At 73.7% G+C, this 57671-nt stretch carries 37 protein-coding genes (1 of these 37 only partly in view); 19 read left to right on the top strand and 18 right to left on the bottom strand.

Annotated elements, in window-relative coordinates; translation table 11 throughout:
* From ACFV0O_RS12130 to ACFV0O_RS12060, 15 genes are all read left to right on the top strand, one after another.
* Positions 1-5290: the 3' portion of a DUF4157 domain-containing protein gene (locus ACFV0O_RS12130; RefSeq protein WP_380339874.1), read on the top strand. The gene continues 983 nt to the left of window position 1, outside the view; 5290 of the gene's 6273 nt are visible here — the last part of the coding sequence; the start codon falls outside the window, past its left edge; it ends in the stop codon at positions 5288-5290.
* A gap of 34 nt (positions 5291-5324) precedes the next feature.
* The gene (locus tag ACFV0O_RS12125) at positions 5325-5927 is read left to right on the top strand and encodes a hypothetical protein (protein WP_380339871.1); all 603 of its coding nucleotides are present in this window, start codon (positions 5325-5327) and stop codon (positions 5925-5927) included.
* Positions 5924-6568: a hypothetical protein gene (locus ACFV0O_RS12120; protein ID WP_380339868.1), complete on the top strand. Its 645-nt coding sequence runs from the start codon at positions 5924-5926 to the stop codon at positions 6566-6568. Before ACFV0O_RS12125 ends, ACFV0O_RS12120 begins: the two co-directional genes overlap by 4 nt.
* On the top strand, positions 6568-6921 hold the full coding sequence (locus ACFV0O_RS12115) for a hypothetical protein (protein ID WP_380339865.1): 354 nt from the start codon (positions 6568-6570) through the stop codon (positions 6919-6921). The genes ACFV0O_RS12120 and ACFV0O_RS12115 overlap by 1 nt, the downstream gene beginning before the upstream one ends.
* Positions 6922-6976: 55 nt before the next feature.
* The gene (locus ACFV0O_RS12110; protein WP_380339862.1) at positions 6977-8071 is read left to right on the top strand and encodes a hypothetical protein; all 1095 of its coding nucleotides are present in this window, start codon (positions 6977-6979) and stop codon (positions 8069-8071) included.
* A gap of 22 nt (positions 8072-8093) precedes the next feature.
* Positions 8094-8603, top strand: a complete 510-nt coding sequence (locus ACFV0O_RS12105; RefSeq protein WP_380339859.1) for a phage baseplate assembly protein V — start codon at positions 8094-8096, stop codon at positions 8601-8603.
* Between the two features lie 14 nt (positions 8604-8617).
* Positions 8618-8950 carry a hypothetical protein gene (locus ACFV0O_RS12100; RefSeq protein WP_380339856.1) on the top strand — a complete coding sequence of 111 codons (333 nt, stop codon included), beginning with the start codon at positions 8618-8620 and terminating at the stop codon, positions 8948-8950.
* Positions 8951-8958: 8 nt separating this feature from the next.
* A complete protein-coding gene (locus ACFV0O_RS12095) occupies positions 8959-9369 on the top strand; it encodes a GPW/gp25 family protein (protein WP_380339853.1) in 411 nt (136 codons plus the stop codon).
* The gene (locus ACFV0O_RS12090; protein ID WP_380339850.1) at positions 9366-12590 is read left to right on the top strand and encodes a putative baseplate assembly protein; all 3225 of its coding nucleotides are present in this window, start codon (positions 9366-9368) and stop codon (positions 12588-12590) included. The genes ACFV0O_RS12095 and ACFV0O_RS12090 overlap by 4 nt, the downstream gene beginning before the upstream one ends.
* Positions 12587-16510, top strand: coding sequence for a putative baseplate assembly protein (locus ACFV0O_RS12085; protein ID WP_380339847.1), 3924 nt, complete (start codon positions 12587-12589; stop codon positions 16508-16510). Before ACFV0O_RS12090 ends, ACFV0O_RS12085 begins: the two co-directional genes overlap by 4 nt.
* A 99-nt stretch (positions 16511-16609) precedes the next feature.
* The gene (locus ACFV0O_RS12080) at positions 16610-18829 is read left to right on the top strand and encodes a hypothetical protein (protein WP_380339844.1); all 2220 of its coding nucleotides are present in this window, start codon (positions 16610-16612) and stop codon (positions 18827-18829) included.
* 30 nt (positions 18830-18859) lie between these two features.
* Positions 18860-20275 carry a DUF6519 domain-containing protein gene (locus ACFV0O_RS12075; RefSeq protein WP_380339841.1) on the top strand — a complete coding sequence of 472 codons (1416 nt, stop codon included), beginning with the start codon at positions 18860-18862 and terminating at the stop codon, positions 20273-20275.
* Positions 20276-20789: 514 nt separating this feature from the next.
* Entirely contained in the window at positions 20790-22493 is a 1704-nt protein-coding gene (locus tag ACFV0O_RS12070; RefSeq protein ID WP_380339838.1) for a GMC oxidoreductase, read from the top strand.
* A gap of 68 nt (positions 22494-22561) precedes the next feature.
* Positions 22562-23110, top strand: coding sequence for a gluconate 2-dehydrogenase subunit 3 family protein (locus ACFV0O_RS12065; RefSeq protein ID WP_380339835.1), 549 nt, complete (start codon positions 22562-22564; stop codon positions 23108-23110).
* 10 nt (positions 23111-23120) lie between these two features.
* A complete protein-coding gene (locus ACFV0O_RS12060; RefSeq protein ID WP_380339832.1) occupies positions 23121-24074 on the top strand; it encodes a ferritin-like protein in 954 nt (317 codons plus the stop codon).
* A 242-nt stretch (positions 24075-24316) separates the two neighbouring features.
* Here ACFV0O_RS12060 and ACFV0O_RS12055 read toward each other — a convergent pair whose 3' ends face one another.
* Together ACFV0O_RS12055 and ACFV0O_RS12050 are read right to left on the bottom strand one after the other, a co-directional pair.
* Positions 24317-24781 (bottom strand): hypothetical protein, encoded by a 465-nt coding sequence (locus ACFV0O_RS12055; RefSeq protein ID WP_380339829.1) that lies wholly within the window; start codon positions 24779-24781, stop codon positions 24317-24319.
* Positions 24782-24990: 209 nt separating this feature from the next.
* Positions 24991-26217: an ROK family protein gene (locus ACFV0O_RS12050; RefSeq protein WP_380339915.1), complete on the bottom strand. Its 1227-nt coding sequence runs from the start codon at positions 26215-26217 to the stop codon at positions 24991-24993.
* Positions 26218-26651: 434 nt separating this feature from the next.
* On the opposite strand from ACFV0O_RS12050, the gene ACFV0O_RS12045 reads away from it, so the two are divergent.
* Positions 26652-28415 carry a SpoIIE family protein phosphatase gene (locus ACFV0O_RS12045; protein ID WP_380339826.1) on the top strand — a complete coding sequence of 588 codons (1764 nt, stop codon included), beginning with the start codon at positions 26652-26654 and terminating at the stop codon, positions 28413-28415.
* 73 nt (positions 28416-28488) lie between these two features.
* On the opposite strand, the gene ACFV0O_RS12040 is transcribed toward ACFV0O_RS12045, so the two are convergent.
* The 6 genes from ACFV0O_RS12040 to ACFV0O_RS12015 all read right to left on the bottom strand — a co-directional run bounded on the left by ACFV0O_RS12040 (position 28489) and on the right by ACFV0O_RS12015 (position 41939).
* Positions 28489-35685, bottom strand: a complete 7197-nt coding sequence (locus tag ACFV0O_RS12040; protein ID WP_380339823.1) for an amino acid adenylation domain-containing protein — start codon at positions 35683-35685, stop codon at positions 28489-28491.
* 102 nt (positions 35686-35787) lie between these two features.
* On the bottom strand, positions 35788-36090 hold the full coding sequence (locus ACFV0O_RS12035) for an acyl carrier protein (RefSeq protein ID WP_380339820.1): 303 nt from the start codon (positions 36088-36090) through the stop codon (positions 35788-35790).
* A 147-nt stretch (positions 36091-36237) separates the two neighbouring features.
* On the bottom strand, positions 36238-38007 hold the full coding sequence (locus ACFV0O_RS12030) for an ABC transporter ATP-binding protein (protein ID WP_380339816.1): 1770 nt from the start codon (positions 38005-38007) through the stop codon (positions 36238-36240).
* Entirely contained in the window at positions 38004-39722 is a 1719-nt protein-coding gene (locus tag ACFV0O_RS12025; RefSeq protein WP_380339813.1) for an ABC transporter transmembrane domain-containing protein, read from the bottom strand. Before ACFV0O_RS12025 ends, ACFV0O_RS12030 begins: the two co-directional genes overlap by 4 nt.
* A 207-nt stretch (positions 39723-39929) precedes the next feature.
* Complete coding sequence (locus ACFV0O_RS12020; protein ID WP_380339810.1) at positions 39930-40742, bottom strand: class I SAM-dependent methyltransferase; 813 nt, start codon at positions 40740-40742, stop codon at positions 39930-39932.
* A 45-nt stretch (positions 40743-40787) separates the two neighbouring features.
* Entirely contained in the window at positions 40788-41939 is a 1152-nt protein-coding gene (locus ACFV0O_RS12015; protein ID WP_380339807.1) for a GNAT family N-acetyltransferase, read from the bottom strand.
* Between the two features lie 193 nt (positions 41940-42132).
* Here ACFV0O_RS12015 and ACFV0O_RS12010 point away from each other — a divergent pair, with 193 nt between their 5' ends.
* Genes ACFV0O_RS12010 through ACFV0O_RS12000 form a run of 3 tightly spaced genes read left to right on the top strand, consistent with a single transcriptional unit; the run spans position 42133 to position 46256 of the window.
* On the top strand, positions 42133-43446 hold the full coding sequence (locus ACFV0O_RS12010; RefSeq protein WP_380339804.1) for a peptide ligase PGM1-related protein: 1314 nt from the start codon (positions 42133-42135) through the stop codon (positions 43444-43446).
* A gap of 12 nt (positions 43447-43458) precedes the next feature.
* On the top strand, positions 43459-45111 hold the full coding sequence (locus ACFV0O_RS12005) for an AMP-binding protein (protein ID WP_380339800.1): 1653 nt from the start codon (positions 43459-43461) through the stop codon (positions 45109-45111).
* Positions 45102-46256 (top strand): glycine amidinotransferase, encoded by a 1155-nt coding sequence (locus ACFV0O_RS12000; protein ID WP_360262611.1) that lies wholly within the window; start codon positions 45102-45104, stop codon positions 46254-46256. Before ACFV0O_RS12005 ends, ACFV0O_RS12000 begins: the two co-directional genes overlap by 10 nt.
* Positions 46257-46392: 136 nt before the next feature.
* On the opposite strand, the gene ACFV0O_RS11995 is transcribed toward ACFV0O_RS12000, so the two are convergent.
* From ACFV0O_RS11995 to ACFV0O_RS11950, 10 genes are all read right to left on the bottom strand, one after another.
* Positions 46393-47322, bottom strand: coding sequence for a formyl transferase (locus ACFV0O_RS11995; RefSeq protein WP_380339796.1), 930 nt, complete (start codon positions 47320-47322; stop codon positions 46393-46395).
* Positions 47319-49100, bottom strand: a complete 1782-nt coding sequence (locus ACFV0O_RS11990; RefSeq protein WP_380339793.1) for an NAD(P)/FAD-dependent oxidoreductase — start codon at positions 49098-49100, stop codon at positions 47319-47321. Before ACFV0O_RS11990 ends, ACFV0O_RS11995 begins: the two co-directional genes overlap by 4 nt.
* 47 nt (positions 49101-49147) lie before the next feature.
* On the bottom strand, positions 49148-50047 hold the full coding sequence (locus tag ACFV0O_RS11985; protein WP_380339791.1) for a 3-oxoacyl-[acyl-carrier-protein] synthase III C-terminal domain-containing protein: 900 nt from the start codon (positions 50045-50047) through the stop codon (positions 49148-49150).
* A 16-nt stretch (positions 50048-50063) separates the two neighbouring features.
* Positions 50064-50900: a hypothetical protein gene (locus tag ACFV0O_RS11980; RefSeq protein WP_380339788.1), complete on the bottom strand. Its 837-nt coding sequence runs from the start codon at positions 50898-50900 to the stop codon at positions 50064-50066.
* On the bottom strand, positions 50897-51094 hold the full coding sequence (locus ACFV0O_RS11975; protein ID WP_380339785.1) for a hypothetical protein: 198 nt from the start codon (positions 51092-51094) through the stop codon (positions 50897-50899). The genes ACFV0O_RS11980 and ACFV0O_RS11975 overlap by 4 nt, the downstream gene beginning before the upstream one ends.
* A gap of 10 nt (positions 51095-51104) precedes the next feature.
* Positions 51105-52679 carry a carbamoyltransferase C-terminal domain-containing protein gene (locus tag ACFV0O_RS11970; RefSeq protein WP_380339782.1) on the bottom strand — a complete coding sequence of 525 codons (1575 nt, stop codon included), beginning with the start codon at positions 52677-52679 and terminating at the stop codon, positions 51105-51107.
* Positions 52648-54273: an amino acid adenylation domain-containing protein gene (locus ACFV0O_RS11965; RefSeq protein ID WP_380339779.1), complete on the bottom strand. Its 1626-nt coding sequence runs from the start codon at positions 54271-54273 to the stop codon at positions 52648-52650. The genes ACFV0O_RS11970 and ACFV0O_RS11965 overlap by 32 nt, the downstream gene beginning before the upstream one ends.
* Positions 54274-54275: 2 nt before the next feature.
* Positions 54276-56024, bottom strand: a complete 1749-nt coding sequence (locus ACFV0O_RS11960) for a condensation domain-containing protein (RefSeq protein ID WP_380339777.1) — start codon at positions 56022-56024, stop codon at positions 54276-54278.
* Between the two features lie 44 nt (positions 56025-56068).
* Positions 56069-56287, bottom strand: coding sequence for an MbtH family protein (locus ACFV0O_RS11955; RefSeq protein ID WP_380339774.1), 219 nt, complete (start codon positions 56285-56287; stop codon positions 56069-56071).
* 295 nt (positions 56288-56582) lie between these two features.
* Positions 56583-57569 carry a hypothetical protein gene (locus ACFV0O_RS11950; protein WP_380339772.1) on the bottom strand — a complete coding sequence of 329 codons (987 nt, stop codon included), beginning with the start codon at positions 57567-57569 and terminating at the stop codon, positions 56583-56585.
* Positions 57570-57671: the final 102 nt, after the last annotated feature.

Raw genomic sequence — 57671 nt, 5'->3', positions numbered from 1 at the left:
GCAGCAGGCCCAGCCCGCGGAGGGCGAGGCCGCGCAGACTCCACCGGGCGCGCAGTCGGCCCCGCAGCCGGAGGCCGGTCAGGCCCAGCCCGCCGCCGACGCACAGCCTCCCACCGTCGAGGAGGCGCCCCCGACGACCCCCGACGCGGGGCCGGAGCAGGCCGCCACGACGGAGGACGGCGCACAGCCGGCAGCCGTCTCCGTACCCGGCTCGCCCGAAGCCGGACCGGCGGACGCCGCCGCCCAGCCCTCGGCCGGCACGAAGCCGCAGGAGCCCGCCGCCGCGCCGCTGCCGCAGCCCGCACCCGTCAAGCCCGAGCGCCTGGAAGCGATCGCGCGGGCCGAGGACAGCCCGCTCGCCCGGCACGGAATGCTGGAGGGCGACCAGCAGCAGCGCGAAACACCGGACGAGGAACGGCCGTTGGGTCTGGAGCCCGGCGCGGACGCGGAGGTCCACGACGGCCCCGCCACGGACCGGGAGCGGCAGTCGCAGTCGGCCGAGCCCGGGCCGGAGCTCAATCCCGGGGACTTCCTGCCCTCGGCCGATCTCGACGTGTCCGGCGTGCCGACCGCCGATCAGATCCCGGTGACTGCGGACGGCGCGCCCTCCGCGAATGCCGAGGCGCCGGAGTTCCCCGCCCCGCCCGCGACCAAGGCCGACCAGGTGCAGGCCGAGCGGGAGAGCCGGCCCGAGGACGAGGCGGAGCCGACGGCTCCCGAGCAGGCCCAGCCCGACCCGGCCCAGCCTGCGGCCGCCCCCGAGCCGAGCCCCGGCGCCGAGGCCGAGGACCGGAGCGCCCGCGACCTCCAGCCGGAGCAGCCGGTCGAGCAGGAGATCGGCCCCGACCCGGCCACGAACCCGACCGCAACCCCGGCACCGGCCGCCACCGAGCCCGCCCCGACGGAGCCGCAGCAGCCGGAAGCCCCCGCCGAGGAGGCACGCGAGGCCGAGCCCGCGGCCACACCCGAGCCGCAGGGCCCGGGCCCGGAGCTCCCCGCCGCGGCCCCCAGCACGACAGGTCCGGTCGGCGGCGACGGCCCCGGCGGGCCCGCCGCCACTCCCGACACCGGCCGCGACGCCGACGCCGCCACCGCCACCGGCCCCGGCCCCGGCCCGGCTGCCGAGCAGGCCGACGCGCCCGCCGGACTCACCGCCCAGCCCGCCCCGGACGCCTCGCTGGAGTCCGGCGGCGGTGCCTGCGCGGGCCCGCAGCAGCCCACCACCGAGGCGGAGCCGGACGGCGGTGCCGGTGGCAACGGCGGAGGCGCCGGTGGCGGCTGCGCGGCCGGTGGCGCAGCCGGGGGCGCCCCGCCCGAGCAGGAGAAGCAGCAGGCCCCGCCCGACGTCTCCGCCCAGGACCCGCAGAGCGCGCTCGCCACCGCCGCGAGCCTGCCGCCCGATCAGCTGGCCACCACCCTGGACGGCGTGGACGGCTCGGTGGACCGTACGGTCGGCGAGCAGCACGCCCGGTTGCAGGCCGCCCCGCCGACCGTCCAGCGCCCGTCCGGCGCACCGCAGACCCAGTCCGGCACGCCCGAGGCCGCGCCGCCCGCCGTGGCGGTCACGGAGCGGCTGGAGCGGGTCGGTCCGCAGGGCGCGGACGGCGAGCAGCAGAAGGCCCAGCAGAAGAAGGTCGAGGGCCGGAACCCCGGCGACCGGGTCGCCGCGCCGCACGTCGCCGACGACGCGGGCACCCAGGTCTCGCCGCAGGAAGTGCAGCAAGTGCAGGGCGCGGTCGACGGCGTCCCCACGACGGATCCGGCGTTGAACACCACGGTCGGCCGGGCGCCCGAGGTCGAACTGACCGGCGAGAGCGACCCGGCGCGCACCGACCGGCAGGCCGCGAAGCTCAAGGACAGTTCCACGAAGATCCTCGGCGTCGGCCGGGAGGACGCCGCCAAGCCGATGGGCGAGGACCGGATCTACCCGGACGTGCCGAAGGAGACCCTCACCGCCTCCGTACCGGGCGGCGGGGGCAAGGGCGGGGGCGCCAGGGCCGGCGGCGCGGTCGACACCGAGCCGGGCATCGGCATCGTGACCCAGCAGGAGCGCGGCCCGCAGATCCAGGCCGCGGTCGGCCAGGGCCAGAGCCGACTGGGCTCCGAACAGGCCAAGCAGAAGCAGGGCGAGGCCGATGCGCGCCGGCAGAACCAGGCCGAGGTCGACCAGGCGGTGGCGGACAACGCCCAGGCCCAGGCCGGCGAACGGGGCGAGGCCGCCGAGCAGGTCAAGGGCGAGCGCGAGCAGTGGCGCACCGAGCAGGACCAGAAGGCCACCACCGCGGACCAGGACGCCGACGCCGAGCACCAGGACAAGACCGGACAGATCGGCAAGAAGCGCACCGAGGCCGACAAGGACGTCCGGGACCGTCAGCAGCAGGACAACCAGAAGATCCAGGACAAGCGGAAGGAGGCCGAGGAGAAGGCGCAGAAGGAGAAGGACCGCAAGAAGGAGGAGTCCGAGGGCTGGTGGGGCTGGGTCAAGTCCAAGGTCAAGGCCGCCTTCGACGCGCTGGTCGAGGCGGTCACCAAGGTCTTCGACTACTTCCGCGGCCTGATCAACGACATCATCGACGGCTTCCGAAAGTTCGCGAACTGGGCGATCGACCAGGCGCGAAAGTTCGCCGTCGAGCTGATCGACAAGCTCGCCGACGCGCTGATCAAGATCTGCGACGTACTGCTGGCGGCCTTCCCCGAACTGCGGGACAAGTTCCGCAAGAAGATCGAGGAGTGGCGCGACAAAGCCGTCGCCAAGGTCAACGAGTGGGCGGACAAGCTCAAGAACGCCGTCAACAAGCTGCTCGACCTGCTGGCCGCCGGGCTGAACGCGCTGCTGAACGCGCTGGAGGCCGGGCTCAAGGCCGCGATCGAGGCGGTCCGCAAGTCCGTCATGGACGCGATCGACTTCGTCGAGAAGGCGATCGCGGTCTTCGGAGAGTTCGCGGTCCTGATCGGCGACATCGCCTCCGACCCGGGCGGGTGGCTGAAGAAGCTCGGCACCGCCGCGATCGACGGCATCCAGCACTACCTGTGGGGTGCGATCAAGAGCGCGGTGCGGACCTGGTTCAACGAGAAGGTCGAGTCGGTGGTCGGCCTGACCTCCACCATCGTCAACGTCCTGGTCAAGGGCTGCATCTCGATGGCCCAGATCGGACGGATGGCCTGGCAGGCGATCGTCGCCTCACTGCCCGGAATGATCGTCTCGATCGTCGTCGAGAAGCTGGTGTCGCTGATCGTGCCGGCCGCGGGCGCGATCATGGCGATCATCCAGGGCCTGGTGGCGGCATGGAACACCATCAGCAAGATCGTCGCCGCGATCGGGAAGTTCGTCACCTTCCTCAAGGCGGTCAAATCCGGCTCGGCCGCCTGCCTGTTCGCCGACGCGGTCGCGGCGGGCGTGGTCGCGCTGCTCGACTTCATCTCCAACTTCCTGCTCAGCAAGCTCAAGGGGGCAGGCAAAGCCGTCGGCACCAAGCTCAAGGGGATCGCCCAGAAGATCCTCAAGGGCCTGGCCAGGGCCGGCAAGGGCGCCCGCAAGGCCGCCGGGAACGCCGTCAACAAAGCCCGGGCAGGGCTGCGCCGGGCCACCCAGTCCCTCCGCAAGCCCCCCTCACCCGGCCGCGCCCGCCCGGCCCGTACCGGCCCCGCCCGGCACACCGTCCAGCACGCGGAGCGCCACCCGGCCCCCACCCCCGGACGCCCGCGCCGCGAGGTCACCCGCCCCAAGTCCACCGCACCCCGCCGCCCCACCTCCCCCGTCGGCCGCGCCCTCAACGCCTCCCGCCAGACCGTCAAGTCCGCCCTCACCCGCGTCCGCGTCGCCGCCCGCACCCTCGGGCGCAAGCTCCTGAACAGCAAACTCGGCCGCGCCCTCACCGCCGGCGCCCACAAGCTCCGCGACGGCTACCGCAAACAGCGTGACCGCCTGCGCGCCTGGCACCAGAGGCGCCAACAGCAGCGCGCCCAACGCCGCGCCCACGAGAACTCCCCGGACGCGAAGAAGCAGCGCCTCGAACTGATCGTGGCCCGCATCCGGCCGAAGGTCGATCGCCTGCTCGGTTTCGGCATCGGCCGCCTGACGCTCCGTGGCGTCCTCCGCGGAATGCGGGCGTGGTACCGGCTGACCGGCCTGAGCGCCCGCGAGGACGGGCCGCTGACCGCGATCACCGCCGAACTGAACCCGGAGAAGGACGTCCGGGACCACATCCCGGCGGCCGAGGACCTGGTGCGCAAGAACGAACCCGCACTGATGCGCATCCTGGAACAGCTCGGCGAGAAACTGATCAACGCACCGGAGGTCGTCGCCCAGGCCGGCGTGCTCAACGAGGAGCAGCGCGCCTACCAGGAGCGCCGCAGCGCGTCGGACACGCCCAGCCAGGAGAGCCGGCCGGCCCGCGCCGGTCTGGTCGAGGCACGTGCCATCCACGGGGGGAACCGGCCTCCGGGGCACGAGCGCATCATCATGGCATCCGGCGGTGGCATGGAGATCGGTGTCAGCGAACAGCAGGGCGCCATCAGGAGCGGCGACCGGGCCGGTGAGACTCCGCCAGGGCTGGTCAAGGTGCTCAGCGGTCTGGGGTCGGGGCACTACGTCAAGGCCGGGCCGGCGTCGAAGGACGCGGCAGCCGACAAGTTGGCCGAGATCGAGGACATGCTCGCCCACAGCCTCGGCAAGGAAGGCGTCAGCGCGGCCGACCGATCGACCCAAGCCCGTCAGCGGATGCAGCGAGCCTTCTTCGACCTCGTGCAGCGCCGAGTCCCGCAGGACGAGTTCTTCCGCAGCAATCCGAAGGCCGCCGAGACCATGGCAGCGGCGGCCAGGCTCATGCCGACCGTCGAGGGCGCTCGCTATCCGGCAGCCGCCATGACGAACATCGCGGCCTGGCAACTCGCGAACTTCCCCGAGGCGACCTGGCAGGACGTCGTGTCGAACACCAACACCATGGCGCCACGCAACGCCGTGGCCGGCTCGCAGTACCTGCTGAACCCACAGGGCATCGCCGCCGAGCACACGAACTCCCGGACCGGCGGGCTCACCAGGAGGGGCGCTCAGCTCGAAACGGCCGTGGCGGGGATGACGACACGGTCCAAGCTCCTGATAATCCGCGCTTTCGCCAAGGCCAAGGCCGATGTCCTGATGCTCAGCGACGAACAGCTGGTCCAGCAGTTCCCCCTGTGGGCGATGCACAACGCCGCGAGGTTCCTCGCGCCCGACGGCCGAATAGCGTCGGACGAGAAGCTGCACCCCGGATGGCGGAGATCGCCCGGCGGCCTGTGGATACCCTCGTGACGACTCAACCCCCTACTGCGATGAAGGAGTTCCGTTGACCCTGTTCGTGCGGCTCGTACCCAAGGACGTACTCGGTCGTGCCGAGGTCGACAGGCTCGCGGAAGAAGCCGGTTGGGATCTCCACTCGACGAGTGAGAGCAGCGACGGCTCCCCCTTCCAGAAGATCTGGCTGACGCCCGACCGCGGTGCGGCCGTCTACTGGATCGAGGACGATCTCCTTCAGGTCCACTACTTCCTGATCGCGGGCCTGGACCGGGAACCGACCGTCGAATTCGTCCGCGGGCGAATCGACGTGCACGACAACGAGACCATGACGGAGCTGTTCGACAGCACCCGGGACGGCGTCGCCCTCATGAACGCCCTGCGGATGCTTTCCGTCCATTGTTACGGCCCGTTCGACCCGGACATGTTCGCCCTGTTCCGCTGGTCGATGAACGATCCCGAGCCGCTCGTCCGACGGATCGCCGTCTTCTGCGCCGGGCGGGTCGACTGGGAGGAACTCCATCCCCTGTTCGTGTTCCTCCGGGAACACGACCCGGAGGAGAAGGTCCGGGACCAGGCTCGCGCCACCATCGCGGAGCGCGACCGCCGGGCCTCCCCGGAGAAGGACTCCGACGGGGAAGGAGGGGACGCGTGACCGGCTACACCGACGCCCCCAAACCCATCAGGTCCGGGCTGGTCATCGTGGATCCGCAGCGGGGGACTCCGCAGCGGGTCATCGTGCTGCAGTTCAATCCGGACAGCCTGGAGCGGTCGTTGGCGCCGCAGGTGGCGGGGGCGGACGGGAGTGGGGACCGGACGGAGGCGTTGCGGCTGAAGGGGCCGGCCGTCGAGACGTGGAAGTTCACCGCGGAGCTGGACGCCACCGACCAGTTGGAGCTGCCGTCGCCGAACGGGATCCATCCGCAGCTGGCGACGCTGGAGTTGCTGGTGCAGCCGGCCAGTGCGCAGCTGCTGGCCAATCAGGCGCTGGCCGCGCTGGGCACTCTCGAAATCACTCCGATCGAGGCCCCGCTGACCCTCTTCACCTGGGGTGGCAAGCGGATCCTGCCGGTGCGGCTGACCGAACTCACCATCACCGAGGAGGCGTTCGACATCGACCTGAATCCGATCAGGGCGGCCGTCGCGATCGGTCTGCGGGTCCTGACCGTCAGTGATCTGCCGACCGGGCACCGCGGGGCGGAGCTGTACCTGGCGCATCTGGCGCAGAAGGAGCGGCTGGTCGGCACGGCGGCCGGTGGCCGGCTGAGTGCGCTCGGCCTCGGAGGGGGGTTCTGATGACCGTCGACGACCCGCTGAACGGGCTGCCCGCGCCCTCGCCGTACCCGCTGACCAGCCGGTACCACGGCGTCCCGGTGGCCTTGCGCACGACGCCGGACGGGCGGCAGGTACCGTACCTGCAGCGGAGGTTGCTGCCGAGCGCGGACGGTCTGACCCCGCTGGCCGAGCACACCGTGAGCGTCGGCGACCGCCTCGACCTGCTCGCGAACCGCTACCTCGGCAGCGCCGACCAGTGGTGGCGGATCGCCGACGCCAACCCGGTGGTCGATCCGCGGGAGTTGACCGCGACGCCGGGTCGGCGGATCACCATCGCGCTGCCCGGCGCGGTGCCGGGGGTGGGCAGTGCCTGACCCCTCGGCCGTCACGGGGGGCGGGCCGGTCGGGTCGATCCGTCTCAGCCTGCTGATGGGTCCGCAGATCCCGGTGCCGGTGCCGCAGCCGGTGACGGACGCCCTGCTGTCGGCGCAGGTCACGGTGGCGTCCGGGCAGCGCAGTGGGTTCCAGCTCGCCTTCGACCTGTCGAAGCAGGGTCTGATCAACACCGCGCTGCTGCCGGGCGGCTTCTTCGACCCGAAGACCAGGGTCGTGCTGATGGTGACCGTGACGGGCACCCCGACCGTACTGATGGACGGTGTGATCATCCGCCAGGAGGTGGGCATCAGCAACCAGCCCGGCCAGTCCACGCTCACCGTGACCGGCGAGGACCTGACGGTGCTGATGGACCTGGAGGAGCAGGCCGGGGTGCCCTTCCCCGCGATGTCCCCGGCGGCCCGGGTCACCGCGATCATCGGCAAGTACGGGCAGTACGGCATCCTGCCGCTGGTCGTCCCCGAGCTGGTGCCGCAGACGCCGATGCCCACCCGGCGGATCGACTTCCAGAAGGGCACCGACCTCGGGTACGTCAGCGAGCTGGCGAAGGCCAACGGTTACGTGTTCTACCTCGACCCGGGCCCGGTCCCCGGGATGAGCCGCGCCTACTGGGGGCCGGAGAACCGGCTCGGCGTCCCGCAGCACGCGCTGAACGTGAACATGGACGCGCTGTCCAACGTCGACCAGCTGACGTTCGCCTTCGACGGCACGGCCCGCGAGGAGCCGGAGGCCCGCATCCAGCTCCCGGCGACCAAGGTGTCCTCCGTCCTGCCGGTGCCGGAGGTCAGCATCCTGCGCCCGCCGCTGGCGCTCAAGCCCGCGCCGGCGCTGAAGAAGAAGGTCATCGCCGACACCGCCAAGAAGGACACCGGCCAGGCCGTCGCCGAGACCATCGCCAAGGCGATGCAGTCGGCGGACGCCGTCTCCGGCTCCGGCCAGCTCGACGTCGTCCGGTACGGGCACGTGCTGCGGCCGCGCGAGCTGGTCGGCGTCCGCGGCGCCGGGCTCACCTACGACGGCCTGTACTTCGTCAAGAGCGTCACCCACAACCTCAAGCGCGGCTCGTACACCCAGAACTTCACGCTGACCCGCGAGGGCCTGATCGCCCTTCAGCCGACCGTCATCCCCTGATGCTGCAGCAGGAGTTGCCCGCATGGCCGAACCGACCCGCTACCTCGGCAAGTTCCGGGGGACGGTGGTGAACAACGCCGACCCGCTCGGGATCGGCCGCATCCAGGCCCAGGTGCCCGACGTGCTGGGCGAGGCCGTGTCGACCTGGGCGATGCCCTGCTTCCCGGTGGCCGGTCCGGGCATGGGGCACTACGCGGTCCCGCCGGTCGGGGCGGGCGTGTGGGTGGAGTTCGAGCAGGGCGACCAGAGCTACCCGATCTGGACGGGCTGCTGGTACGGCTCCGCCTCGGAGGTCCCGGTGGAGGCGGCGACCGGCCCGCCGGGGGCGCCGAACACGGTGCTGGAGACCACCGGGCGGCGGGTGATCGTCCTGTCCGACGACCCGACCACGGGGATCACGCTCCGCACCCCGAGCGGGGCCTCGATCGTGATCAACGACTCGGGCATCCAGATCAGCAACGGCCAGGGCGCCTCGATCTCGCTCGTCGGCGCCACCGTTTCCATCAACCAGGACGCTCTGAGCGTGACCTGACGGGGGAGAACGTCATGACCGGAAATCTGCTGCACGTCAATGCGACGGTGACCTGCCCGCACGGCGGCCAGGTGACGGCCCGGCCCGCCCAGGCGCGGGCGCTGGTCGCCGGCCAGGCCGTCACCAGCACGGCCGACCAGTACACCGTCACCGGCTGCCCGTTCAACGTGGCCGGCAAGCCGCAGCCCTGTGTGACGGTCCGCTGGGTGCTGCCGTCCGCCCGGATCCGGGTGAACGGCTCCCCCGCGCTGCCGCAGTCCGCCGTCGGGCTGTGCCAGAGCGCCGAGCAGGTCCCGCAGGGGCCGCCGATCGTGACCGTCGTCCAGCAGCGGGCGGTGGGGGTGTGAACACCGGCATGAACACCGGGCCCGTGAACATCTCACAACTGCCCGCCCCGGCCCGGACGGACCTCGCGTTCCCGTTCCGGATCGACAGCCGCGGGCGCACCGCCGAGGCGGCGTACGACGACCATGTGCGCGACCTGATCGAGCAGTTGCTGTTCACCAGCCCCGGCGAGCGGGTCATGCACCCGGACTTCGGCTGCGGGCTGCTCGACCTGGTCTTCGCGCCGAACAGCCCGGAGCTGGCGGCCACCCTGCAGCTGTCCGTCCAGGCGGCGCTTCAGCGGTGGCTCGGCGACGTGATCGAGATCGCCGCGCTCGACGTGGAGAGCGAGGACAACGTGGTACGGGTCGAGCTGGCGTACGTGGTCCGCCGGACCGGTACGCAGCGGCAGGACGTGTTCGAGGGCGGGGTGGCGGCATGACCGGGCGATCCGAGGAACCGACGGCCCGGTGCGGGACGGAACCGTGCGGGACGGAGCTGCGGCGCGCCGACGTGCGCGCGGCGCACCTGCTGGGCCTGGACGGCGCCGAGCCGGAGGACGACGGACGCACGCTGACCGTGACCTTCCTCGGCCGGGCGCCGGGTGAGCTCGGCCCGGAGAACATCCGCGTCGACGGCGGCCGCCGGATCACCGGACTGCGCGCCCTCGCGGTCGAGATCGAGCGCGCGGACGACCCGGAGCTGGACGACCGGATGCACGTCACCCTCGACCGGGTCGGCGACACCTCCCGCTACCGGCTGACCGTGGTCGAGGCGGACGCCTACGGCCGGCCGGGCACCCGACCGTACCCGGGCTTCGACCCGAGGTACGCGAGCACCGGGTTCTCCTTCGGCGCCGACTGCCCCTCCCCCTACGACTGCCGCACCGAGGAGAGCTGCCCGCCCTCCGCCCCGGCGTCCGCCGTCATCGACTACACCGCCCGCGACTACGAGAGCCTGCGCCGGCTCGTGCTGGACCGGATGAGCCTGACCACCCCCGGCTGGACCGAGCGGCACCTGCCCGACCTCGGCATCACCCTGGTCGAGCTGCTCGCCCACACCGCCGACCAGCTCTCGTACCAGCAGGACGCGGTGGCCACCGAGGCGTACCTCGACACCGCCCGCCGCCGGGTGTCGGTGCGCCGGCACGTCCGGCTGATCGACTACGCCGTGCACGACGGCTGTAACGCAAGGGCGTTCGTCGCCCTGGCGACGGACCGCCCGCTCACCCTCCACCCCGGCGGCTTCCGCTTCGCCGCCGTCGACGTCAGCCGGCTCGGTCCGCAGGAACGCCCGGAGCTGTCCACGGTGATCCCCGACGAGCAACTGGACGCGCTCACCCGGACCGCGGCGGTCGAGGTGTTCGAGCCGCTCGGCGGAACGGACCTGGTGCTGCACCCCGAGCACAACACCCTGCGGTTCTGGACCTGGGGCGACCGGGACTGCGTCCTGCCGAAGGGCGCGACTTCCGCCACCCTGCGCGACGACTGGCACGAGGCCGACCGGCCCGAGGACCGCACCCGGCACCTGGCGCTGCGCCCCGGCGACCTGCTGGTCGTCGAGGAGGTGCTCGGCCCGCGCACCGGCGCCGCCGCCGACGCCGACCCCGCGCACCGCCAGGCCGTCCGGCTCACCTCGGTCACCCGTCTGGTCGACGAGCTGTACCAGCAGCCCGTGGTCGAGGTCGAGTGGGCGCCGGAGGACGCACTCTCCTTCCCGGTCTGCCTGTCCGCACGCGGCGGGAGCGACTGCGGCCCGATCACCGACGTGAGCGTCGCCCGCGGCAACGTCGTCCTGGTCGACCACGGCCGCTCGCTCACCTTCTGCGGCGGAGCCCCGGAGACCTTCGCGGTGCCGCCGGAGCCGGTCCGGGTGGCTCCCTGCGGACCGGACGGATCCGGCTGCGCGGACCGCACCGGGGGCAGCCCCGCGGCGGAGGCGATCCACGAACTGCTCGACCGGACCAGGACCGGCCGCCAGCTCGGCCCGCACCAGGTCCGCGAGCTGTACGGGCTGCTCGGCGAGGCGGCGGTCCGGCGGGCCGGGCTGAGCATCCACCTCGCGCCGGGCGCGAACGCGGAGGGCGAGGACGGCCAGGGCACCGTGGTCGAGCCGCCCACGGCCGACGCCCAGGCGGCGACGCTGGAGGCGCTGCTCGACCAGACCCGTTACCCCGTCCTGCCGCAGCCCTTCCGCCCGGTGCTGCGCTACGCGCCGGTGACCCAGGCGGCCGCCTACCCCGACCGGGCGCACGTCTGCGCCCGGCAGGCCGCCCTGCTCGCCGGCATCCCCGAACGGGTCCGCCGGCGGCTGGAGGAGCTGTGGCACCGGACGGACTGCGGCCACCCCCTCTCCCGCGCCGAACTCGCCGAACTGACCCTGCTGTTCGGGGCCCCGGTGGTACAGGAGCTGCACCTCGCCGAACGGCCCGCCGCCGGGCTGCGCGAACTGCTGGCCCGCCGCACCCGCCTGCTCGCCGCCAAACTGCGCCGCCTCGAGGTGCTCACCGCCCGGGCCCGCTCCGGCGGGGTGCTCCGGCGGCCCGGCGTCTGGGAGGTGGCGCAGAGCTGGGGCGGGCGGTACGCCTCCGGGCTCGACCCCGACTCCCCCGCGCTGGCCGGCCCGGCGTCCGGGATCACCGTCCAGGACCCCCGTGCCGCACTGCCGGCCGTCCGGGCCACCGCCGGGGGCCAGGAGTGGACGCCCCGCCGGGACCTGCTCGCCGACGGCCCGCGCGACCGGCACTTCGTCGGCGAGCCGGAGGACGACGGCCGCCTCGCGCTGCGCTTCGGCGACGGGCGGCACGGTCAGCCGCCCCGGCCCGGCGCGGAGTTGCGGGTCGCCTACCGGATCGGCAACGGCACGGCCGGCAACGTCGGCGCGGAGGCCATCAACCATCTGGTGGTCTGCCAGGACCAGCCGCCCCACCCCAGGGGGCCCAGCACCGTCGTACCGCCGCAGGACGCGCTGCTCCGGGTCCGCAACCCGATGCCCGCGAGCGGCGGCACCGATCCCGAACCGCTCGACCAGGTACGGCAGTCGGCCCCGCTCGCGCTGAGCCGCACCCGGCTGCGCGCCGTCACCGCCGCCGACTACGCGGAGCTGGCCGCAGCCCTGCCGGGCGTCCGGCGGGCCGCCGCCGAACTCCGCTGGACCGGCAGCGTCCAGGAGGTCCACGTCGCCGTCGAGCCGTACGGGCACGCCACCGCTGACACCGCCCTGCTCGAAGCGGTCGGACACGGCCTGGAGGCGTACCGCCGGATCGGCCACGACCTGGTCGTCCGCCCCGCCCTGGTGGTGCCGCTCGACCTCGAACTGCAGGTCTGCGCCGCCCCCGGCCACCAACGCGGCCACGTGCTCGCCGAGTTGCGGCGGGTGCTGGGCAACCGCGCCCTGCCGGACGGCCGCCTCGGCTTCTTCCACCCCGACGCGCTGGGCTTCGGCGAGCCGGTGCGGGTCTCCCGGCTGGTGGCCGCGGCCGCCGCCGTACCCGGCGTGGTCAGTGCCCGGGTCACCCGGCTGCGGCGGCAGTTCGGGCGGGACGACGGCGAGCTGGCCGACGGGCTGCTGCGGCCCGGCGCGCTGGAGATCGCCGGCTGCGACAACGACCCCGACTGGCCGGAGAACGGCCGGCTCTCGATCGTGATCGGAGGTGGCCGATGAGCGGCCAGTGCACCTGCGGCTGCTTGGGCACCGCCACCGCGACGCCGGTCCCGCTGTTCAACCCGCCCGGGCTGGACGCCATCGGCTACCGGGTCGGCAGCTACGGGGAGTTCCTCGACAGCCTGCTCGCCCGGCTGTCCGGACCCGCCTACCCGGCGCTGCGCGACCTGACCGTCCGTACCCCGGACGACCCGGCGATCGCGCTGCTGGACTCCTGGGCCGTGCTCGCCGACGTGCTCACCTTCTACTCGGAGCGGATCGCCAACGAGGGCTACCTGCGCACCGCCACCGAGGAGGTCTCGCTCACCCTGCTCGGCCGGCTGGTCGGGCACCGGCCCCGGCCCGGCGTCGCCGCCGACACCTACCTCGCCTACACGCTCGACCACGACCCGAGGGCCGCCGAGGACCCGACCGTGACCATCCCGCGCGGCGCCCGCAGCCAGAGCGTCCCCGGCCCCGGCGAGGACCCGCAGTCCTTCGAGACCGTCGAGGACCTCGCCGCCCGCTCCGCCTGGAACGAACTGGCGGTGCTGCGCCGCCGCCCGTACCAGCTGACGCCCGGACAGCTGAACCCCGGTGGCCGGGCCGAGCTGTTCGCCGCCGGCACCGCCAACAACATCAAGCCCGGCGACCGGCTGCTGTTCGTGTTCAGCTCCGACAAGGCCGCCGACCCGGTCCACCGGGTGCTGCGGCTGGTGCCCGAGGTGCGGATCGACCGCGAGAACGACGTCACGGTGATCGGGCTGCCCCGGGACCTGCGCACCCTCAAGGACCTGCGCGCCGAGCTGGCGGACTGGATCACCGTCTCCGAGAACGCCCCGAACCCCAGGCCCGGGCACAGCCGGATCGTCCGGGACTTCGACGACCAGGTGCTGGCCCCGCTGCGCGCCGACCTCGACCGGCCGTCCGGCCCGCTGAGCACCCCCGCGGACTTCGCCGACCGGCTGGCCCCGGTGATCGCGCGGTCGGCCGAGGCCGCCGAACTGGCGCGCTCCCAGCAGCCGGTGGCCGACTGGTTCGGACGCCTCGGCGAGGAGCTGTCCGGCCTGCGCGACCGCGCCCACCAGCTGGAGCCGCCGCAGGCTCCCGAGAAGCCCGGACCGCACCCTCCCGGCATCGGCACCGCCGACCCGGCCGTCCGCGGACTCGGCTCGGTGCTGGCGGCGCTGCGCACCGCCCCCGCCCGGCCCCCGCTGAGCGCCCGGGACCTCGCCCGCGACCCGCAGCGCCTGTTCGCGCCCGGATCGGACCTCGGCGTGCAGTTGCTGTCCGCACTCGACCCCCGGCTGCGCGACGGCCTCTACCCCGCCTGGCGGCAGGTCGACCTGACGGCGCCGCTCGCCGTGCACGAGATCCAGGCGATGCGGGTGGTCGCCACCCCGTTCGGCGCCACCGCGCCGCTCAAGCCCGTCTACGGCAACGACGGCCGGATCGACCGCTACGTGGACTGGCCGCTCTCCGGCAGCACGCTGATCGGCGTCCGGGTCGGCTTCGACACCGCCGGCACCGTCCCGAAGACCGCCGACTTCACGTACGTCGAGGCCGGCAGCCTGACGCACAACGGCTTCTCGCTGCCGTGGGACCACACCTTCCCCTTCGGGCCCGGACAGGTCACGATGGTCACCACCGAGCCGCCGGCGCCGCAGCCGAATCCGCACGCCACGGCCGTGCGCGCCGCCGTGCCCGCTCCCGACCAGGAGGCCGGGGTCAGCGCCACGTTCCTGGCCAAACTGCCCGAGCGCACCGTCTTCGTGTCCCGCCCGCAGGCCGACGGCCGCATCCACGTGAAGGTCGACGGCGGGCCCGGCGCCGCGCTCGACTACCAGCTCGACCCGGGCCAGGAGAAGACCGGCGAGTCCGGCGAGCTGAACGTCCGGGTCCACCGCTACACCGCCACCGACGAGTCGCCGCCCGCGGTCGAGGTGGTGTTCACCACCAAGCTGCAGCCGGTCTCCGGCACGGTCCTCACCCTCGACGCCGTGTACGACCAGATCGCGCCCGGCAGCTGGGTGGTCATCCAGCGCCCGCGCAAGGGAATCGACGGCGGCATCCCGGGCAACCGCGACCTCGCCGAGGTCATCACCCGGGTGACCGACGTACGGGTGATCTCCCGCGCCGACTTCGGCATCACCGGCAAGGTCACCGAACTGTCCCTTCAGCAGCCGTGGTCGGACGAGAAGGACACCCAGCTCTCGGACATCCGGGACGCCACCGTCTACGCCCGCGGGGGGGCGCGGGGGGGGCCGCGCCCGCCCCCGCCCCCGGCGCGGCACCGCGCCCCGGGGGCTCGACCCCCCCCCGCAGCGGCGGGGCCCCCCCCCCCCCCCCCCCCCCTCCCCGAACACGGGCACCCCCCGGACTCCCCCCGCGGCGCCCCGCGGCGGCTCGCCGACGAGCCCGTCACCGAGGAGGTCCACGGCGACCGGATCGAACTCGCCCGGCTCTACGACGGGCTGACCCCCGGCCGGTGGATCGCGGTCAGCGGCGAGCGGACCGACATCCCGAACACCACCGGGGTCCGGGGCACCGAACGCGCCATGATCGCCGGCGTCGAGCAGGGCGTCGACCCGCGCCTGCCCGGGGACACCGTCCGCACCACCATCACGCTCAGCACCCGCCTCGCCTTCCGCTACCGGCGCGACACCGTCCAGGTCCTCGGCAACGTGGTCCGCGCCACCCAGGGCGCCACCCGCGACGAGGCCATCGGCAGCGGCGACGCCGGCATCCCCGGCCAGCGCTTCACGCTGTGGCAGTCGCCGCTCACCTGGCTCGCCGCCGACACCCCCAGGGGCGCGCGCAGCACCCTGGAGGTCCGGGTCGACGGGGTGCGCTGGCACGAGGTCGACAGCCTCGCCGGGCGCGGCCCGGACGAACAGGTCTACGTCACCGCGACCACGACCGACGGCCGCACCACCGTCACCTTCGGCGACGGCGTGCACGGTTCACGCCTGCCCACCGGCCGGGAGAACGTCCGTGCCCGCTACCGGATCGGCATCGGCGAGAGCGGCAACGTCGGCGCCGGACGGATCACCCAGCTCACCACCCGCCCGCTCGGCGTCTCCGCCGTCGTCAACCCGCTGCCCGCCACCGGCGGCGCCGGACCGGACGGCCCGGGCCTGGCCAGGCACAACATCCCCCTCGCCGTCACCGCCCTGGACCGGCTGGTCTCGGTGCCCGACTACGAGGACTTCACCCGCTCCCGGGCCGGCATCGGGCGCGCGAGCGCCACCCGACTCTCGGACGGCAGGCGGGAGCTCGTCCACGTCACGGTGGCCGGGGTGGACGACATCCCGTTCACCGCCGACTCCGACCTGATCCGCACCCTGCGGTCCTCGCTCACCACCTACGGCGACCCGAAGCTGCCGGTCGAGGTCGCGCTGCGCGAACTCGTCCTGCTGGTCGTCGCCCTGAGCGTCAAGGTCGACCCGGACCACTCCTGGGACCTGGTCGAACCGGCGCTGCGCCGCGCCCTGCTCGACCGGCTCGGCTACGCCGGGCGCCAACTCGGCCAGAGCGCCCACCTGTCCGAGGTGCTCACCGCCGCCCAGGCCGTCCCCGGCGTGGACTGGGTCGAGGTCGACGCCTTCACGAGCGTGCCCGGCAGCCTCACCCCGGAGGGCCTGGAGCACCTGCCCGAGCGGCTCGCCCAGCCGCAGCCGAGCGTCCCGGCCCGACTCGCCCGCTTCGACGAACAGCGGTACCGGGTGCGGGGCCCCGAAGCGGAGACCCTCACCGAGGTCGCCGCCCGCAACGGAATCTCGGTCGCCGAGCTGCTGCGCCTCAACCCGTCCGTCACCGACACCCGGCCGCTGCCGCCCGGCCGCGTGGTGACGGTGTTCCGCGGCATCCGTCCGGCCCAACTCGCCCTGCTGTCACCGAACCTGCCCGACACGTTGATCCTCAAGGAGGTCGTCCGATGAGCGAGCGGTGGGGTCCCCCCGGCCGGAGGCCGGGGGAGAGCGAACCATCAAGCGGTGCGTGTGGGCGAATGCCCCTGCCGAGCGAAGCGAGGTGGGCGCATGACTCGTGATCCGGACGGACTGGTGGAGCTGCTGCCGCAGTGGCACCGGCTGCGGGACGCCGAGGCGGGCGAGCCGCTGCGCGCCCTGCTGGCCGTCATCGCCGAGCAGGTCGACGTCGTCCGCAGCGGTGTCGAACAGGGCTACCAGGACTGGTTCGTGGAGACCGCCGCCGACTGGGCCGTCGCCTACCTCGGCGACCTGGTCGGCTACCGGATCCTGCCCGGCTACGAGGAGGTGCTCGCCACCGGCCTGCACGGCGGGGCCTCCCCGGAACGGGCCGCGGCCCGCGACCGGCTCGCCGCCCGGCTGGCGCCGCGGCACGACGTCGCGAACACCGTCGCCAACCGCCGACGCAAGGGCACGCTCGCCCTGCTGGAGGAGCTGTCCGCCTCGGTCGCCGACTGGCCGGCCCGGGCGGTGGAGCTCTCCCGGCTGCTCGGCGGCACCCAGCCGGTGCGGCTGCTGCGCCCGGACGAGGAGCCGGCCGACCGTCAGCGGCTCAGCCGGGGCCGGCTGGTCGACGTGCGGCGCGGCGCCGAGCTGGACCTGCTCGGCGGGCCCTTCGACGGGCAGGCGCACACCGCCGACGTCCGCCGGGCCGCTTCCACCCGCCGCCAGGGCGGCTACACGCCGGCCGGTGTCGCCCTGTACGTCTGGCGGCTGAAGCCGTACCCGGTCACCCGGGCGCCCGCGTACTGCATCGACCGGGCCAGGAACCTCTACACCTTCTCGGTCCTCGGCAACGACGCCCAGTTGGTCACCAAACCCGAGCCGGAGCCGTCGACCACCCACCTCGCGACGATCGACAACGTGCCGGCCCCGATCCGGCGCCGGCAGCTCGCCGAGCGCCTGGCCGACTACTACGGGCCGGGCAAGAGCTTCGCCATCCGGCGCGACGGCGCCCAGGAGCCGGTCCCGCCCGCCGAGATCACGGTGGCCGACCTGAGCGACTGGACGTACCGGCCCAAGCGCGGGCAGGTCGCCGTCGACCCGCTGCTCGGCCGGATCGCCTTCGGTGCCCGCTCCGCCCCGCGCCGCGGCGTCTGGGTCGACTACCACTACGCGTCCGGCGACGACACCGGCGGCGGGGAGTACCCGCGCGACCGCCCGGAGGCCCGGCACCGGACGGTCTACCGGGTCGGCCCCGGCGAGCCGTACGAGCGGATCAACGACGCCTACCGGAAGTGGCGCGCCGACCAGGAGTCCGGCAGCGCGGGCGGCGCCGCCGTCATCGAGATCACCCACAGCGGCGCCTACCAGGAACAGCTGGACTTCGACCTGGCGGCCGACGACCGCCTCGAACTGCGCGCCGCCGAGGGCGCCCGGCCGGTGATCCGGCTGCTCGACTGGTACAGCAACCGGCCGGACGCGCTCAACGTCCGGGGCGTCTGCCCGGGCGGGCGGCTGGTCCTGGACGGGCTGCTGATCACCGGTCGCGGGGTCAACGTCACCGGACCGCTGGCCTCCGTCACCCTGCGGCACTGCACCCTGGTGCCGGGCTGGTCGCTGGAGCCGCACTGCGAACCGCACTCGCCGCAGGAGCCCAGCCTCGTGCTGGACCACACCACCGCCTGCGTGAAGATCGAGCGCAGCATCCTGGGCACGATCCAGGTCGTCGGCGACGAGGTCGACACCGACCCGCTGGAGATCCACCTCGCCGACAGCATCCTGGACGCCACCGGGCCCGAGCGCCCGGCGCTCTCCGGGCCCGACTGCGAGCACGCCTACGCGCTGCTGCACGCCCACCGATCCACGGTGGTCGGCGAGGTGCACACCCACGCGGTGCCGATCGCCGAGGACTGCGTGTTCACCGGGCGGCTGCGGGTGGCCCGCCGCTCGCTCGGCTGCCTGCGGTTCTGCTACGTCCCGCCGTGCTCTCGCACCCCGCGCCGGTACGAGTGCCAGCCGGACCTGGTGCGCTCGGCGGTGACCGAGCTGGTCGAGCGCGGCGAGCTGGACCCGGCGCAGGCCGCCCGGCTGCGCGAGCTGGAGGCCGAGCGGGTCCGCCCGCTGTTCACCAGCCTGCGGTACGGCACGCCCGGCTACGGCCAGTTGGCCGCCGGGTGCGCGCCGGAGATCACCCGCGGCGCCGAGGACCGCTCCGAACTCGGCGCCTTCCACGACCTGTTCCAGCCCCAGCGCGAGGACAACCTGCGGGCGCGGCTGGCCGAGTACACCCCGGCCGGCACCGACGCCGGGATCTTCCACGCCTCCTGACCCGCTCCGAGTGACTCCGAAAGGGAACCCGTGCACGCAGACTTCTCGCGCCTGACCTTCCGGCCCGGCAAGCACTACTCCGCGGTGCTGACCCAGCAGGGCCGGGTCCAGCTCGACGCCGACGCCAACGAGCAGGCCGCGATCGAGCGGTACCAGCTGCGCACGCTCGCCGCCGACCTGATCGGCCGCCGCGGCGGACCGGCCGCGGCAGCCGGGTTCGCGATCGGCTACGTGCCGGGCAACCACGAGGTGGACGACCTCACCATCGGCGGCGGCCGCTACTACGTGGACGGCATCCTGTGCGAGGCCGACCGGCCCGGGCCCGGCATCGCCGTGCCCGACGACGGCGGCCAGGGCGACGGCAGCGACGCCCGGGAGGCGCCCGCCGGCTGGACGTACTGGGACCAGCCGGACGCCTACCGGGACCAGGAGCGCGACGGCGACCGGCTGCCCGGCGAATTCCCGTTCCTGGTCTACCTGAAGGTCTGGGAGCGCAGCGTCACCGCCGTCGAGGACCCGGAGATCCGCGAGGTCGCGCTCGGTGCGGCGATGCCCGACACGGCGGCCCGGGCCAAGCTCGTCTGGCAGGTACTCGCGCTGCCCGCCTCGGAGTTGAGTGTTCCGGACGGCGGGGCGTCCCGGGTGCGGGAAGCCTTCGACGCGTGGGCCGAGGCGCACGAGCGGCCGGGCGGGCTGCTGGCCGCGCGCGCCCGGCGGCCGGAGCGGGCGAGCGAGGACCCGTGCCTGGCCCACCCCGAGGCCGGTTACCGGGGTCCGGAGAACCAGCTGTACCGGGTGGAGGTCCACCACGGCGGCTCGGCGGAGGGCTGCGCCACGTTCACGTGGTCCCGGGAGAACGGCTCGGTGGTCCTGCCGATCGCCTCGATCGAGGGCGTCTGGGTCGACCTCACCACGCTGGGCGACGACGACAAGCTCAGCCTCTCGGTCGGCGACTGGGTCGAGGTCGCGGACAGCGCGTACGTCAGCCGGGGCGAGGCGGCGAACCTGCTCCAGGTGGAGGAGACCGACCTGCCGGGGCGCCGGGTGCGGCTGTCCGCCGAACCGGTGCCGGAGGTCGGGCGGCTGGCCGAGCGCCACCCGTTCCTGCGCCGCTGGGACCACCGGGCGCCCCGCGGCCGGGACGCCCTGCCACTGGCCGGCGGCGCCCTGCAGCTCCAGGAGGGCGCCTGGCTCGACCTGGAGGACGGCGTCCAGGTGTACTTCCGACCGGGCGGTGGATACACCCGGGGCGACTACTGGCTCATCCCCGCGCGGACCGCCACCGGCTCGGTGGAGTGGCCGCAGAACGCGGCCGGCGAAGCGCTGCTCCGGGAACCGGCCGGGGTCCGGGTGCACCATGCCCCGCTCGCCTGGGTGAAGGGCCCGACCACGGTCGTCGACCTCCGGCAGACCTTCGCCCCGCTGACCGCCCCCACCCCGCAGTAGGGCCACGGCCCGCGCATCGGGTACCTCATCGGCCAGGCCCCACCCCGGGCCTGGGTGAGGCTGTCCGCCGGACACGGCACCCAGGGCTTCCACGTGGGAGAAGCAGGTCGGCACGCCGGGGTCGTCGCCGACGATCGGCCCGGCCGGGGTGCGGGACCCGAAGACGTGCGCGGCGTCCTCGATGATCCGGATGCCCCGGTCGACCAGCCGCCCGCGGACGTCCCGGGCCGCCACGAACAGATGGTCGGCGGCGGCACCGGTGAGCGCCGGGGCGGGCGGGGGGGTCTGACCCCGGGTCCGGGAAGCCCCTTGCCACTGCTGTCGAGGTCCCACCAGGTGCAGCGGATGCTGTCGTCGGTGCTGCTGACCAGCGCCTCGGCGCCGGTGACCGCCCTGATCACTCCTGGATCCACCGGTCGCGGTCCATCGCAGCCTCTGCGAGACTTGTCACGATTCAGTCACTGAGAGTGACGGCTTGTATCGCGCAGCGATATCCGGTGAAAAGAGTGGAATCGTGTCCGATATCCAGGCGTTCGACGTCATCATCGTCGGCTCCGGGGCTGCCGGTGGAATGGCGGCGCACGAGTTCTGTGCGGCGGGCGCCCGCGTCCTGATGCTGGAGGCGGGCCGGGACTACGATCCCGGCACCGAGACGCCGATGTTCAACACGCCGCAGGACGCGCCGCTGCGGGCGGCCTCGACGCCGGACAAGCCGCAGGGCTTCTACGACGCCACCGTCGACGGCGGCTCGCAGATCGCCGGTGAGCCCTACAGTCAGGCGGACCCCCCGAATCCGGACAAGTCGAATCAGTTCAGCTGGTGGCGGCCCCGGATGCTGGGCGGCCGCACCAATCACTGGGGTCGGGTGGCGCTGCGCTTCGGACCGTACGACTTCAAGCCGAAGACCCGCGACGGACTGGGCTTCGACTGGCCGATCGAGTACTCCGACCTGGCACCGTGGTACGACAAGGCCGAACGCCTCATCGGCGTCACCGGCCTTCCCCACGGGATCGAGAACGCCCCCGACTCCCCGCCCGGCGTCCAGCTCCCACCGCCGCCCCCGCGCGCCTTCGAGATCGTCCTCAGCCGTGCGTTCGAGCACCTGGACATGAAGGTGGCGTCGATCCGGGCGGCCGTGCTCACCCGCCCGTTGAACGGCCGCGCGGCGTGCCTGTACTCGACCCAGTGCACCCGCGGCTGCGCCAGCCGCTCCAACTTCCAGAGCACGACCGTCCTCATTCCTCCGGCCCGCGCCACCGGCAATCTCACCGTCGTGTGCAACGCCATGGTCTCCCGGGTCGACGTCGACGCGACCGGGCGGGCCGCCGGGGTCACCTACAACGACCGGGTGACCGGCTCCGAGTTCTCGGTCACGGGGCGGGTGGTGGTGCTGGCGGCGGGAACCTGCTCGTCGGTGCGCATCCTGCTCAACTCGCGAAGCGCTGCGTTCCCCAACGGGATCGGAAACGGCCACGGGCTGGTCGGCAAGTACCTGATGGACTCGGTCGAGTTCTCGCGCTCGTCGCGAATTCCGATGCTCGAAAAACTCCCCGTGCTGAACGACGACGGCATCTTCACCCCGCACATCTACGTGCCGTGGTGGCTGCTGCCCGAGCAGGCCGCCGGGCAGCTCGGGTTCCCGCGCGGGTACCACATCGAGCCGCGCGGGGGTCGCAGGATGCCGACCACCGGCATCGGAAGCCTGATCGACGACGCCGGCGCGACCTACGGCGACGCCCTGCGGGCGGAGGTCCGGCGGAGGTACGGCACGGCCGTCACTCTCATCGGCGAAGGCGAGATGATCCCGAACGAGGACTCCTTCTGCGAGCTCGATCCGACGGTCAAGGACAAGTGGGGAGTTCCGGCCCTGCGGTTCCACTGGAAATGGGGAGATCCGGAAGTCCGGCAGGTCACGCACATGCACGACACCTTCAACAAGGTCTTCAGCCTGCTCGGCGGCGCGCCGGACACCAGTCCCGTCGTGATGCCGCAGGGCGGCGGAGCGGTCCACGAGGTCGGCGGCGCGCGGATGGGGACCTCGCCACAGGACTCCGTGCTCGACGCCTACAACCAGTGCTGGGACGTGAGGAACCTGTTCGTCGTCGACGGCGCCGCATTCGCGTCGAGCCCGGACAAGAACCCGACGCTCACCATCCTGGCCCTGGCCGCGCGGAGTTCGGCCCGCATCCTCGAACTGCTGAGGAGCGGCGGGATCTGACCGCACCACGCGCCCGACAGTCGAGCGAGCGCGACCGGATGACGGTACGTCGGAAGCGAGAGGAAGAGATGGACCAGCACAGTGCCGCCGGGGTCGGTACCGCACCGCAGGGCTACGGCACCGATCCCAACCTCGTGACACCGCACACGCCTTGGCCGCGCACGCTCTCGGAGCGCGAGCGCGCACTCGTCGCGGCCCTCGCCGACATCGTTCTGCCGGGCACCCCCGAGTACCCGGCGCCGAGTGCGATGGGGATCGCCGACTTCTTCGACGACTGGGTGAGCGCTCCCTACAAGACGCAGCAGGGCCACAGGACCGTCATCACGACCGGCCTCGCCACGGTCGACGCGGAGGCGCAGCGCCAGTTCGGGACGGGGTTCGTCGAACTGGACGGCTCCCGGCAGCGCACGATCGTCGACCGGATCGCGTCGACCACCGCGACGGACCGGAGCTTCTTCATCAGGTTCCGGTCCCTGCTGCTCACTGGCTACTTCACCTCCGACATGGGGTTCGAGGCGATCGGTTATCCCGGGAACGTGCCGCTGCTCGCCTTTCCGGGCGTCCCGCCGGAGGCGCAGCGCATCATCGACGACGAGCTCAGGAAGTTGGGGCTGTAGCGTGAATCCGGTGACCGCGGGCACTCCGCGTATGAAGACCGTCAGGGAGTACGTCGAGGCGGGAGTTCTGCCGCTGGACGACCTCAAAGGCGCCTTGCATCTCGCGATGCGGCTGGAATTCGCCACCATCCCGCCGTATCTGTGTGCGCAGTGGTCGGTCAAGGAGGACCCGGACCGCACCGAGGGTGTGCTGCACAGAATCGTCAGCCAGGAGATGAACCACTTCGCGCTGGCCGGAAACCTGCTGGCCGCGATCGGTGGCCGGCCGTCGATCGCGCACCCGGACTTCCTGCCGACCTATCCGGCCGACGAGCTGCCCGGCGGCATTCCGCAGCAGCTTCCGGTTGATCTGAAGCCACTGGTCAAGGACCAGCTCGCGGTGTTCATGCAGATCGAGTACCCGGAGTTCCCCCCGATCGCCCTCCTGGCCGGGCGGCCGCCTGCCACGATCGGCGCCTTCTACGACACGATCATCCGGACGTTCCGGAAGCTGGAGCCGGCGATCGACCCGAAGGCCCACGCGGTGGAGGTGCCGTTCGCGAAGTCGATCGGCACCGTCGCTGACGCGGTCGACACGATCGACCGGATCAAGAGCGAGGGAGAGGGGACGCAGGGCTCACCCGATCAGCCGCCGGGGGAGGGCGAGAGCGGCCACGCGCACTACTACCTGTTCAAGGAGCTCTACGTCCAGAAGCGGCTGGTCAAGACCGGCGACAAGTGGAGCTTCAGCGGAGCTCCCGTCATCCTGCCGGAGGTGTACGACTTCGCGCCCTCCCAAGCCCGGCCGAACCCCTCGACCGAGTTCAACCGCACCCTGTCGAAGCTGCTGGTCGACCTGGAGACGTGCTGGACGTCCGGCGCGCCGCCGAACGTGGCGGCCATGTTCCAGCTTCAGATCCTCGGACGGGACCTGATCAATCGGGGGATCCGTCCAGAGTTCCGGTGGGATGACGGAGCGGCCTGAGCGGGCTCTGCGCGTCCTGGCGGGACCGGCCGGACACACGGCGCCCGGAGGCGGGCAGTGACGTTCGGCCCGGGCACGGCGGGCATGCCGACCGGTTACGCGCAAGCAGTCCGACTCGCCGTCGAGAAGCGCCTGTACCGCCTCGTCGAAATCCGGACGCTTGACCCACTTGCGCACCCGCACCCGCCGTTGCGTCACCGGGCCGCCCGGGCCGAGCCCCCGCCCCGGACGGCCCGTCCCCGTCAGGCCTGCCAGTGCGGCTTCCCGCTGACCATCCGGCAGGTGATCGCCCGGCCGCTCGCGTCGTGCGTGCTCTTCCCCAGGTCCCCGTTGCGGCAGAACTGCCCGGCCTCGTAGCAGTTGCCGGCGTTCGAACGGATGTCGCACCCGGTGCCGGCGGCGGCCGGCGCGGTGGGCGCCGGCTCCGGATCGGTCGGCGGCTTCGCGGTGGTCACCTTCGGCTGCGGAGCCTTGGGCGTCGGCGGCTGGGACCGGGCGGCGGGCGATTCCGGGGGTGTGGTGGCGGCCGGCGCGACCGCCGAGGTGGCGGGCGCGGCCGGGGCGGCGGCGGTCGGCGTGGCCGACGCCGCGGCCTTGCCGTCGGCAGCCGACGGGTCGCAACCGGTCAGCGCCAGACCGACGGTGAGGACGAGTCCGGCGAATCCGGCCAGGCCGGCCCGGCGGCGCCCGGGTATCCGTGCAGGCATGTGAGGAGAACGCTCCGTTCCGTTTGGATGAGTCGTGCGATTCAAGCAGCCGCCCCGCACGCTGCGAGCACCGTTTCCCCACTCGTTGGCAGATCGAGACCTTCCGACCACCGAGCGTCACCATCACCGTGACCGTCACTACGCTGCGCCCCGCACCACCCTCCCCCGGCCCCCCGGCACCGCGACATCCCGGCCCCCGGGGCCGACGGTCAGCGCAGCCCCGCCGTCCGGCGCTCGAACACCTCGGGCCGGGCGGTCTCCAGCGCCGTGGAGACCGCGCCGAGGAGCACCGCCTCCTCCCCGAGCAGGCTGGGCGCGAGCGTCGGACGCATCGGGGCGATCCGGTGCAGGGCTGCCTCCAGCGGCTCCAGCAGCAGGTCCGCACTGCTGCCGATGCCACCGCCGAGCACCACCAGGTCCGGGTCCAGCACGGCGGACAACACGGCTACGGCATAGGCGAGTTGTTCGGCCTCCCGCTCCACCGCCCGGAGCGCCGCGGCCTCCCCCGCCCGGGCCCGCTGGAAGACCTGCTTCGCCGTCACCTGACGCCCTGCGCCGTCGTCCGCGCCCAGCCCGAAGTCCCGCGCGGTGCGCACCACGGCGTCCGCGGCGGCTTCCTGCTCTATGGTCCCCGCGGGCTCGTCGGACCGGGCCGGCAGCGGGACCTGACCGATCTCGCCCAGCGCGCCGTGCGCGCCGAGCAGCAGTTCGCCGTCCTTCACCACCCCGAGCCCGAGGCCGGTGCCGACCAGCAGGTAGGCGAACATCCGGCTGCCCCGCCCGGCGCCCAGGGTGTACTCGCCGAGCGCGGCCAGGTTGGCGTCGTTGGCCACCGACACGGCCGTGCCCAGCCCCTCCCCGATCCGGTCGAACAGCCCCGGCCGGCCCCAGCCGGGCAGGCTGGAGGCGTAGCGCACCCCGCGGCGCTCCTCGTCCCACACGCCCGGGGTGCCGATCACCGCGTGCACGATGCCGTCGGCTGCCAGGCCCGCCTCGGTGGTCGCCTCGTGCGCGGCCGCGACCACGGTGTCCGCGACGGCGTTCGCCGAACGGCCCCGGTTGGCCACGTCCCGGCGGGCGACGACCGTCCCGGAGAGGTCCGCGACGGCCACCCGCAGCCGGGCCCGGCCGATGTCCACGCCGAGCACGTGCCCGGCCGTCGGGTCGACCTCGTACAGCACGGCGGTGCGGCCGCGTTCGGGGGCCAGCCGCCCGGCCTCGCGGACCAGCCCGGCCTGTTCCAGGGCGGCCAGCGCGGCCGAGACGGTCGGCTTGGACAGACCGGTGTCCCGGGCCAGCTGGGCGCGCGAGGAGCCACCGCCGGTGCGCAGCAGCTCCAGCAGCAGCCACTCGTTGTTGCTGCGCAGCCGCTGCCGGTTCCAGGGCACCGCGGGGGCCCCGGCCGCCGGGCGACTGGTCGGCTGGTGGGGGCTCATCGGTTCCTCCGGTCTGGTGCTCACGGACGTCTCCGGCACGGTCTCACGCGGGCCTGACACTGCTCTGGCGTTGGTCTTGAGGCCGGTCCGACGCTGACCCGACTCCGTTCCGACGCCGGTCCGGCATCGGTCCGGCGGCGGTCCGGCGGCGGTCGGCCGGTGCTCCGGCACGGTGTGCGACGCCCGCTGTCGGACGCCCGGTGTCGGAGCACCGGCCCAAGTATGACCGGTGATCATCCGGCATTCGTCCGCCGGACCCCGGCCGTTGCCCGACACGTCGTCCGGGTGACCGGTCCCCGTCACCGGGGCGACGGTTCCCCCGCCGTCCGGGGTCGAGCCGCGCCGGTGGCGGCCGCGTTACCGCACCGCGTCCGGCCGGTCAAGGTTTCCTCCAGTTGTGGGCGTGCCGCGCCCCGGCGCGTGATCATGGACGTATGCACTTCCGGCACCGCAACCGAGCAGAGGGCTCCCCGCCCGCGCCACCGGACACCCGGTCGCTGGCGGCGACGGCGGCGGCCCTCGCCGCCAGGCTCGGCTCGATCACCGGCAGTGACCACGGCGACGACGACCCCGGCCTGGTCCGCGCGGTCCTCGCCGACGCCCCCGTCGGCATCGCCGTGCTCGACGAGCACCTGCGCTGGCACCACCTCAACGCCGCCTTCACCACCACCACCGGCCTGCGCCGCGCCGACCTGCTCGGCCGACCCGTCGAGGCCACCGCCTTCGCCGGTGCCGCCGCCACCCTGCGCCGCGTCCTCGCCGACGGCCGCGACCGCGAGCACGCGACCGGCGGCCCCGACGGCCCGGGCCACGCCGTCCCGCCCGGCCTGCGGGTGCGCTACCGGCCGCTACGGCACGCCGGACGGACCACCGGTGTGATCGTCGTCGTCCTGGACGACCCCGACCCGGCCCGCGACCAGCTCCGCGAACTCGCACAGGCCCGCGCCCGCCTGGCGCTGCTCGACGCCGCCACCGAACGGATCGGCACCACCCTCGACATCGCGACGACCTGCACCGAACTCGCCGACTTCGCCGTCCCCGGCATCGCCGACCTCGCCGTCGTCGACGTCCTGCCGCCCGAGGCCGAGCCCGCCCGGGCCGGCCGGGGCGCTCCCCGGCGGTTGCACCGCGCCGCCGTACGGGCCGTCCCGTCCTTGACCGCCGCCCTCGCCGACCTGGCCCGCCCCGGCGAATCGATCCGCCACCGGGAGGACTCGGCCGCCGCCCGCAGCTTCACCGGCGGCATCGCCGTGCTCACCGAGCCCGGTGCCGAGGACACCTGCCCCGCCGGGACCGCCTCGCTGCTCGTCCTGCCGCTCGCGGCCCGGGGCGACCTGGTCGGGCTGCTCACCCTCGGCCGCACCGCCGCGACCCCGCCGTTCACCTCGGATGAGGCCGCCCTGTTCGGCGATCTCGCCGCCCGGGCCGCCACCGGCATCGACAACGCCCGCCGCTACACCCGCTCCCAGGGCATCGCCCTCGAACTCCAGCGGGCCCTGCTCAGCGAACCCGGCAACCCGCACCAGAACCTCGCCCTCGCCTCCCGCTACCTGCCGTCCGGCTCCAGCTCGGTGGTCGGCGGCGACTGGTACGAGACGGTCCGGCTGCCGTTCGGCCGCACCCTGCTCGCCATGGGCGACGTCATGGGGCACGGCGTCGAAGCCGCCGTCGACATGAGCCACTACCGCTCCGCGCTGCGCGACATCGCCGGCATGGACCTGCCCCCGCACCGGATCCTGCGCCAGCTCGACACCGTGATCTCCGCCGACGACTCGGCCCGCCCCGCGACCTGCCTGCTCGCCCTCGCCGACCCCGGGCGCGGCCGCTGGACCCTCTCCAGCGCGGGCCACCTGCCGCCCGCCCTGATCACCCCCGACCAGCCGACCGAGCTGCTGCGCCTGCCCACCGGCCCGCCGCTGGGCACCGGCCTCGGCGGCTACGAGCAGACCGCCCACCCGCTCGTCCCCGGCCAGACCCTGCTGCTCTACACGGACGGCCTGGTCGAACGCCGCGGCGAGGACATCGACACCTCCCTGGACCGCCTCGCCGCCCTGCGCCTGCCCGCCACCGGCGACCTCGACGACCTCCTCGACGCCGTCCTCCACTCCCTCGTCCCGCCCCCGTCCCCCACCGCCGCCGCGTCCCCCGCCGCCGAGGACGACATCGCACTTCTCGCCGCCCGCGCCCAACCCCGCTGACGGGCCGGGCACGCCGGGGCGGCGCCGCGCCGCCCGGAGGCGGGGCCTCCGGGCGGTGCCCGCGCCGACGGCGTCAGCCGTGGTCGCGGACGGTCCCCCGGAGGCCGTCCGCGAGCGAGCGCACGATCGGGTAGCGCAGGAACGAGTAGTGGTCGCCCGGCGTTCCGAGCACGTCCAGGTCCGGCACGTACGGCTGCCAGGTCTCCCGGATCGTGCTCCCGATCCAGTCCGGCAGCCGGCGGTGCTGCGCCTCGTACAGGGTGACGGGGAACTCCACCGGTGCGGGGGCGTACCCGAGGAGGGCGGTCCCGATGCCCCGCATCACGGTCAGGTGGCGCACCAGGTCGTCGCCGGAGACCTCGTGCAGCTCCGGCGGGATGTTCAGCTCCGTGAGTCCCGCGGCCACGTCCTCCGGCAGCCCGGCCGCGGCGTGCCCTTCCGCGAGCCGGGCCAGCAGACCGTCGATCGCCGCGATGTTCCCGCGCACGCCCTCCCGGTACTCGGCCGTCGGCAGGATGCCGTCCAGGGCGACGACCCGTACGGTGTGCCCGCCCGCGTGGAGCAACCGGGCCGTCTCCAGCGCCAGGACCGCGCCGAAGGACCAGCCCACCAGCAGGTGGGGCCCGTCGGGGCGGCTTTCGAGGATCGCCTCGCAGCAGCTGCGGGCCATGGCCGGGATCTGCCAGTGCGCCGCGTCCGGCCGGTCCCACCAGGACAGTTCGACGCCGAGCACCCGGGCGTCGGCGCTCAGCGCGCGGGCCAGCGGGACGTAGCCGGTGATGTTGCCCGCGATCACCGGGAAGCAGAAGACGGCGTGCGCGGAGGTGCTGTCGTTCAACGGGGTGACCGTGCCGCGCCCGGCCGTCCCGACGGCGCCGTCGAGGCCGTCCCGCCCGAGGTGCTCGGTGATCCGGGCGATGGTCTGGTGGCGGACCATCATCCGCGGGGTGAGGTGGATGCCCAGCCGGCCGGCCCGGTGGACGACCCGGATGCTGAGGACGGAGTCCCCGCCGAGTTCGTAGAAGTTGTCGTCGGCACCGACCCGCGCCACCCCCAGGACCTGCTCCCAGACCCGGGCCAGTGTGCGCTGGACCGGTCCGGCCGGCGCCGCGTACGCCCGGCCGGTGTCCGGCCGCGACCCGTCCGGGGCCGGCAGGGCCCGCCGGTCCACCTTCCCGTTGACCGTCAGCGGCAGCGCGTCGACCACCACCACGGCGGGCACCAGGTACTCCGGCAGCCGCTGCCCGGCCCGTCGCCGCAGCGCGGCCGCGTCGACCGGCCCGCCCGGTTCGGCGGGCGTCACGTAGGCCACCAGTCGCCGCTCCCCCGGTTCGTCCTCCCGGGCCAGCACCACCACGTCACCGATCGGTCCGGCGGCGCGCAGGGCGGCCTCCGCCTCGCCCGGTTCGACCCGGACGCCCCGGATCTTCACCTGGTCGTCGGAGCGGCCGAGGAACTCCAGGTCCCCGTCGGCCCGCCACCGGGCGAGGTCGCCGGTGCGGTACATCCGCTCGCCGGACGCGCCGTACGGACAGGCGACGAACCGCTCCGCGGTCGGCGCGGCGCGCTTCCAGTAGCCGCGGGCCAGGCCGACGCCCGCGATGTAGACCTCGCCGGGGATCCCGACCGGCACCGGGTTCAGGTACCGGTCCAGCAGGTACACCCGTTTGTTGGCGATCGGCCGGCCGACGACGTCCTCGGCGCGCTCCGCCCAGTCCTCGGGAGCGGGCCAGTAGGTGCTGGTCATGGTGCACTCGGTGGGCCCGTACTGGTTGACCAGGGCGCCCGGCAGGACACGGCGCCCGTGCTGCCCGGCGAGCCGCAGGCTCTCGCCGCTGGCCACCGTCAACCGCACCCGCGCCAGGGCGTGTTCGGCCTCGGGCAGCGCGAGGAGCGCCCGTAGCTGGGACGGGACGGTGCTGAGCAGCACCTCCACCCGGTGGCGCTCGATGCAGTCCGCGATCGCGGACGGGTCGAACGGGCCGTCGTGCGGGGCGAGGACGGCCGTGGCTCCGCAGCTGAGCGGCCCGAGCAGGTCCCGGACCGAGGCGTCGAAGCCGATGGACGCCAGCTGCAGGACCCGGGTGCCGGGGGTGACGCCGTAGCGGGAGGTGACGAAGGACAGGTAGGCCGTCACGCCCTGGTGCTCGACGGCGACGCCCTTGGGGGTGCCGGTGGAGCCCGAGGTGTGGACCACGTACGCGAGGTCGCCGGGCCGGGCCGACGGTGCGGGGTTCCGGTCGGGGCAGGCGGCGAGGACGGGCGCGTCCCGGTCCAGGCAGACGGCCGTGGTGCCGACGCCGAGCCCGTCCCGGAGCTCCCGGCGGGTGACGAGCAGCGCCGCCCCGCTGTCGGCCACCAGGGCCGCCAGCCGCTCGCGGGGGTGGACCGGGTCCAGGGGCACGTAGGCGGCGCCGGACTTGAGGATGCCGAGCAGGGCCACGGCCAGTTCGGGACCGCGTTCCAGACAGACGCCGACCAGGGTGCCCGGGCCGGCGCCGAGCGCCCTGAGGTGGTGTGCGAGCCGGTTCGCGCGCCGGTTGAGTCCGTCGTACGTCAGCTCCTCGTACGGCGTCCCGGCGCCGCCCGCGACCAGTGCGACGGCGTCGGGCGTGCGGGCGGCCCGGTCCTCGAACAGCTGGTGGACGCAGCGGTCGTCCGGGTAGGGCGCGGCGGTGTCGGTCCACTCCTCCAGCAGCTGCCGCCGCTCGGGCCCGGTGAGGACGGACAGTTCGGAGAGCGGGCGGTCCGGGTCGGCCGCCACCCGGGCCAGCAGGGTCCCGAAGTGGCCGGCCATCCGTGCGATGGTGCCGGGTTCGAAGAGGTCGGTGCTGTACTCGATCGCACAGTCCAGCCGGCCGTCGGCCTCGTGCACCGAGAGCGTCAGGTCGAACTTCGCGACCTGCTGTTCCCATTCCTCCGGCGCCACGGTGACCCCGTCGAGCGTGAGCGGCGTCCTCGGGGTGTTCTGGAACGTGAACAGCACTTGGAACAGCGGGTTGCGGCCGAGGTCGCGGTCCGGGCGCAGTTCCTCCACCAGGCGCTCGAAGGGCAGGTCCTGGTGCGCGTAGGCGCCGAGCGCGGTGTCCCGGACCTGGGCGAGCAACCCGGTGAACGAGGGGTTCCCCGCGAGGTCCGCGCGGAGCACGAGCGTGTTGACGAAGAACCCGACGAGCCCTTCGGTGTCGGCCCGGTGGCGGTTGGCGATCGGGGTGCCGACGGCGATGTCGTCCTGGCCGGCGTAGCCGGACAGCAGGGCCTGGAAGGCGGCGAGCAGGGTCATGAACGGCGTCGCGCCCTCGCGGCGGGAGAGCGCGTTCAGTGCCGCGGTCAGCTCCGCCGTCAGCGTGAACCCGTGGCTCGCCCCGCAGCCGGAGCGGACTTCCGGGCGCGGCCGGTCGGTGGGCAGCTCCAGCGGTGTGAGGCCGCTCAACTGTCGCCGCCAGTAGTCCAGTTGGCCATCCAGTACCTCACCACGCAGCCAGTCCCGTTGGCACGCCGCGAAGTCGGCGTACTGGATCGCCGGTGCCTCCAGAGGGGACGGCATGCCCCGGCGGAACGCCGCGTAGAGGACGGCGAGTTCACGGTTGAGCAGGCCCATGGCCCAGGCGTCGACGGCGATGTGGTGCACCGCGAGGACCAGGACGTGTTCGTCGGCCCGGACCCGCAGCAGCCGCGCGCGCAGCAGCGGGGCGACGCCCAGGTCGAAGGGTTCGGCGCTCTCGGCGGCGATGGCGGCCGACACCTCGGCCTCGGCCCGTTCGACGGGCAGCCCGCTCAGGTCGGTCAGCGGCATCGCGGGGACGGCGGACCGCTCGATCACCTGGACGGGAACGCCGTCCTCGGCCTCGAACCGGGTGCGCAGCACCTCGTGCCGGGCGACGAGTTCGGCGAGGGCCCGCTCCAGGGCGTCCGCGTCCAGCGCGCCGGTGAGCCGCAGCATCCGCAGGACGACGTACTCGGCGCTGTCGGGGACGAGTTGGTCCAGCAGCCAGAGCCGTTCCTGGGCGAAGGAGACGCGCAGCGGTCCGTTCCTCGGCACCTGCCGGATCGGCGGCATGCCCGGCAGCGGGCCGGCGCCCGGGCCCGACTCGCCGGTCGCGGTCACGATCTCCGCCAGTGCGGCCACCGTCGGCGCGGCGAAGACGCTCTGCACACCGAGGGCGTCCCCGAACTCGCGGCGCAGCTGGGAGACCACCCGGGTGGCGAGGAGCGAGTGGCCGCCGAGCTCGAAGAAGTTGTCCTCGCCGCCGACCCGCTCGACGCCCAGGACCTGTTCCCAGACGCGGGCGATCGTCTGCTGGACCGGTCCGGCCGGCGTCACGTACGTCCGGCCGGTCTCCGGTCGCGACCAGTCCGGGGCGGGCAGTGCCCGCCGGTCCACCTTCCCGTTGACCGTCAGCGGCACCGCGTCGATCACCACCGTGTGCGCCGGGAGCAGGTGGGCCGGCAGCTGCCGGCCCGCCCGTCGCCGCAGCCCGGCCAGGTCGACCCCGCCACCGGGTTCGGCGGGTGTCACGTACGCGACCAGCCGCCGGTCCCCCGGTGCGTGCTCGCGCGCGATCACGACCGCGTCGCCGACCAGCCCACCGGCGCGCAGGGCCGCCTCGACCTCGCCCGGCTCGATCCGGACGCCGCGGATCTTCACCTGCTTGTCGGTGCGGCCGAGGAACTCCAGGTTCCCGTCCGCCCGGCGGCGGGCCAGGTCGCCGGTGCGGTACATCCGCTCCCCGGGCGCACCGTACGGGCAGGCCACGAACCGCTCCGCCGTGGGTGCCGGGCGGTTGAGGAAGCCGCGGGACAGCCCGGCCCCGGCCACGTACAGTTCGCCGGGCACCCCGACCGGCACCGGGTTCAGGTGCCGGTCCAGCACGTACACCCGGGTGTTGGCGATCGGTGTGCCGATCGGGATCACCGGATCCGACACGCGGTCCGGTGCGACGTCCGCGCCCAGCGTCCAGATGGTGGTCTCGGTCGGCCCGTACAGGTGGGTGAGCCGGCGGACCTTGGGGCGGGTGACGGCCGCGAGCCGGGGGTCGAGCGCCTCCCCTCCGAGCAGGACGTGCAGGCGGTCGGAGAGGTCGGGCATCTCCTCGACGACCAGTCTCCACAGCGGTGGGGTGGCCTGCAGGACGGTGATCCCCCGGGCGGTGAGCAGCGCGGCGAGCCGGGCGGGCGCGGTGGTCTCCTCACGGGTCGCGAGGTGCACCTGGGCGCCGTACACCAGGGGCAGCAGCAGGTCGATGCCGGACGGGTCGAAGGTGTACGGGGCGACCGCCAGCAGCCGGTCGTCCGGTCCCAGCCGCAGGATCTCCTGCATCGCGAGCAGGCCGTTGACCAGGTTGCCGTGCCCGGTCTGGACGCCCTTGGGCGTGCCGGTGGAGCCCGAGGTGTGGATGACGTAGGCCAGGTCGCCGGGCGCGGACCGGCGCGGCGGGGCGGCGGCCGGGTGGCCGGCGGTGTCGGCGACCGGCTGGTCGGCGGTGTCGGCGGTGTCGGCGGTGTCGGCGGTGTCGGCGGCCGGGCCGTCGTCGTCGAGGCAGAGCACGACCTGACCGGCCCGGACGGGGATCCGCTCGACCAGGTGCCGCCGGGTGACGACCACCGGGGCGGAGATCTCGGCCAGCAGGAGCCCCAGCCGGTCGCGCGGGTGGTCCGGGTCCAGCGGGACGTAGGCACCGCCGGACTTGAGGACGCCCAGGAGCGCCACGACCAGCTCGGGGCTGCGGTCCAGGCAGAGGCCGACCAGGGTGTCCGGCCCGACGCCGGCCCGGACCAGCCGCTGCGCGAGTCGGTCGGCCGGCCCGTCGAGCTCGCGGTAGGTCAGCGCGCGGTCGCCGCACACGAGGGCCGTCCGGTCCGGCGTCCGCGCCGCCTGGGCTGCCACCAGCTCGTGCACCCGGGTGTCCGGGTAGGTCACCGCGGTCCGGTTCAGGTCGCTGATCAGCCGGTGTTCCTCGGGGGCGGTGAGCAGGGGCAGCCGGGAGACGGCGCAGGCCGGGTCGGCCGCCGCACCGGCCAGCAGGGTGAGGTAGTGGCCGGCCATCCGTTCGACGGTGGTCCGGTCGAACAGGTCGGTGGCGTACTCCAGGATCCCGGTGAATCCGGCGTCGGTCTCCGCGAGTTCCATCGACAGGTCGAACTTGGCGACGTCCAGACCCAGCGGTTCGGCGCTGACGGCGATCCCGGGAAGCTCCCAGCCGGGCCCGGCGGCCCGGGTGTCCTGCAGGTTGAACATGGTCTGGAACAGCGGGGTCCGGGCGAGGTCGCGTTCGGGGGCGAGGTGCTCGACCAGCCGCTCGAACGGGAGGTCCTGGTGGTCGTAGGCGGCCAGCGCCGTCTCCCGGACCTTCGCCAGCAGCTCGGCGAAGGACGGGTCCTCACCGAGGTCCGTCCGCAGCACCAGGGTGTTGACGAAGAAGCCGACCAGCCCTTCGGTCTCGGACCGGTTGCGTCCGGCGACCGGTGTCCCCACCGCGATGTCGTGCTGGCCGGTGTACCGGGCCAACAGCACCTGGAAGGCCGCCAGCAGGCCCATGAACGGCGTGACCCGGTGGGCCCGGAACAGCTCCTTGAGCCGTCCTGCCAGGTCGGCGGGTACGCGGAAGGCGAGCGTGTCGCCGCGCGGCGACCGGACCGCGGGCCGGGGCCGGTCGGCGGGCAGCTCCAGCGTGGCCAGTCCGGCCAGTCGGGCGGTCCAGTGCGCGAGTTGCCCCGTCAGCACCGGCCCGTCCAGGGAGTCCCGCTGCCAGATGGCGAAGTCCGGGTACTGGATGGGGAGTTCCGGCAGGTCGGCCTTCCGGCCCGCGCGGTGCGCGGCGTACAGCCGGCTCAGCTCCTCGACCACGATCCCGACCGACCATCCGTCGGCGACGATGTGATGCAGGGTCAGCACGAGCAGGTGCTCGGCCGGGCCCTGCCGGTACAGCACGGCCCGGAACAGCGGACCGCGCCGAAGGTCCATCGGGGCCGTCGCCGTCGCCGCGGCCTCCCCCGGGCCGGCCGGTGCGCGGACCACCCGCAGGACGTCCGGCTCGGGGGCGAGCACGAGCTGACCGGGCCTGCCGTCCCGCTCCCGGAGGACGGTCCGCAGTGACTCGTGCCGGGCGACCAGGTCGGCGACCGCGGCGGACAGCGCCGCGACGTCCAAGTCCCCGGTCAGCCGCAGCACCGAGGGGATCAGGTACTCGGTGCCTCCCGGGGCCAACTGGTCCAGGAACCAGAGTCGTTGCTGAGCGAAGGAGGCCGGTAGCAGGACATCGTTCGGCATCTTTTCCCCCTGGTCCGATTCAACGTGATCCGGTTCGACGCGATCCGATGTCGACCCGGCCCGGACCGGTGTCGATCCGGGCGACTCGAAGGGCCCGCCCCGTCAATCGGCCCGACCGGGCTCGTCGGCCCGCGGGCCGGACCCGGAATCCGGCCCGGAACCGACCGGCCCGGTGCTTCCGATGTACGCGGCCTGCGCACCGATCGTCCGGTGCCGCAGGAGTTCCGCGACGGTGAGCGCCGCCCCGGTCCGCGTGAGAAGGGCCCGCTGCAGCCGGATGGCCAGAAGGGAATTGCCGCCGCAGTCAAAGAAATCGCGCTCGGGCTCGTCCGGGGCCGACCCGAAGACATCACACCAGGCCGCCCGTACGTCCTCCAGTATCCGCTGGCTCAATGGGAAAATCACCCCCTCCCCTACGACGTTCTCCGGCAGACGGATTTCACGACAGGAATTCGGGCGGCGCGCACTCTCGGGTCGTGTCGGCGGCCCGGGAGCGGACGCGTCCCGGGCCGCGCCCAGGTCCTGAACCTGGACCTGGACCTAGCCCTAGCCCTAGCCCTGCCAGGCGCACCAGAGGCTCGCGTAGACGCCGTTCTTGGCGAGCAGTTCCTCGTGCGTGCCGAACTCGGCGATCCGGCCGTCGTCGAGCACCGCGATCCGGTCGGCGTCCTGAGCGGTGTGCAGACGGTGGACCACGGCGACCACCGTCCGGCCGGTGGTGACGGCGGCCAGGGATCGCTCCAGGTGCCGGGCGGCCCGCGGGTTCAGCAGCGAGGTCGCCTCGTCCAGGACGAGGATGTCCGGGTCGGCCAGGAGCAGGCGGGCGAGGGCCAGTTGCTGCACCTTCGCCGGGTCGAGCGCCTGACCGCCGGGGCCGACCTCGCGGTCCACTCCCAGCTCCTCGGCCCACTCCCAGGCGTCGACGGCGCGCAGGGCGTCGGCGATCTCCTCGTCACCGGCGTCCGGGCGGGCGATGGTGAGGTTGTCGCGCAGGGTGCCCCTGAAGACGTGGTGTTCCTGGGTCACCAGGGCGACCGTGCCGCGCCGATCGGCGGGGGCGAGGCCCGCGACCTCCCGGCCGCCCACCGTGATGCCTCCGCCGTGCGGGGTGTAGATCCCCGCGAGCAGCTTGGCCAGCGTCGACTTGCCGGCGCCGGAGGGGCCGACCACGGCCAGCCACTCCCCCTGGCGGATCGTCAGGTCTATCCCGCACAGCACGTCCCGGCCCGGCTGGTAGGCGTAGCGGAGGTCCCGGACCTCGATGTCCCGGACCTCGATGTCCCTGGCCTCGGCGTCCCGCCGGCCGCCGGCGCTGCGCCCGGTGCCCGCGGTGGCGGCCGCCACGGCCGGCTGCCGGAACCGCGACAGCCCCAGCAACCGCGCGAGCGCGGCGGCGGCCGACTGCAGCGAGTCCAGCCAGAACATCAACTGGTCCAGCGGATTGAGCAGTTGGGACGCGTACAGGGTGCCGGCGGTGACGGCGGCGAGCGAGACCGTGCCGTGCAGGTAGAGCGTGCCGCCGAAGATCAGCATGGCGGCCACCGGCAGGGCGTAGCTGGTGTCACAGAGCGGGAGGAAGACGTTGCGCAGCCGCAGGGTGTGGCGCTCGGCGGCGTAGGAGGCGGCGATGGACTCGTCGACCTCGTCCATCCGGCGGGCGGCCAGCCGCAGCGATTCGACCGTGCGGGCGCCCTCGACCGTCTCGGCCAGGCTCTCCGTCAGCCGGGAGTAGGTGGCCGCCTGACGCAGGTAGCCCTGGTGTGCCCGGCGCAGGTACCAGCGGCCGGCGCCGTAGAGCACCGGCACCGAGAGCAGGCAGGGCAGCAGCAGGAGCGGGCTGATCAGCAGGAGGGCGCCCAGGGTGAAGCAGACGATGCCGACCGAGGTCATGGTGGCCGGGATCGCGGACCGGATGGCGCCGGAGAGCTGGTCGATGTCGCGGGTGGTGCGGGTGATCAGGTCGCCGGCGTCGGTGTCCTCCACGGTCTCCGGCGGCAGGGCCAGCAGGTCGGTGACGAAGTCCTCGCGCAGGTCGGCCAGGACCTTCTCACCGAGCCTGGCCGCCGCGTACTCGGCGAGCCGGACCAGCACGGCTTGCGCGGCCAGGCACCCGAGGATCAGCAGGACCAGGCGCAGCACGGTGTCGTGGCCGTGGGTGACGTCGGCCACCAGGGTGCCGAGCAGCCAGGGGGCGAACAGTCCGGCGACGGCGGCGAGCGCCTGGAGACCGACCACCAGGGCGAATTCGCCCCGGTGGGCGAGGACGGCGCGCCGTGCGTACGCGGCGAGTTCGCGTGTGGTGGCGACGGGCAGGTCGCTCATGCCGCCTCCGCCTCCGCCCGGCGCTCGACCAGTTCGCGGTAGCGCGGGTCGGCCGTCAGCGCCCGGTGCGAGCCCTCCGCCGCGACGCTGCCGTCCAGGACCAGGGCGACGTGGTCGGCCCGGTGGAGCAGCACGGTGCTGGTGGTGAACACGACGGTGGCCTTGCCCCGGCGCAGTCGTGCGATGCCTTCGGCCATCCTGTTCTCCGTGTGCGCGTCGACGGCGTTGGTCGGGTCGATCAGGATCAGCACCTCCGGGTCGGCCAGCAGCGCGCGGACCAGCCGCAGCCGCTGTTGCTGGCCGCCGGAGAACTCCCGCCCCCCGGCGGCGATCTCGGTGTCGAGCCGGTTCGGCAGGGCCTCGACGATGTCCCGGGCGGCCGCTGCGTCGACGGCCGCCCAGAGGCGGTCGTCGGAGTCGGTGCCCGGCGGCCGGTCCGCCGTGTCGAGTTCTCGGCGCAACGGCCCGGCGAACAGGTGGTCCTCGGCGGTGACGACCAGGATCCGCTCGCGGACCCGGGCCAGCGGCAGCTCGGTGAGCCTCCGTCCGGCGTAGGTGGTCCCGGAGTCGGCGTGGCGTCCCAGCCGGTCGGCCAGGGTGACCGCGTCGGCGGGGGAGCCGACGACGGCGGTCAGCCCCTCGGCGGGCACCCGCAGGCCGGAGTCGGGGTCGGCGAGCGGGCCGGGGACGGGCACGGCGCCGGTGTCCGGGCCGGGGTCGAGGTCGGGTTCCGTGCGGAGCAGCCGGACGACGTTCTCCGCGGCGACGTGGCCCTGCATGGCCTTGGAGACGGCGAAGGTGATCTGGTTGGTGGGGATCACCAGGTAGGTGGCGTAGCCGTAGAAGGCCACCATCTGCCCGGCGCTCAGCTTCTGGTCCAGGACGAGTTCGCCGGCCAGTGCCACCACGCCGGCCAGCAGCAGGCTCGGCAGGAAGGTCCTGGTGGCGCCGAGCACCGCCGAGGCGCGGCCCTGCCGGAGCGCGGTGGCCCGCAGACGCTGCGAGCCCTCCCGGTAGCGGGCGGCGAACAGGTCCTCGCCGCCGATCCCGCGCAGCACGCGCAGGCCGCGCACGATGTCGACGGCCTGGTCGGTGAGTTCGCGCTGGCGGGTGCGGAGCCGGCCCTGCCGTTCGCGCAGCACCCGGGCGAGCCGGGTGGTGACCACGAGCATCACCGGCACCGCGACCAGCACCAGCAGGCCGACCTGCCAGGAGGCGACCAGCATGAACACCGCGACGGCGACGAAGCCGACCACGCCGCCCACGCCGCGGGCGCCGACCTCCAGGGTCTGGCCGATCAGGCCGATGTCGGAGACGCCGACGGTGACGAGGTCACCGGCCGAGACCTTGCGCCCGACCGTGGCGCCCAGCTCGCAGGCCTTGGCGGTGACGAACCGCATGGTCTCGTACGCCGGTTCGACCCGCAGCCGGGTCTCCAGGCGTTCCACGGACATCGCCGACAGCGCGGAGAGCACACCTGCCCCGAGCACGGCCAGTCCCCAACCGACCAGTGCGCCCTGGTCCTTGGCGACCAGGCCCTGATTGACGGCCTGCCCGATCACGGCGGGCGTCAGCCCGAGCCCGGCCGCCCACAGGATGTTGCCGAGGCAGTCCAGCAACAGGACCCGGCGGTGGCGGACGGCCATCCGCAGCAGGTACCGCCACGGGCCGCGCAGGTCGGGTACCCCGGGTTCCCGGTCGAAGAAGTCACGCACCGCTCAGCCCTGCCAGGTGAAGCCTGCCCCACACGTGCGCCTCCATCTCGGTTCGTCGGCAGGGCCATTAACCTCGGACCGCACGCGGTTTGTCCATCGTCCAAGGTCCGCGGCGCGCGGCCCGGGCGGGTCCTGACGGCGCGCGTTCAACTGTCAGGTGTTCTCGGTTGAACGGCGCCGCGCCGGTGCGGGCCCACCGGTTCGGGTTCAATCCGTCCGGCGGTAGACGGAGATGACGTTGCTGGCGGCCGGACCGCTGGGGTCGGCACGCCAGGAGCCGCCGCGCCAGTTGGCGATCCGTTTGACCAGCCGCAGCCCGGCCAGCCGGGCCATCAGGTCCTGTTCGGACGGCAGCAGCATCCGCTGGGTGAACCGCCGGACCCGGTGACCGCCCTCGTCCACGTAGAGCACGCTCTGGTCCAGCAGCAGCGACTTCCAGTCGAACCGCTGGGTGCTGATCCCCATGCCGGTTCCGGCCGGCTGCAGGGCGCTGATCCGTTCGCCGTCCTCCAGGGCCCGCAGCGGCGGGTGCAGGTTCTCCACGACCAGGCTGCCGCCGGGCGCCAGGTGGGCGGCGGCGTTGCGCACCACCGCGAGCTGGGACTCCTGGGTGGTGAAGTGCAGCAGCAGGTTGTAGACGCAGAGCACCAGGCCGAAGCGCCGGTCGGTGGTCCAGTCCTGCGCGTCGCCCCGCACCAGGGTCAGGTTTTCCGGCAGCGGTGTCCTGGCGGCCGCCGCCAGCATCTCCGCCGAGCTGTCGACGCCCAGCACGCTGCGGACCTTTCCCGCCAGCGGGACGGCCAGCCGGCCGGTGCCGACGCCGAACTCCAGCACGTCTGCGCCGGCCGCCAGTTCGGCGAGGTAGGAGACGGTGAGCGGGGTGTCGATCCGGGCGTGTTCCGCGTCGTACCGGGCGGCCTGGTCGGCGTCCCAGCCGGGCTCCTCCATGGGCGTCCTCTCCTCCATCGGTGTCCTCTCCTCCACGTCGGCCCCTTCCGGGGTGTCCGTTCCCTGCGGCATGTGCCGCCCCTCCGTCGTGTCCCGTCCCTGCGGTCGGCCCCGGCGTCAGCGGCCGAGCCACGGTCGCCACAGCTCCCGGTCCAGCAGGTGCGGCAGGGCCGTGAACTGCTGTTCCCAGTAGCGCCGTACGCCGGTCCGCGCGGTGGGCGCGGCCGGATCGCTGCGAGCCGTGCCCGCCGCGGGCAGCGCCACCGAGGCGAGCGGGCCGATGCGGGCGCCGCGCGCGGCCTTGGCGTCGTGGGATCCCGAGCCCAGGTGGAGACCGCGCAGACCGGCCTCGTAGCAGTACCGGAGCGGCTCGTAGATCACCACGTTGAAGTAGGGATAGGCCCCGGCCGCGGCATCGTGGTCGAACCCGGAGGCCCGCAGGTAGAGCCACTCCCCCCACCGGTAGGCGAGCGCCATCCCCACGGCCGTCGGCCCGCGCCGGCAGACGAACAGCACGCCGTTGCCGTCGAGGGCCGCGCTCTGCCGCTCGAAACGGTCGCGCAGCCGGGCCTCGTCCTCCTCGATCCCGTACTTCTCGTTGCCCAGCCGGGCGAACCGCGCGATCAGGCCGGGCCGCCCGGACGGGTCGAGCCGGACCGTGTCGAGGCCCCGCTCGGCGAAGCGCCGGAGCTCCTTGCGGGTCGTCTTGCGCCGGGTGGCGGTGAGGGCGGCGAGGTAGTCCTCGAAGCCGCTGCCGGGAGCATCGAGCCAGGCGTCGCCGCTGTAGCTGAGCACCGGCTCGACGTCCTCGGCGTACCCGCCGACCTGCTGCAGGCCGGGAGCGTCGAGGTACAGGAGGTACGCGTGTTCCTGTCCCTGCGCCGCGGCGAGGGCGGCCAGCCGGTCGAGCAGCGCGGCGACGGTGGCGCGCCGTTGCGGCTCGGTGAGCCGGTCGGCCAGCAGGATCCGGTTGCGGTAGCCGCTGCGGCTGCCGGCCAGGCAGTACCGGCCGTCCCGGCCCGGGGCGGCCGCGCGGAAGACCGACCCCGGGTCGTAGTAGGGGTTGGGCTCCCGGGCCGTCAGGTAGACCGGCAGCGCTCCGGCCGGCCCGGCGCCGTCGTGGGCCAGCAGGTAGTGGCACCGGCCCGGTGTCTCCTGTTCGACGAGGGTCAGCCACGCGTGGGAGGCGTACAGCCCGCCCCCGGCGGCCACCGTCGCCCAGTCCGCGGCCGGAACTGCCGCGAGCGTGTCGTGCACCCGTACCTGCATCGTGACGAAATCCCCTCGTGAATTGCCGGACCCACCGGCCGACGATGGTGCAATCGCCCGCGGAATGCGCGCCGGGCCGTCGCGGGACCGAATGTGCACGCGCTTGCACGCCGGACCTTCTGTGACATCATCCGACGGGGCGGAAATCGGACTGACGGTCATTCATCCGCCATGGTTTCCAGAGAGGGCTGAGATGGCAAGGGTTCTCATAGGCAACGACTGGGACGAAAACCTGGGAAAGCACGCCGACGGTGCCATCTGGTGGGTCAACCACTTCGTCTGGTTCGCCCGGAACCACGATGTCCTGGTCCTTCCGGAAGCTCCGGAGGAGGAATTCCTGCGATACGTGACCGCGCACACCGGAGTCGACCGGGAAACGCTCACCGTCGTGGTTCCGCCGAGGGAATCCTCGTCGAGTGCCGGAATGCTCACCGGGGAGCAGATCAGCGATCCGCAGCTGGCCGTCGAGGTGCTGGCCGCACTCGACGGGCGACCGGTGGACGAGGTGTTCGCGATGTGGCCGCACACCTCGGTGGCGGTGCTGGCCGACCGGCTGCGGGCCCGCTCGGCACTGCCCGGGTACGCGTTCGTCGACCAGGGCGGCGGCGCCGTGGTGACCAGCAAGGCGGTCTTCCGCGCGGCGGCCGCGGGCGCGGGGGCTCCCCTGCCGGAGGGCGCGGTGTGCGCGGACCTCCGGGCCGCCGAGGAGGCCGTCACCAGGCTGATCGAGCGGGGCCACAGTGCGATGGTGAAGCTCGAGTACGGCGCCGGCGGCGGGGGCAACGAGGTGCTCAGCCCGGTCGACGGCATGCGGCCGGTCGGCGCGCGGCGGACGGTGCGACTGACCGACCGGGCGGCGGTGCGCCGCCACCTGACGGAGAACTGGTCCTGGCTCACCGACGACGGTGCCCATCTGCTGGTCGTCGAACGGTACTTCAACGACAGTCGCGCCTACTACGCCGAGTTCTCCATCGAGGACGAGGAGGTCGTCTTCGGCGGTATCGGCGAACTGATGCACGCCCCGCGCTACCTGGCCGAGGTGACACCGCCCGAACTCGACGCCGAACTCCAGGCCGCGCTGATCGCCGGTGGACGGAAGGTGTGCGCGCCGCTGCACGCCATGGGCTACCGGGGCCGGCTGAGCGCGGACGCGATCATCACCCCGGACCGCCAGGTGCTCTTCACCGAGTGGAACGGCCGGATCACCAGCTCGACGCATGCCTACGACGTCCTCGGGGAGGTCGTGGTGGGCCCGGGCTACACCAAGGACCGGGTCCTGCTCACCAACGTCTGGCCACGCGGCTGGGCCACCCCGTCCTTCGAGGCGATGCGCGACGCCATCGCCGGTGCGGGGCTGGCCTACGACCCGGCCACCCGGACCGGCGTGATCGTGGTCAGCGGCTACAACCGGGAACGGCACGGCGCGACCTACTGCACGGTGGCGGCGGACCTCGACGACGCCTGGGAGGTCAACGAGAGGCTCGGCGAGCTGTTCATCCCCGCCTGAGAGGAGCGCAGCATGACCCGGAACCAGACCGAACACCCCGGCGACCGACCGCCGGCCGCCGCACCGCCGGGACCGGACGGGACGCTGATCCACCGGTTCCGCGGGACCGTCGCCCGGTTCGGCGACCGGCCCGCCGTGCACGGCCCCTCCGGCAGCCTGACCTACCGCGAGCTGGACGTCGCCTCGGACACCCTGGCCGCCCGGATCCGGTCCACGGCCGGCCCCGGCGACCTGGTCGCGCTCTGGTGCGGCCACGACATCGCGTCGGTCGTCGCCGCCCTGGCGGTGCTCAGGACCGGCGCCGCCTACCTGCCGCTCGACCCGCAGGAACCCGCGGCACGGTCGGGCGCCGCGCTCACCGCCACCGGTGCGGCGCTGATCCTGACCGACGCCGCCCACGCCCGGGCAGCCGAACGCGCCGCCGAGGGACGACCGGTGCTGCGCGTGCCGGCGACCGGGGACGGACCGGCCGACCCGACGACCGGGGCACCGGACACCGCGGGGGTACCGGGCACCGCGCGGGTACCGGACACCACGGGGGTACCGGACACCGCCGGGGCACCGGACACCGCCGGAGCGCCCGCCTGCGTCCGGCCGGACGGCACGTCGCGGACCGACCGGGAACTGCTGGCGCAGGCGCTCCGGTTCGCAGGACGCCTGGGCCTCACCCCCGAGGACCGGGTGCCGCTGATCGCCCGGCACGCCCTGGACGACGCGGCCCCGGAGCTGTTCGGCGCCCTGCTCAGCGGCGCGAGCCTGCACGTCGTCAATCCGTACGCGGCCCCGCCGGCGACCCTGCTGGGCGACCTCGCCCGGCAGCGGGCCACCGTCCTGCACTGCACGCCCGACCTGCTGCGGCTGTTCCTCGTCCAGCTGGCGGCCGGCGGGCCCGCGCCGGCGCTCCGCGCCGTGGCGGTGGCCGACGCCGACGCCGACGCCGACGCCGACGCCGACAGGACCGCGGGCTCCCCCCTCGCCGACAGCGAAACCGCGGACCTGGCACGGCACTTCCCCACGGCCGGACTGTTCGTCGAACCCGCGCCGCGGTACCGGCCCGAGCCCGCCGAGGCGGAAGTGCTGCTGCGCGCCCATCCCACGGTCCGGCACGCGGCCGTGTCGGCCGACCCGGCGGCGCCGCCCGGCGGCCGCCTGACCGGGTACGCCACCTCGCGCGGCCTGCAGGCCGCCGTGCCGGAGGAGTTGCTGCGGTACCTGCGCGAGGCACTGCCCGACTACGCGGTACCGCACCGGATCGTGGTGCTGCCGCGGCTGCCGCTGGATCCGGCCGGCCGGCTCGACCGCTCCCGGCTGCCCGCACCACCGGCGGCGGAGCCGGCGGACGACGTGCCGCGCACCGCGCAGGAGCGCCGGGTCGCCACGCTCTGGTGCGAGGTGCTCGGCCGTGACACCGCCGCGCTCCCGGACCAGTTCTTCGCCCACGGCGGCGACTCGGCCCGCGTCATGCAGCTGCTGCAGCGGGTCAGGGCCGAGTACGGCGTGGCCCTCTCCGTGCCGGCGTTCCTCGCCGCGCCCACCCTGAGGACCCTGATCCGGCTGCTCGCGGCCCCGCGCCCCGCCACGGCCACCGACTCCACCACCACCGGGCCCGGATCCGCCCGGGTGTCCGGACAACCACCGCAGAAGGAGGCAGGCCCATGCGCCTGAACAGCTACGACGGTTGGTCTCCGCTCCAGGAGGTCATCGTCGGGTCCGCCGAGAACTACACGACGCACGAGGCAGAACTCTCCTTCAAGCTGTTCTTCTACGACCAGCTCTCCGAACAGAAGTCCTTCTACGACCGGCAGTACTACCCGGTGATCTCCCCGCCCGGCGCCGGCGGGCGCCCGGAGGCGGGCGTGCAGTCGCCCATCAAGAGGCGGTACGTGGAGGAGCTGAACGAGGACGTCGAGGGCATCGCGCAGACCCTGGAGTCCCTCTCGGTCACGGTGCACCGGCCGATGCCGCTGGCCGAGGTCTCCCAGGTGGAGACCCTGGCCTGGCCGGCCGCGGTGCTGCCGCCGCTGAACATCAGGGACAACACCCTGATCCTCGGCGACGAGATCATCGAGACCCCGCCGCAGGTCCGGTCGCGGTACTTCGAGACGCAGCTGCTGAAGAAGGTGTTCCAGGGCTACTTCGAGCAGGGCGCCCGGTGGACGGTGATGCCCCGGCCGATCATGACGGACGCCTCCTTCGACCCGTCCTACGCCGAACGCTCGCCCGGCGGACCGGCCGAGTTCATCAAGCAGCCCTCGGCCTCGCCGTACGACACGGGATTCGAGATGATGATCGACGGCGCCCAGTGCCTGCGCCTGGGCAGGGACCTGATGATCAACGTCTCGACGAAGAACCACGCCCTGGGCGTGGACTGGCTCGAACGCCACCTGGAGGGCCGGTTCCGGATCCACCGTGTCTCGATGACGGACAACCACATCGACAGCATGGTGCTGGCCCTGCGCCCCGGCCTCCTCCTGGTGCGCACGCCGCGGGTCGCCGAGATGCTGCCCGAACCGCTGCGCAAGTGGGACATGATCTTCGCGCCCGAGCCGGAGGTCAACGCCTTCCCGTCCTACGACGACGACGACCTGGTGCTCACCAGCCCGTACATCGACCTCAACGTCCTCTCGGTCGACCCGGAGACGGTCCTGGTGAACGAGGCGTGCCCGGAGCTGATGCGGACCCTGGAGCGGCACGGCTTCACCGCCGTCCCGGTCCGCCACCGGCACCGCCGGCTGTTCGGCGGCGGGCTGCACTGCTTCACCCTGGACACCGTCCGCCGTGGCTCGGTGCTGGAGGACTACCTCGGCTGAGCCGTGGAAAGCCGTTCAGGGGCGGTCCCGTGGCGGGACCGCCCCTGAACGTCCGCGCCCGACGAACCCGGCCAGCCCGGACCCGGGGCCCGTCTTCGGCCCCCGCCCGCGGACGGCGGGGGCGTGGAGACGGACCCTAGGAGTCCCGGCGCATGGCGTCGCGCGGCACCAGGCAGTCGAACGGCGGCTGTTCGCGCGGGATGTGCGGGACCCGTTCCAGCCCCAGCCGGATCCGAAGCCAGGCCCACAGGTCCAGGTGCGGCTTGCGGCTGCGGTGGCGGAAGGTCTCCCCCGTGTCCTCCTGCGGGACGGTCCGCAGCACGGTGCCGCCGGCCTCGAAGACGGTGAGGATCTCCGTCAGGCGGTCGATCGCCAGGTGCACCGAACGGTCGTAGAGGTGTTCGTCGTTGTCCTGCGGCAGGACCTCCGGCCGGACCACCTCGACCAGTTCGCCGCCGTCCAGCCGGGAGGTGACCAGGTGCAGGCTGGCACCGATGCGGTGGTAGTCCTTGCGCAGGAAGGCGAAGAAGACGCAGTGGTTGCCCTTGTACTGGGGGAGGTACCCCCCGTGGATGTTGATCATCAGACCGCCGGCCTCGATGACCGGGCGCCTGAGGTAGGTCGTCCCGCAGACGACCGTCACGTCCGGCGCCAGCCCTGCGAGGAAGTCCACGGCCTCCGGGGAGTTGATCCAGTCGACCCGCAGGACCCGCTCCGGTGCGGGACCCACCGGGGGCGTCAGCGCGGCGAAGTACCGGCGCCGGTACGCCGACCGGCCGGTCCACCGCTGGCGGCGGACCTGGTACGCCCGGGCGACCGCGTCCGTCCGGGCACGCCGCGCCCAGAGCCGGCGCTGCTGCTCGGCGCCCGGTTCGACGACGACCCCGACCAGGTCCAGGTCCCGCGCGACCCGGGCTACCAGGTAGCGGTGGTGCGGGTCGTCCGAGCACAGGACGGCCACCCGCAGCCGGTCGCCGGGGGCAACCGGGGTGCCCGGGGTGTCCCCGGCATCCCCGGCGTCTCCGGTGCGATGCCACTCGTTGCCGTTGCGCCGCTCCAGCCTCATCGCAGCCCCCGGCCACCGGGCAGGACGGCGGGCGTCAGCAACGGCTCCGCGGCCGGGCGGTACCGGGCGGGCCGGAGGAAGCGGTCCAGGCGCTGCGGGTGGTACAGCTCGTGCATCGGGTGCGGGCGTCCCTTCAGGGCGGCGACGACGGCCTGTGCCACGCTCGGCGCCTGGGCGAAGCCGCCCGTGTTGTGGCCACCGGTGATGACACCGACCCCGCCGGCGGTGGTGGGCATCGTCTCGAAGATGCCGAGGTTGGCGGAGGTCCAGGGGCGCACGCAGACCCGACGGCTGCGGCGCAGCGAACCGTCCTCGCGGGCCAGGGCGTACGCCTTCGGGAAGAACTGCCGACAGGTGTCCTCGACCGCGGCGAACATCGTCTCCAGCGCGGCGGGATCGACGTCGGCGGGGTCCTCGCCGGTGTGGCCGTAACCGGATCCCACGACCAGGAGCGGGCGGCCGTGCGCGTCGGTCGCCCGGGTGACGTTCGCGTCCTCGGCCGGGTGTCCGCGCCGGGCGATCTTCAACGACCGGCGCAACTCCGGCTCCAGATCGGGCAGTTCCATCCAGACCCCGAGCACACCGTGGATCCGGCCGGCAGACCGGGTGCCGGCCAGCAGCTCCCGGCCGTAGGCCCCCGGGGAGATGACGAAGCCGTCGGCCGTCAACGACCCGTCGGGCAGGCGCAGGCCGTGCAGCCGTCCGTCGGCGGCGCGTTCCAGCCCTTCGACGGGGGTGGACCAGCGGAACACCGCCCCGGCCCGCTCCAGCCAGGAGATCAACCGGGCCATGAAGGAGTGCACGTTGACCGTGAACCCGGGCACCTCCAGGCCGCCCACCAGCTCGTCGGTCGCACCGTCGAGGCCGGGGTGACGCCGGCGGAGCGCCTCCGGGCCGAGGACACGACGCACCGCGCCGAGCGTCACGTGGCGCCGCGTCGACTGCTCCAGCTGTGCCTCGTCCGTGTAGAGCCGGAGAATGCCCGGCGAGTACCCCACGTCCCGGAAGAGCCCGGGGCATTCGTGCCGGAGCGAATGCCAGAGCGTGTGGCTCTCCCGGTTGAACGAGATGATGTCGTCGTGGTAGATCTGGGCCAACCAGCCCGGGACGCTTTCGAATTCCGATATCCAGTGCTCTTCCGCGGCCGTGAACGGCCTCGCCTTCACGTTCCAGCCGCGGGCGTCCAGGGAGCGGCGGAACACCCCGTTGACGAGCGGCCGGTCGGCGGCGCTCCTGGCGTGGTAGTCGTCGGCCTCGGTCAGGGTGAACATCCGGGCGTCGCCGCCGGACCGGCTGCAGCCGTACGCCGACCAGTGCAGCGCCCTCCGCGGGTCGGGCCGCGCGTCGAGGATCCGGAGCCGGTGGCCGGCGCGGACCAGCTGCCAGGCGGTCAGCAGATTGACGACCCCGGCCCCGACCAGGACGACGTCCCGGACGGGGGATTCCGGCAGCGCCGTCTGCCCGCCGTCCGGGCGGCCGTGCTGCTCGGCGTGCCGGAGCACGGTCAGGAACGCCTGGGCCGGTGAGCCGGTGACCTCGACGAGCGGTGACGGGGCGTCCGCCGGCCCGACCGGGAGCGCGGCCGCCTCGAACGCCCGCACCGTCACCGGGTTTCGGCCGGAGGGGGTGTCCTCCCCGTCCGGGCCCGTGCCGTCGTCGGCCACGACGACCGCACGCCGGGCGTCGGTGACGGGCCCCGGGCGGTCCCGCGGGTGTGTCCCGTCCTCGACCAGGTCGCGCACCTCGCGGTCGACCGGGCCGGTTACGAATATGGGCATGGTGATTCCCTACGATCGTTCGTTCTGAGGTGGGGCCGGTCCGGGGGTCAGCCGAGCCGCTCGACGGCCAGCGACGACCAGGAGCTGGGGCCGTCGCCGAAGGCCAGGACGTGCGCTCCGGGCCGGATCTCACCGCGGTCGGCGCAGTGGGCCAGGGACACCAGGCTGTCCGCGGAGAAGCAGTGCCCGAACTCGGCCACCGGGCCGACCAGCAGGCGGTCGAGCGGCACGCCCATGGCCGAGCAGAGGAACTGCTGCGCGACGGTGCGGTAGTTGGGGAAGAGGAGGTGGTCGAAGTCCTCCACCGCGCGTCCGGTCCGCCGCGCGATCTCCTCCGTGCCCGCCACGGCCAGTGCGACGGTGGCCAGGATCCGGTCGCCGGCGGCGCCCCCGGCGCCGGCCACGGCCCCGGTGACCGTGGAGACGCCGTGCACCGCGAACCGCACGCCGTCCGGCCCCGGATCCTCGACGGTGACCAGGCAGGCGGCCGCACCGTCGCTGACCACGGAGAGCGTGTCGGCCTGGCTTCGGTCGCCGTCCAGCACCCGGTCGGCCAGCAGGAGGAGCACCCGGTGGTGCTCCCCGGAGGCGAGCGCCTGGGCGGCGAGGTGCAGCGCCGGGCCGAGGTTGCCGCAGTCGTGCCCGGAGACCCGCAGGTACCGGATGGCGGGCAGGCCGAGCTCGCACACCAGCCGGGACAGCGAGTCGCTGCTCCCGTGGTCGTTCTCCGTCACGTAGACCAGCAGGTCGGGCGGTTCGGCGGCGGCCTCGACGGTGTGGGCGGCGGCCGCCGCGGCGAGCCGCCAGATGTCCCGGTCGTCGGCCCGGTACCAGGACAGGCCGCTCGCCGGGTCGAGCAGTTCGGGGTCCAGCCGTCCGGACAGTTCGGCGATCGGGCGGCGTTCACCGTGCACGTAGGCGATGGCGGAGAGGTGGAGGGCGGTCATCGGCCGCCGCCGGAGGTCACGTCCACGAGACCACGGTGCGGTCGTCGATGAACCCCATCAGGAAGGACAGGTTGGTCCGGTTCCCCTTGCTGGTGTCCACCGCGTGCACGAAGGCGCCGTTGAAGACGTACACGTCGCCGCGTTCGACGTCGATGCGCAGCTCGTCGAACCCGGTGAGGGTGTCGGCCGGGTAGGAGAACCCGGTGTGCTCGATGCCCAGGCGGCGCCGGCTCTCGTCGTCCGGGCGGATGTTCCAGATCACCAGCCGTCCGCCCTCCTCGTGCTCGACGCACATGTTGACCGCGCAGACCTCGTAGTCGCGCACGCCCTGGATCTCGAACCCGGCCTGCCGCGGATCGGCGCACTGCGCCTCGTCCTCGTGGGGTTCGAGGGCGAAACTTCCCTCCTTGTCCCAGGCCCGGATCAGCGCCGGGCAGGCCTCCGCGCCCCGGTGCTCGGCGATCCGCAGCACGGCGCCGTGCCGGGCGAGTTCCGCCGACAGTCCCGAACGGAAGCTCTGCCAGGGCGAGTCGGGCACGTCGAGCACCTCGCGGACGTGCGCCGCGACCTCGCCGGTCTCGACGAGGTAGGTCTCGGTCGACTTGTTCCAGTGGTAGGAGCCGATGTAGTGCGAGGGCTCCCCCTCGCGGTGCCGGCGCGCCGGGCTGGACCAGAACCGGGCGACCGATTCCTTCTGCGCCCCGTCCGGTATCACGTTGCGGAAGATCACGCCGAGCCGCTGTCCGCGCAACACCTCCAGGACCGGCCCGGGGTCGAACTCGGTCCGTTCCTCCAAGCGGAAGAACTCCGGATCCGCCTGGAAACCGGCGACTTGACGCGGTGCTGGACTCACGAGGGAACCGCCTTCCCGTTGGCGTGGCTGGAGCGTTCGGCAGCGCCGAGGTGCTCGGCAGGGTCGCAGTGTGCGGGGCGTTCGCAGTGGCCGGGGTGTTCGCAGTGGCCGGGGTGTTCGGCACGGCCCGGATGTTCGGTACGGCCGGAGCGGCTCGGTGCGGGCGCGGTGGGCGCGCCGGTGCCGGTCAGCACGGGAGCCCCCTCACGCGCTCGGCCCCCGCCGGACGGCGAAGGTGTCGCCCACGACGTAGCCGTCCAGGCCGTGCTCCTCGCCGTACCGGATCAGGTCGCTGGTCCGGTTGATGAATCCGCGACCGGAGAAGTTGAGCGAGGTGTTGCACAGCACGCTGAATCCGGTCAGGTCGCGGAAGGCGCCGAGCAGTCGGGCCATCTCCGGGTTCTGTTCCGGGGTCACCGTCTGGGCTCGCGCGGTCCCGTCGACGTGGGTGACGGCCCGCAGTTCCTCGGACCGCACCTGGCTGAAGTAGAGCATGTACGGGTCGGGGATCGAGCCGCTGAACCAGCGGTCGGCGTCCTCCTCCAGGCAGATCGGGGCGATCGGCCGGTACCCCTCGCGCTGCTTGATCCGGTTGAGCCGGGTCGTCGTGTCGGTGCTGAAGGGCGCGGCCAGGACGGACCGGTTTCCGAGCGCGCGCGGCCCCATCTCCCAGCGGCCCTGCGCCCAGGCGATCACCCGGCCGTCGGCCAGGAAGCGGGCCACCTCGGCGAAGTCCAGCGGCCGCACGTCGTACGCGGCCGGGTCGAAGGCCGCGTCCTCCACGAAGGCGTCCCCGGCGTAGACGTCCCAGGAGACCGCGGCCGAGCCGGTGTAGTGGAGCTGCGCGTCGATCGCGGTGCCGAGCGCGGAGCCGCTGTCGTTCGGACAGGGCGGCACGAACACCTCGGGGAAGAGACCGCATTCGCGCCAGCGGCGGTTCCACTCGCAGTTGAGCGCGCACCCTCCGGATATCAGCAGCGGGTAGCCCTCGGTGAGTTCCTTCGCGGCGTACTCGTGGAACCGGTCGAAGATCGCGTCCGAGAGTTTGGCCGCCAGGTTCCTGTACTCCTGGGACTCCACGCCGATGTTGTGGAACGGCGTCCAGGTCATGTCGCCCTTGGCCAGGTTCAGGATGATCTGGTCCTGGTCCAGGATGAAGTCGATCAGTTCCTGCTCGGCCCGGGTCGTGCCACCCGGCTGCGCGAAGCCCGTCAGGGCCATCTGCTTCCCGGCGTCCTGGAGGCGGAGCAGTCCCTTGTTCGCCGGGAAGCGCGGATCGGCGAGGGCGAACAGGTAGGCGTACTTGTTCCCGGGGTCGGCCAGCACGTGGCGCAGGTGGGTGACCTCGCCGCGCTCGTCGACCAGGTAGAAGGAGCCGATGTTCCCCTCCCAGACCAGGCAGTAGCAGGGCCGGCCGGGCCGGAAGGAGGAGAGGCCGAGCGCGGTCATGATGTGGGACCGCTCGTGCGTCGACGAGAAGACCCGGACCTCCTGGCCGAAGAACGTCCCGGCCTGGTCCGAGACCGAGCCCGGGCCCACCCCGAAGTAGCCCGTCCTGGAGGGTGGTTCGACGGAGAACGCACCCTTGACCCAGCCTCCGACCGCCAGCGCGTCGGGGATCCGGCCGAGCCGTTCCGCGGCGAGCAGCAGCACCTCGGCGGTCAGCCGGTCGTAACGCGGGAAGGAGTCCTTCTCCGCTTCCAGGGAGAACAGCAGCCGGCCGTCCTCGATCGCGGCGATCGCACCGTCATGACCTTCTTTGAATCCCAGAATCAGCATCCTGCCCACCTCCGTGCGGTCTGCCTGCTTCGCGTTCGACCAGGGCCGTGCGATCGAGCTTTCCGTTGTGTGTCCGGGGGAACGAGTCCACGATCACGAATCGGGACGGCACCATGAAATCAGGCATTCTTCCGGCCGCATAGGCGCGTAGGTCACGCTCGGACACCCCTTTTCCCATTCGATGACGAATCGTCATGTAGGCCACCAGGAACCGGTCTTCGTGTTTGTCCTGCGCGGCGACGACGGCTGCTTCGCCGATCTCCGGATGCGCCGCCAGGACGGACTCGACCTCGGCGAGATCGACCCGGACGCCGCGGATCTTCACCTGCTCGTCCACCCTGCCGACGAACTCCAGCGCCCCGTCGCCCGACCTGCGCACCAGGTCGCCGGTGCGGTACATCCGGCTGCCCGGCGGCCCGAAGGGGTCGGCGACGAACCGTTCGGCCGTCGGTCCGGGCCGGCCCAGGTAGCCGTGGGCGAGCCCCTCCCCCGCGGCGTACAGCTCGCCGGCCTCCCCGTCGGCGACCGGCCGCAGCCGCTCGTCCAGCACACGGACGTGCTTGCCGGCCAGGCGGTGGCCGATCGGCACCGAGGGCCGGGCGGCGCTGTCGGCGGTGACCCGGTGCGTCGTCACGAAGACCATGCACTCGACCGGCCCGTAGCCGTTGACGAGGCGCAGCTGCGGGTGCTCCCGGAGCACGTGCGCGGCGAGGTCGGGCGAGAGCGCCTCGCCACCGACCAGGAGGTCCCGAAGCTTCGCGAAGGTCTCCGGAGCGGTGTCCGCGATCACGTGGAACAGGACGGTCGGCAGGTTCATCGTGGTGATGCCGTGGGTCGCGACGAGCTGCGCCATCCGGAGCGGATCGGGGCTGCCCGGATGGATCACGCAGGCGCCGCCGGTGAGCAGCGGCCCCCAGAGCTCCAGAGCGAACGCGTCCCAGGAGACCGGCGCGCACTGCAGCCAGACGGTCTCCGGGCCGAACCGGGTGTACCGCTGCCCGAGGACGGTGCCGACGATCGCGCGGTGCGGGGCGGACACCGCCTTGGGCCGGCCGGTCGAGCCGGACGTGAAGATCACGCAGGCGGCGTCCTCCGGTCCGGCGCGGACGGCGCCGCGGGGCAGCGCCGGGCCGGGGCCGGTCAGCGGGACGAAGCCCGCCGGGGTGCCGAGGCGGCCCGCGTCCGCCGCCGTGCGGGCGACGACCACGGCGGGCGCCGCGTCCTCGGCCATGGCACGCAGCCGCTCCACCGGGAAGGCCCGGTCCAGCATCAGGTAGCCGGCGCCGGCCTTCAGTGCGGCCAGGATCGCCACGACCATCCCGGCGCCTCGGTCCAGGTGGACGCCGACCAGCGCACCGCGCCGTACGCCGGCGTCCGCCAGCCGTCGGGCCAGCCGGTCCGCCCGTGCGTCCAGCTCGCCGTAGCTGAGCCGCTCCTCCGCACACGCCACCGCCAGGGCGCCGGGCGCGGCGGCGGCCCGTTCCTCGAAGACCTCGTGCAGGCACCGCGCGGCCGCCGCCCGGGTCCGCCGGTACGGCGCGCCGGCGGCGGATCCGGTGTCGGGCGGGGTGTCGGGTCCGGTGTCGACGCCCACCGCTACGCGTCCCGGCCGGTGCTGCCCGGGGCTGCGGACCGGCGGGAGATCGGCGGCAGCGGGTCCGTGCGGTCCGAGTCGCCGAGCCGACGGGCGACCCCGGTCACCGTGGGTTCGTCGAAGAACTCCCGGACGCCGAACCTGACTCCCAGGACCGAACGGATCCGGCTGACCAGCCGGGTGGCCGCCAGGGAGTGCCCGCCGAGCAGGAAGAAGTCGTCGTCGACCGCGACCGTCGTCCGCTTGAGCACCTCGGCGAACAGCCCGCACAGGGTCTCCTCCAGCGGCGTCCGTGCCCGGTCCGCCGCCCGGTCCGCCGTCCGGTCCGCCGTCCGGGCGGGCTCCCGCGACCGTGGGACGGCCGCCCGTTCGAGTCCGCTCGGCCGGTGCACGGCCCGGGCCCGGTCGAGCGGGAAGCGCAGGTCGGCCCGGCCGATCGGCGCATCGGGGTCCGCGGCCACGGCTTCCAGCAGCAGCACCAGGCCGTGGGCCAGCCGCTGCGCGGTCGCCCGGTCGAAGAGGTCCACCGCGAAGGCCAGGATGCCGTCGATGCCGTCCGGGCCGCCGGTCGCGGTGCGGGTCGGGTTCAGGTCGAAGACGAGGTCCAGCGTCCCGCTGTCCGTGTCGATGCTCTCGTGGCGGGAGCGCACGTCCTTCAGCCGCAGCGTGTTCTCCACGCCGTCGCCGAACGCGATCGAGACCTGGTGGAGCGGGTGGCGGTCGACCGACCGTTGCGGGTTGAGCGCGTGCACCAGCTTCTCGAAGGGCAGTTCCTGCCGTTCGAACGCGGCGAGGTCGGTGTCCCGGACCCGGCGCAGCAGTGCGCGGAAGCTCGGGTCGCCGGAGGTGTCGGCGCGCAGCACCACGGTGTTCACGAAGAAGCCGACCAGGTCGTTCAGCGCGTCGTCACCGCGGTCGGCGACCTGGGTGCCCACCGGGATGTCCGGGCCGGCTCCCAGCCGGGTCAGCAGTGCGGCGACGGCGGCGTGCAGCACCATGAACAGGGTCGCCTCGCCCTCCCGCGCGGTCTCCTGGAGGCGACCGTGCAGTCCGGCCTCGATCCGGAACGGGACGGTGCCGAGCACCCGGCTGGGCACCGGCGGCCGCGGGCGGTCCACCGGGAGCTCCAACTCCTCCGGCAGTCCGGCCAGTTCACCGCACCAGTGGGTCAGCAGTCCGGCCAGGGCGCTCTGTGGGTCGTCCTCGTCGCCGAGCGCCGCGCGCTGCCACACCGCGTAGTCCCGGTACTGGACCGGGAGCGGGGACCACTGCGGCTCGTCACCGGCCAGCCGGGCCTCGTAGGCCCGGGCCAGGTCCCCCCAGAACGGTCCGGCCGACCAGGCGTCCCACACGATGTGGTGGAACACCAGCAGCAGCACGTGCTCCTGCGGTCCCACGGCGAACAGCCACGCGCGCAGCGGCCGGTCCGCCGTCAGGTCGAAGCCCCGGCCGGCGGCTTCGGCCACCCGCGCCCGCACGTCCGGCTCGCTCGATTCCGTCACCACCAGGGCCGGGCGGCCCTCCACCGCGGGCAGCACCCGCTGGGACGGGTCGCCGTCGACCAGCGGGAACACCGTGCGCAGGATCTCGTGCCGAACCACCACGTCCCCGAGCGCCGCCTCCAACGCCCCGGCGTCCAGCGGACCGGACAACCGGAACGCCTCCGCCGAGTTGTGGGCGGCCGAGAAGCCCTCGACCTGGTTCAGGAACCAGAACCGCTCCTGTCCGAACGACAGCGGCACCGCAGCCATTTCCCCTCCTTCTGCTGCCGGGTCGAGGCAGCCCGCAGCCGACATCAGGCGGTCGGGGCCACCGACGGCTTCCCGACCGGGCCCGTCGGCCGCAGGTCCTGCCAGTTCCTCTCGATGAATGCGAGGCATTCCGCGCGGCTCGCCTTCTGCCGGGCGATCCGCCAGCCCGTGGGCGCGTCGCGGAACTCGGGCCAGAGCGAATGCTGCCCCACCTCGTTGACCAGGACCACGAAGGAGGCCTCAGGGTCGTCGAACGGGTTCAATTCTCCACCTTTCCGCGTGCCGCGTTCCCCGTCGGTGTCGCCTCGGGGCCGCCCCGGCATCTCGACCACTACATCCGACCGGACCGGGCGTGCACAAGCATTTCCCGACGCCTCGGACGACACCGTTCAACCGCGACGATCTGTCAGTTGCACGGCGCCGCAAGGCCTTTCCGGATTTCCGTCGAATCGCCGACCCGAATCGCCGACCCGGATTGCCGGACCGATTTCCCGGTCACCGCCCGGTCGCCGGCCCGTCCGGTCGCCTGCCGGCCACCCCGGTCGTCCCACCACCCGGTCATGCCGGCGGCGGGACGGCGACCGGCCGGACGGCGACCGGCCGCGTGGCGCTGTGGACCGAGCCGCCGGCCACCACGACGGCCCGAACGGCGTGCTCGGGGTGCGCGAAGGCGTCCTCCGCCACCTCGACCTCGGCCCGGACCCTGAGCGGGCTTCCGGGCACCAGCCGGAGCCGCTGCGGCTCCGGCACCGCCAGACCGTGGGCGGCTCCCCTGGCGACCTGGACCAGCACCGCCGCCGGGAGACCCTCCCCCGCCCCGTCGACTGCCGTGACCGTGACCTCGACCGTCACCGTCCCCGGACTCCGCCAGACCGGCGGGCAGTCGATGCTGATGTCGCGGACCGGCGAACCGGTGGGGAGGTCGAGCACCGGGCCGCAGGTGTGGCAGGCCAGGACCGCGCGCTCCAGCCCGGGGTGGGCCGGGTGCCGACCCGTCACGGTGGCCGTCGGCCCCCCGCAGTACGGGCAGCGCGCGGTGCCGGGAACGGCCGTCGTCTCCAGGAAGTCCTCCCAGACCTCGTTCAGGGAGGACTCGCTGACCTGTCCGAAGTCGTACAGGTCGAGCGCGACGCCGTACTCCGCCTCGGCCACCCGCTCCAGCAGCCGCTCCACCGGGTCGGCGTCGGCGTCGGCGTCGGTCGCCACGACCGACGGGTCCCCCTTGAGCACGGCCACCGCCGTGCTGACCCGGGCGTCGAGCTCCGGCAGGCCGTCGGCCGGCAGCAGCCCGGCCAGCGGAAGCTCGCGCAGGGCCCGGATCGCCCGGCCCGCCTGCCGCAGCCGGGCCCTGGTCCGGTCGTCCGGGGTCGCGGCGGCCGGGTCGCCCGGGGGCGGGTCGGTCTCGCCGACCAGCGCGACGAGGTCCTCCAGCCGGACCGGACCGGCCCCGGGGACGGGCACCACCCACGGCAGGCCGAGCACCAGGTAGTGCGGCACCTCCCGGCCGGCGGCCCGCCGGTTCAGCAGGACGCCGAGCCGGCCCACGGGGGGGGCCCCCCCCCCGGGCCCGGGGGGGGGGGGGGTGTGGGCGTCGGCCGGTAACATCCGGTGCCCGGCGCCGCTGTCAGCCCCCGCCGGGCCCGGCGC

This window comes from Kitasatospora sp. NPDC059577 (genome assembly GCF_042735475.1).
Lineage (GTDB): Bacteria > Actinomycetota > Actinomycetes > Streptomycetales > Streptomycetaceae > Kitasatospora.
The sequence above is the reverse complement of the archived record's forward strand: the minus strand, read 5'-3'. Positions and strand labels throughout refer to the sequence as shown.

Excerpts from the sequence above, each read along its gene's own strand:
- ACFV0O_RS11960 (WP_380339777.1), bottom strand. The coding sequence starts at position 56,024 with ATGGCTGCGGTGCCGCTGTCGTTCGGACAGGAGCGGTTCTGGTTCCTG.
- ACFV0O_RS12015 (WP_380339807.1), bottom strand. The coding sequence starts at position 41,939 with ATGCAGGTACGGGTGCACGACACGCTCGCGGCAGTTCCGGCCGCGGAC.
- ACFV0O_RS11995 (WP_380339796.1), bottom strand. The coding sequence starts at position 47,322 with ATGAGGCTGGAGCGGCGCAACGGCAACGAGTGGCATCGCACCGGAGAC.
- ACFV0O_RS12000 (WP_360262611.1), top strand. The coding sequence starts at position 45,102 with ATGCGCCTGAACAGCTACGACGGTTGGTCTCCGCTCCAGGAGGTCATC.
- ACFV0O_RS12010 (WP_380339804.1), top strand. The coding sequence starts at position 42,133 with ATGGCAAGGGTTCTCATAGGCAACGACTGGGACGAAAACCTGGGAAAG.
- ACFV0O_RS12080 (WP_380339844.1), top strand. The coding sequence starts at position 16,610 with ATGACTCGTGATCCGGACGGACTGGTGGAGCTGCTGCCGCAGTGGCAC.
- ACFV0O_RS12030 (WP_380339816.1), bottom strand. The coding sequence starts at position 38,007 with ATGAGCGACCTGCCCGTCGCCACCACACGCGAACTCGCCGCGTACGCA.
- ACFV0O_RS12085 (WP_380339847.1), top strand. The coding sequence starts at position 12,587 with ATGAGCGGCCAGTGCACCTGCGGCTGCTTGGGCACCGCCACCGCGACG.
- ACFV0O_RS11970 (WP_380339782.1), bottom strand. The coding sequence starts at position 52,679 with ATGCTGATTCTGGGATTCAAAGAAGGTCATGACGGTGCGATCGCCGCG.
- ACFV0O_RS12095 (WP_380339853.1), top strand. The coding sequence starts at position 8,959 with ATGAACACCGGGCCCGTGAACATCTCACAACTGCCCGCCCCGGCCCGG.
- ACFV0O_RS12020 (WP_380339810.1), bottom strand. The coding sequence starts at position 40,742 with ATGCCGCAGGGAACGGACACCCCGGAAGGGGCCGACGTGGAGGAGAGG.
- ACFV0O_RS12050 (WP_380339915.1), bottom strand. The coding sequence starts at position 26,217 with ATGAGCCCCCACCAGCCGACCAGTCGCCCGGCGGCCGGGGCCCCCGCG.
- ACFV0O_RS12090 (WP_380339850.1), top strand. The coding sequence starts at position 9,366 with ATGACCGGGCGATCCGAGGAACCGACGGCCCGGTGCGGGACGGAACCG.
- ACFV0O_RS12040 (WP_380339823.1), bottom strand. The coding sequence starts at position 35,685 with ATGCCGAACGATGTCCTGCTACCGGCCTCCTTCGCTCAGCAACGACTC.
- ACFV0O_RS12055 (WP_380339829.1), bottom strand. The coding sequence starts at position 24,781 with ATGCCTGCACGGATACCCGGGCGCCGCCGGGCCGGCCTGGCCGGATTC.
- ACFV0O_RS12100 (WP_380339856.1), top strand. The coding sequence starts at position 8,618 with ATGACCGGAAATCTGCTGCACGTCAATGCGACGGTGACCTGCCCGCAC.
- ACFV0O_RS12110 (WP_380339862.1), top strand. The coding sequence starts at position 6,977 with ATGGGTCCGCAGATCCCGGTGCCGGTGCCGCAGCCGGTGACGGACGCC.
- ACFV0O_RS12065 (WP_380339835.1), top strand. The coding sequence starts at position 22,562 with ATGGACCAGCACAGTGCCGCCGGGGTCGGTACCGCACCGCAGGGCTAC.
- ACFV0O_RS12005 (WP_380339800.1), top strand. The coding sequence starts at position 43,459 with ATGACCCGGAACCAGACCGAACACCCCGGCGACCGACCGCCGGCCGCC.
- ACFV0O_RS11990 (WP_380339793.1), bottom strand. The coding sequence starts at position 49,100 with ATGCCCATATTCGTAACCGGCCCGGTCGACCGCGAGGTGCGCGACCTG.
- ACFV0O_RS11985 (WP_380339791.1), bottom strand. The coding sequence starts at position 50,047 with ATGACCGCCCTCCACCTCTCCGCCATCGCCTACGTGCACGGTGAACGC.
- ACFV0O_RS12045 (WP_380339826.1), top strand. The coding sequence starts at position 26,652 with ATGCACTTCCGGCACCGCAACCGAGCAGAGGGCTCCCCGCCCGCGCCA.
- ACFV0O_RS12115 (WP_380339865.1), top strand. The coding sequence starts at position 6,568 with ATGACCGTCGACGACCCGCTGAACGGGCTGCCCGCGCCCTCGCCGTAC.
- ACFV0O_RS12105 (WP_380339859.1), top strand. The coding sequence starts at position 8,094 with ATGGCCGAACCGACCCGCTACCTCGGCAAGTTCCGGGGGACGGTGGTG.